General features: G+C 60.9%; 55 protein-coding genes and 1 pseudogene (1 of these 56 running past the window's edge). 20 read left to right on the top strand and 36 right to left on the bottom strand.

The features are described from left to right. Positions 1-25 precede the first annotated feature (25 nt). The 6 genes from WC421_00555 to hemW all read left to right on the top strand — a co-directional run bounded on the left by WC421_00555 (position 26) and on the right by hemW (position 6,066). Positions 26-883 carry a peptidyl-prolyl cis-trans isomerase gene (locus WC421_00555; protein MFA5160714.1) on the top strand — a complete coding sequence of 286 codons (858 nt, stop codon included), beginning with the start codon at positions 26-28 and terminating at the stop codon, positions 881-883. Next, a complete protein-coding gene (locus WC421_00550; GenBank protein MFA5160713.1) occupies positions 884-1,993 on the top strand; it encodes a hypothetical protein in 1,110 nt (369 codons plus the stop codon). 2 nt (positions 1,994-1,995) lie between these two features. After that, a complete protein-coding gene (locus tag WC421_00545) occupies positions 1,996-3,234 on the top strand; it encodes a threonine synthase (GenBank protein MFA5160712.1) in 1,239 nt (412 codons plus the stop codon). A 14-nt stretch (positions 3,235-3,248) separates the two neighbouring features. Beyond that, on the top strand, positions 3,249-4,106 hold the full coding sequence (locus WC421_00540; GenBank protein MFA5160711.1) for a DUF3800 domain-containing protein: 858 nt from the start codon (positions 3,249-3,251) through the stop codon (positions 4,104-4,106). 87 nt (positions 4,107-4,193) lie between these two features. Further along, the gene (locus tag WC421_00535) at positions 4,194-4,928 is read left to right on the top strand and encodes a slipin family protein (GenBank protein MFA5160710.1); all 735 of its coding nucleotides are present in this window, start codon (positions 4,194-4,196) and stop codon (positions 4,926-4,928) included. A gap of 40 nt (positions 4,929-4,968) precedes the next feature. Continuing rightward, positions 4,969-6,066, top strand: a complete 1,098-nt coding sequence (gene hemW / locus WC421_00530; protein MFA5160709.1) for a radical SAM family heme chaperone HemW — start codon at positions 4,969-4,971, stop codon at positions 6,064-6,066. Between the two features lie 168 nt (positions 6,067-6,234). On the opposite strand, the gene WC421_00525 is transcribed toward hemW, so the two are convergent. The 8 genes and pseudogenes from WC421_00525 to trxA all read right to left on the bottom strand — a co-directional run bounded on the left by WC421_00525 (position 6,235) and on the right by trxA (position 14,922). Next, positions 6,235-7,104 carry a hypothetical protein gene (locus WC421_00525; GenBank protein MFA5160708.1) on the bottom strand — a complete coding sequence of 290 codons (870 nt, stop codon included), beginning with the start codon at positions 7,102-7,104 and terminating at the stop codon, positions 6,235-6,237. Positions 7,105-7,679: 575 nt separating this feature from the next. Next, entirely contained in the window at positions 7,680-8,438 is a 759-nt protein-coding gene (locus WC421_00520; GenBank protein ID MFA5160707.1) for a TlyA family RNA methyltransferase, read from the bottom strand. Between the two features lie 306 nt (positions 8,439-8,744). Next, a pseudogene (gene rho / locus WC421_00515) lies at positions 8,745-10,022 on the bottom strand (transcription termination factor Rho). Between the two features lie 190 nt (positions 10,023-10,212). Next, positions 10,213-10,812, bottom strand: a complete 600-nt coding sequence (gene coaE, locus WC421_00510) for a dephospho-CoA kinase (GenBank protein MFA5160706.1) — start codon at positions 10,810-10,812, stop codon at positions 10,213-10,215. Next, a complete protein-coding gene (locus WC421_00505; protein MFA5160705.1) occupies positions 10,797-11,552 on the bottom strand; it encodes a rhomboid family intramembrane serine protease in 756 nt (251 codons plus the stop codon). Before WC421_00505 ends, coaE begins: the two co-directional genes overlap by 16 nt. Before the next feature lie 19 nt (positions 11,553-11,571). Continuing rightward, positions 11,572-14,127, bottom strand: coding sequence for a DNA polymerase I (gene polA, locus WC421_00500; GenBank protein MFA5160704.1), 2,556 nt, complete (start codon positions 14,125-14,127; stop codon positions 11,572-11,574). Then, a complete protein-coding gene (locus WC421_00495) occupies positions 14,124-14,615 on the bottom strand; it encodes a TlpA disulfide reductase family protein (protein MFA5160703.1) in 492 nt (163 codons plus the stop codon). Before WC421_00495 ends, polA begins: the two co-directional genes overlap by 4 nt. After that, positions 14,602-14,922 carry a thioredoxin gene (gene trxA, locus WC421_00490; GenBank protein ID MFA5160702.1) on the bottom strand — a complete coding sequence of 107 codons (321 nt, stop codon included), beginning with the start codon at positions 14,920-14,922 and terminating at the stop codon, positions 14,602-14,604. Before trxA ends, WC421_00495 begins: the two co-directional genes overlap by 14 nt. Before the next feature lie 91 nt (positions 14,923-15,013). Between trxA and WC421_00485 the strand changes: the two genes are divergently transcribed. After that, complete coding sequence (locus WC421_00485; GenBank protein ID MFA5160701.1) at positions 15,014-16,393, top strand: HAMP domain-containing sensor histidine kinase; 1,380 nt, start codon at positions 15,014-15,016, stop codon at positions 16,391-16,393. Here the strand turns inward: WC421_00485 and WC421_00480 are convergent. The 14 genes from WC421_00480 to WC421_00415 all read right to left on the bottom strand — a co-directional run bounded on the left by WC421_00480 (position 16,327) and on the right by WC421_00415 (position 31,987). Next, a complete protein-coding gene (locus tag WC421_00480) occupies positions 16,327-17,115 on the bottom strand; it encodes an undecaprenyl-diphosphate phosphatase (protein MFA5160700.1) in 789 nt (262 codons plus the stop codon). The genes WC421_00485 and WC421_00480 overlap by 67 nt on opposite strands. Before the next feature lie 110 nt (positions 17,116-17,225). Next, positions 17,226-17,672, bottom strand: coding sequence for a nucleoside deaminase (locus tag WC421_00475; GenBank protein ID MFA5160699.1), 447 nt, complete (start codon positions 17,670-17,672; stop codon positions 17,226-17,228). Between the two features lie 256 nt (positions 17,673-17,928). After that, positions 17,929-19,413, bottom strand: a complete 1,485-nt coding sequence (locus tag WC421_00470) for an HD domain-containing protein (protein MFA5160698.1) — start codon at positions 19,411-19,413, stop codon at positions 17,929-17,931. Continuing rightward, a complete protein-coding gene (locus tag WC421_00465) occupies positions 19,410-20,987 on the bottom strand; it encodes an AMP-binding protein (protein MFA5160697.1) in 1,578 nt (525 codons plus the stop codon). Before WC421_00465 ends, WC421_00470 begins: the two co-directional genes overlap by 4 nt. Before the next feature lie 15 nt (positions 20,988-21,002). Continuing rightward, positions 21,003-23,063 carry a hypothetical protein gene (locus WC421_00460; protein MFA5160696.1) on the bottom strand — a complete coding sequence of 687 codons (2,061 nt, stop codon included), beginning with the start codon at positions 23,061-23,063 and terminating at the stop codon, positions 21,003-21,005. Next, positions 23,063-23,689 (bottom strand): hypothetical protein, encoded by a 627-nt coding sequence (locus WC421_00455; protein ID MFA5160695.1) that lies wholly within the window; start codon positions 23,687-23,689, stop codon positions 23,063-23,065. Before WC421_00455 ends, WC421_00460 begins: the two co-directional genes overlap by 1 nt. Before the next feature lie 272 nt (positions 23,690-23,961). After that, positions 23,962-25,476 carry a hypothetical protein gene (locus tag WC421_00450; protein MFA5160694.1) on the bottom strand — a complete coding sequence of 505 codons (1,515 nt, stop codon included), beginning with the start codon at positions 25,474-25,476 and terminating at the stop codon, positions 23,962-23,964. Beyond that, complete coding sequence (locus tag WC421_00445; protein ID MFA5160693.1) at positions 25,473-26,297, bottom strand: DUF1207 domain-containing protein; 825 nt, start codon at positions 26,295-26,297, stop codon at positions 25,473-25,475. Before WC421_00445 ends, WC421_00450 begins: the two co-directional genes overlap by 4 nt. Positions 26,298-26,335: 38 nt before the next feature. Then, entirely contained in the window at positions 26,336-27,442 is a 1,107-nt protein-coding gene (locus WC421_00440) for a 3-hydroxyacyl-CoA dehydrogenase family protein (GenBank protein MFA5160692.1), read from the bottom strand. Between the two features lies 1 nt (position 27,443). Continuing rightward, entirely contained in the window at positions 27,444-28,301 is an 858-nt protein-coding gene (gene mtnP / locus WC421_00435; protein MFA5160691.1) for an S-methyl-5'-thioadenosine phosphorylase, read from the bottom strand. Then, positions 28,298-29,548: a serine hydroxymethyltransferase gene (gene glyA / locus WC421_00430; protein ID MFA5160690.1), complete on the bottom strand. Its 1,251-nt coding sequence runs from the start codon at positions 29,546-29,548 to the stop codon at positions 28,298-28,300. Before glyA ends, mtnP begins: the two co-directional genes overlap by 4 nt. Positions 29,549-29,570: 22 nt before the next feature. Beyond that, positions 29,571-30,188 (bottom strand): L-threonylcarbamoyladenylate synthase, encoded by a 618-nt coding sequence (locus tag WC421_00425; GenBank protein ID MFA5160689.1) that lies wholly within the window; start codon positions 30,186-30,188, stop codon positions 29,571-29,573. Further along, positions 30,169-30,864 (bottom strand): 16S rRNA (cytidine(1402)-2'-O)-methyltransferase, encoded by a 696-nt coding sequence (gene rsmI, locus WC421_00420; GenBank protein MFA5160688.1) that lies wholly within the window; start codon positions 30,862-30,864, stop codon positions 30,169-30,171. Before rsmI ends, WC421_00425 begins: the two co-directional genes overlap by 20 nt. 1 nt (position 30,865) lies before the next feature. Further along, entirely contained in the window at positions 30,866-31,987 is a 1,122-nt protein-coding gene (locus WC421_00415) for an HD domain-containing phosphohydrolase (GenBank protein ID MFA5160687.1), read from the bottom strand. A gap of 177 nt (positions 31,988-32,164) precedes the next feature. Here WC421_00415 and WC421_00410 point away from each other — a divergent pair, with 177 nt between their 5' ends. From WC421_00410 to WC421_00390, 5 genes are all read left to right on the top strand, one after another. After that, positions 32,165-34,273: a 2Fe-2S iron-sulfur cluster-binding protein gene (locus WC421_00410; GenBank protein MFA5160686.1), complete on the top strand. Its 2,109-nt coding sequence runs from the start codon at positions 32,165-32,167 to the stop codon at positions 34,271-34,273. Position 34,274: 1 nt separating this feature from the next. Continuing rightward, positions 34,275-35,420, top strand: a complete 1,146-nt coding sequence (locus tag WC421_00405) for an FAD-binding oxidoreductase (protein MFA5160685.1) — start codon at positions 34,275-34,277, stop codon at positions 35,418-35,420. 209 nt (positions 35,421-35,629) lie between these two features. Next, positions 35,630-36,259, top strand: a complete 630-nt coding sequence (locus WC421_00400; protein MFA5160684.1) for a TatD family nuclease-associated radical SAM protein — start codon at positions 35,630-35,632, stop codon at positions 36,257-36,259. After that, positions 36,259-36,687: a hypothetical protein gene (locus WC421_00395; GenBank protein ID MFA5160683.1), complete on the top strand. Its 429-nt coding sequence runs from the start codon at positions 36,259-36,261 to the stop codon at positions 36,685-36,687. Before WC421_00400 ends, WC421_00395 begins: the two co-directional genes overlap by 1 nt. Further along, positions 36,684-38,519 carry a hypothetical protein gene (locus WC421_00390; GenBank protein ID MFA5160682.1) on the top strand — a complete coding sequence of 612 codons (1,836 nt, stop codon included), beginning with the start codon at positions 36,684-36,686 and terminating at the stop codon, positions 38,517-38,519. The genes WC421_00395 and WC421_00390 overlap by 4 nt, the downstream gene beginning before the upstream one ends. Here the strand turns inward: WC421_00390 and WC421_00385 are convergent. Continuing rightward, positions 38,512-39,030: a hypothetical protein gene (locus tag WC421_00385; protein MFA5160681.1), complete on the bottom strand. Its 519-nt coding sequence runs from the start codon at positions 39,028-39,030 to the stop codon at positions 38,512-38,514. The two genes, WC421_00390 and WC421_00385, sit on opposite strands and share 8 nt — an antisense overlap. A gap of 367 nt (positions 39,031-39,397) precedes the next feature. Here WC421_00385 and WC421_00380 point away from each other — a divergent pair, with 367 nt between their 5' ends. Continuing rightward, the gene (locus WC421_00380) at positions 39,398-40,180 is read left to right on the top strand and encodes a hypothetical protein (protein MFA5160680.1); all 783 of its coding nucleotides are present in this window, start codon (positions 39,398-39,400) and stop codon (positions 40,178-40,180) included. Here the strand turns inward: WC421_00380 and WC421_00375 are convergent. The 10 genes from WC421_00375 to WC421_00330 form a co-directional block, all read right to left on the bottom strand. Continuing rightward, entirely contained in the window at positions 40,167-41,051 is an 885-nt protein-coding gene (locus tag WC421_00375) for a hypothetical protein (protein MFA5160679.1), read from the bottom strand. The two genes, WC421_00380 and WC421_00375, sit on opposite strands and share 14 nt — an antisense overlap. A gap of 205 nt (positions 41,052-41,256) precedes the next feature. Further along, the gene (gene arsB / locus WC421_00370) at positions 41,257-42,303 is read right to left on the bottom strand and encodes an ACR3 family arsenite efflux transporter (GenBank protein ID MFA5160678.1); all 1,047 of its coding nucleotides are present in this window, start codon (positions 42,301-42,303) and stop codon (positions 41,257-41,259) included. Between the two features lie 11 nt (positions 42,304-42,314). Further along, a complete protein-coding gene (locus WC421_00365) occupies positions 42,315-42,614 on the bottom strand; it encodes a carboxymuconolactone decarboxylase family protein (GenBank protein MFA5160677.1) in 300 nt (99 codons plus the stop codon). A 1-nt stretch (position 42,615) separates the two neighbouring features. Then, the gene (locus WC421_00360) at positions 42,616-43,311 is read right to left on the bottom strand and encodes an aromatic aminobenezylarsenical efflux permease ArsG family transporter (protein ID MFA5160676.1); all 696 of its coding nucleotides are present in this window, start codon (positions 43,309-43,311) and stop codon (positions 42,616-42,618) included. Continuing rightward, a complete protein-coding gene (locus WC421_00355) occupies positions 43,311-43,808 on the bottom strand; it encodes a nitrophenyl compound nitroreductase subunit ArsF family protein (GenBank protein ID MFA5160675.1) in 498 nt (165 codons plus the stop codon). The genes WC421_00360 and WC421_00355 overlap by 1 nt, the downstream gene beginning before the upstream one ends. 10 nt (positions 43,809-43,818) lie before the next feature. Next, positions 43,819-44,187: a putative zinc-binding protein gene (locus tag WC421_00350; protein MFA5160674.1), complete on the bottom strand. Its 369-nt coding sequence runs from the start codon at positions 44,185-44,187 to the stop codon at positions 43,819-43,821. Beyond that, positions 44,187-44,957 (bottom strand): methyltransferase domain-containing protein, encoded by a 771-nt coding sequence (locus tag WC421_00345; GenBank protein MFA5160673.1) that lies wholly within the window; start codon positions 44,955-44,957, stop codon positions 44,187-44,189. Before WC421_00345 ends, WC421_00350 begins: the two co-directional genes overlap by 1 nt. Then, positions 44,954-45,187 carry a thioredoxin family protein gene (locus WC421_00340; GenBank protein ID MFA5160672.1) on the bottom strand — a complete coding sequence of 78 codons (234 nt, stop codon included), beginning with the start codon at positions 45,185-45,187 and terminating at the stop codon, positions 44,954-44,956. The genes WC421_00345 and WC421_00340 overlap by 4 nt, the downstream gene beginning before the upstream one ends. A gap of 9 nt (positions 45,188-45,196) precedes the next feature. Further along, positions 45,197-46,495, bottom strand: coding sequence for a permease (locus tag WC421_00335; GenBank protein MFA5160671.1), 1,299 nt, complete (start codon positions 46,493-46,495; stop codon positions 45,197-45,199). Further along, positions 46,492-46,821 carry a metalloregulator ArsR/SmtB family transcription factor gene (locus WC421_00330; GenBank protein ID MFA5160670.1) on the bottom strand — a complete coding sequence of 110 codons (330 nt, stop codon included), beginning with the start codon at positions 46,819-46,821 and terminating at the stop codon, positions 46,492-46,494. Before WC421_00330 ends, WC421_00335 begins: the two co-directional genes overlap by 4 nt. A 445-nt stretch (positions 46,822-47,266) precedes the next feature. On the opposite strand from WC421_00330, the gene pilM reads away from it, so the two are divergent. The 7 genes from pilM (at position 47,267) to WC421_00295 (ending at position 55,037) form a co-directional block, all read left to right on the top strand. After that, positions 47,267-48,397: a type IV pilus assembly protein PilM gene (pilM, locus tag WC421_00325; protein ID MFA5160669.1), complete on the top strand. Its 1,131-nt coding sequence runs from the start codon at positions 47,267-47,269 to the stop codon at positions 48,395-48,397. Further along, positions 48,394-48,957 (top strand): hypothetical protein, encoded by a 564-nt coding sequence (locus tag WC421_00320; protein MFA5160668.1) that lies wholly within the window; start codon positions 48,394-48,396, stop codon positions 48,955-48,957. The genes pilM and WC421_00320 overlap by 4 nt, the downstream gene beginning before the upstream one ends. 1 nt (position 48,958) lies before the next feature. Beyond that, positions 48,959-49,507: a type 4a pilus biogenesis protein PilO gene (pilO, locus tag WC421_00315; protein MFA5160667.1), complete on the top strand. Its 549-nt coding sequence runs from the start codon at positions 48,959-48,961 to the stop codon at positions 49,505-49,507. A gap of 3 nt (positions 49,508-49,510) precedes the next feature. After that, the gene (locus WC421_00310) at positions 49,511-50,050 is read left to right on the top strand and encodes a hypothetical protein (protein MFA5160666.1); all 540 of its coding nucleotides are present in this window, start codon (positions 49,511-49,513) and stop codon (positions 50,048-50,050) included. Further along, entirely contained in the window at positions 50,047-51,915 is a 1,869-nt protein-coding gene (gene pilQ, locus WC421_00305) for a type IV pilus secretin PilQ (GenBank protein ID MFA5160665.1), read from the top strand. The genes WC421_00310 and pilQ overlap by 4 nt, the downstream gene beginning before the upstream one ends. 63 nt (positions 51,916-51,978) lie before the next feature. Then, entirely contained in the window at positions 51,979-53,469 is a 1,491-nt protein-coding gene (locus WC421_00300; protein MFA5160664.1) for an O-antigen ligase family protein, read from the top strand. Then, a complete protein-coding gene (locus tag WC421_00295) occupies positions 53,439-55,037 on the top strand; it encodes an O-antigen ligase family protein (protein MFA5160663.1) in 1,599 nt (532 codons plus the stop codon). The genes WC421_00300 and WC421_00295 overlap by 31 nt, the downstream gene beginning before the upstream one ends. Positions 55,038-55,208: 171 nt before the next feature. On the opposite strand, the gene WC421_00290 is transcribed toward WC421_00295, so the two are convergent. The 3 genes in view from WC421_00290 to WC421_00280 are tightly spaced (each overlapping or abutting the next) and all read right to left on the bottom strand, a layout consistent with a single transcriptional unit that may run on beyond the window. Beyond that, on the bottom strand, positions 55,209-55,703 hold the full coding sequence (locus tag WC421_00290; GenBank protein MFA5160662.1) for a hypothetical protein: 495 nt from the start codon (positions 55,701-55,703) through the stop codon (positions 55,209-55,211). Continuing rightward, positions 55,700-56,146 (bottom strand): rRNA maturation RNase YbeY, encoded by a 447-nt coding sequence (gene ybeY, locus WC421_00285; GenBank protein MFA5160661.1) that lies wholly within the window; start codon positions 56,144-56,146, stop codon positions 55,700-55,702. Before ybeY ends, WC421_00290 begins: the two co-directional genes overlap by 4 nt. Further along, positions 56,125-56,455, bottom strand: partial view of a PhoH family protein gene (locus tag WC421_00280; protein MFA5160660.1) — the final stretch only. The gene runs 572 nt beyond the window's last position; only the last 331 of its 903 coding nucleotides appear in the window; its start codon lies off the right edge, out of view; the stop codon is at positions 56,125-56,127. The genes ybeY and WC421_00280 overlap by 22 nt, the downstream gene beginning before the upstream one ends.

Genomic DNA, 56,455 nt, shown 5'->3' with positions numbered 1-56,455 from the left:
GGTTGTATATCAAGGAGAATGAGATATGAAAAAGCTGGTAATATGTGTTGCCGCCATGGTGTGTGCGGGCATTGCGTTCGCCGCGCAAAAAGGCTCCGACAGAGCCGCAGAAGTCAATGGCGAGGCAATCAAGAAAAGCGATGTGGACGCAAGGCTCTGGTCGCTGTTCGGCGTCAACCTGACAAACGACCTCATAAACGAACGGCTCATACTCCAGGAAGCCGCCAAGCAGAAAATCACGGTTGATGCCGCGTCCGTGGATAAAAACCTCCAGAATCTCAAGGGCCAGGGGAAACAGGCCGAGGATTTCACGGCCAATCTCAAGGCGCAGGGCATAAGCGAGGATGTGGTGCGCAACCAGATTCGCATCAAAACCCTGGCAGAGGCGCTGGCTGTCAAAAAGTTTGACATCAAGACCACCGATGCCGACGCGGAGGCTTTCTTCAAGCTGAACAAGAAAAGCCTGGACAAGCCGGAAGGCGTTTCCGCGGTTCAGCTTTCTGTTCCGAGCAGCCAGGAGGCGCAGGACATGCTGTCCGCTGTGAAAGCCGGGGCCGACTTCAAAAATCTGGCCGTGGCCAAATGCACGGCGAACAAGCTCTGCCCTGCGGACGGCTCGCCGGTTGTCATATACAAAGGACAGCTTCCCGCGGATGTGGAAAAGGCGGTGTTCGCATTGCAGCCCGGAGAAACCTCCCAAGTGATAAACGGCAACAACGTGTTCATCGTAGTCAAGATGATAAAGGCCGTGCCGGCGGCGCCCGCAGAATTCGCCGCGCTCAAGGACCAGATAAGCTCCGTGCTGCAGCAGCAGAAGGTGGGCCAGGCCGTTCCAGAGATGATAAAGCAGCTGCGCGCCGAAGCTAAAATCAAGGTTTACTAGATGAAAAGGACGGTGAGGATTTTCGCCTTCGGGGGCAACGAAGTCGCCCCCGTCGGCGAAATCGACCCCAAAACCGGCAAGCCGGTGGCGCCCGGCATTCCGCTGCAATGGCAGAAGACCGCGCGCACCTGCCGCTTCGTGGCGGATATAGTAGAAAAGCATCCGCTGGATTCCTTCATCCTCACGCACGGCAACGGGCCGCAGGTGGGCAATATATTCCTGCGCTCGGAGTATTCGCGCCCCATACTGCCGCCGCTGCCGCTGGACGTGTGTGGGGCAGACACCCAGGGCGCGATGGCCTACATGCTGGGCCAGTTGGACAGCGAACTGCGCATGCGCGGCATAGACCGGAAAACCTGCGGCGTGATAACGCAGGTGGTGGTGGATGAAAACGACCCCGATTTCAAAACTCCGTCCAAATTCATAGGCCCGTCTTATACAAAGGAAAAGGCGCATGAGTTCGCAAAAACCGAGGGTTGGGTGGTCAAGCTCTACAAGAAAGACGCCAGAGGCGGCGAAATCTGGCGCAAGGTGGTCCCCTCGCCGGTTCCGAAGTACATAGCCGAGCTGGACGGCGTTCAGGCCGTGCTGGACGCGGGGATGATACCAATCACCGTCGGCGGCGGCGGCATCCCCGTGGTGGAGGTCAGGCCGGAGATAAAGGACAGAGAGGAGATTTACCGCGCCGGTTATGGTGTGGTGTTCCGCCGCAAGCATAAACCCGGCGTGGCGCCTGCAATAGTCTATCGCGGCGTTGAGGCTGTGGTGGACAAGGACCTGGCCTCCGCGCTTCTGGGCGCCAGCCTGATGAAAACGGCCAGAGCCCGCGGCCACGAAATCAATGTCAGCCTCACCATATTCACCGGCGAGGACGGCGCCAAGCTCAATTACCAGCAGCCGGACCAGGTTGACCTGCGCCGGCTGACACTCAAAGAGGCGCAGGAGCTTTACGAGCGCAAGCCCTGCCCCTTCCCCGCCGGCAGCATGGGGCCGAAAATAAAAGCCGCCATAGAGTTCGTTAAAAACGGCGGCAGCATAGCCTATATAACAAAAACCGAGCTTTTCGAGGAAACCCTCAAAGGCAAAGCCGGCACTACCGTAACGCCCTGACTATGAAAAAAGCGCCGGGTTTCACCTGCATACGCTGCGGCAGGCAGTACAAGCCGGGCCAGGCGGAATACAACTGCCTCTCCTGCGGCGGCAATCTGGACGTCTCGTACGACTACAACCTCATAAAAAAACGGCTCACCCGCAAAACGCTGGAAGCCAACACGGACCGCAGCATGCTGCGCTATCTGGACATCCTGCCGGTTGAGGATGAAAAGCTCTTTCCGCCGCCGCAGGTCGGCTGGACGCCGCTTTACAGCGCGGACAAACTGGCCTCTGCCCTGGGCATTTCCGCGTTGTATATAAAAGACGAGGGGCGCAACCCCACCTGCTCGTTAAAAGACCGGGCCAGCGCCGTCGCCGCCGCTTGCGCGCGGGAAGTGAAGGCGGAAACCATAACCGCCGCCTCCACCGGAAACGCGGCGGCCTCGCTGGCGTGCATGACCGCTTCGCTGGATATGAAAACCGTCATTTTTGTCCCCAGGACCGCGCCCGCGCCCAAGGTGGCGCAGATACTGGTTTTCGGCGCGGCTGTGGTCATGGTGGATGGCAGCTACGACGACGCGTTTGACCTGTGCGTCAGGGCGTCCCGCGAATACGGCTGGCACAACCGCAACACCGGCTACAACCCCTTCACCCGCGAGGGCAAGAAAACCTGCGCCTTTGAAATCTGCGAGCAGATGGGCTGGAAAATACCGGACAAGGTGTTTGTCTCTGCCGGAGACGGAAATATCATAAGCGGGCTGTGGAAGGGGGTCTCGGATTTCAAAAAGCTGGGCATCATAGACAAGCTGCCGCAGCTTGTTGCGGTGCAGGCGGAGCATTCCAACGCCATCAAGCTGGCGTTTGAAAGCAAAGACGGCGAAATCCGCCCCGTAAGCGGCAAAACCGTGGCCGACAGCATTTCCGTCAGCCTGCCCAGGGACGGCATGGCCGCCGTAACCGCGCTCAAGGAATCCGGCGGCTTGGCCATCACGGTTACCGACGAGCAGATACTGGCCGCCATCCCGGAGCTTGCGCGCGGCGCCGGGGTGTTTGCCGAGCCGGCGGGCGCGGCGGCCTATGCCGGCGTCAAAAAAGCTGCCGCGCAGGGGCTTGTGAAAAAAGGGGAAACGGCGGTTGCCGTCATCACCGGCAACGGCCTTAAAGACATTGAAAGCGCCATGAAAACCGCCGGAAAGCCGCTGCGCGTAAAACCGGACTTTGAAGATTTCAAAAAACTAGCCGCCCAGGCCGGCCTGTAGAGGACATCCTGTAAATGGCATATTTTCTGTTTCTGGACGAAAGCGGCGGCGGCCACACCGAAGGAGAATATGAGGTGCTGGGCGGCATCGCCGTTGAAGATGTCAAATTATGGGGATTTATTCAAGACGCGCACAATTTGGAGTTGGAAATATTCGGCAGACGATACACTGACGGCGACAGAGAAATCAAAGGCAAGAAACTCCTGAAGAAAAAAGTTTTTACTCATGCCAAATATATGGAAATGATCGCACCGGGGGAGAGGACTGTTCTGGCGAAAAAAGCGCTGGATAACGGTCCCGCCGCCACGCGAAAGGAACTGGCAGCGCTTGCGCAAGCCAAGCTGTGCTATGTGAACAGACTATTCAGGTTATGCATAACCAATAAAATAAAAGCATTTGCGTCGATAGTTGCGCCGGATGCCCCGGGAACTCCGGAAGCGGGAATATTAAGAAAAGATTACTCTTACCTGTTTGAACGTTTTTTTTATTTCTTGGAAGACGCCGGTCATTCCGCAGGGATAGTTGTTTTTGACGAGCTTGAAAAAATAAAAAGCCATATACTTATCACGCAAATGGAATCCTATTATCAGAAAACAGCCAAAGGAAAGCAACGGGCGACGCGCATTATCCCCGAACCCTTTTTTGTGCATAGCCATCTCACAACATGTATACAGGTGGCGGATCTTGTAGATTATGTCTTGGGATGGACATGGAAAGTGGACGGGGTACAAACAAAACGTCCTGAATTGGAATACTTTCAGAAACTGGTGTTTTCAATGAGACATAAAATCAAACGGTCCCGACTGGATATTTTCAGTTTTTCTTATATCAGGGATCTGAGATGCCAGCGGGAAATGAAAAAGGCAATGTAGCTTACGCTACAAAGCCTCCATGAATAGTATAGGATATGACAGTGTAAAAGTCAATATGAATTCGCAATCACAAGGAGGAAATGACAAATGATAGGACTGCCGCTTATTATAGTGCTGGCGGTGTTTGCGTTCAGCTGCATCCGCGTGCTTAACGAATACGAGCGCGGCGTGGTGCTTACCCTTGGCCGCTTCAGCGGAGTCAAAGGGCCGGGCGTGATATTCCTTATCCCCGGGGTGCAGCAGATGTTCCGCATCAGCACGCGGGTGATGGTGCTGGACGTGCCGCCGCAGGACATCATGACGCGCGACAATATCTCCAGCCGCGTCAACGCCGTTGTGTATTTCCGCGTGGTGGACCCCAAGTCCGCCGTGCTTAACGTGGAAAACTACATGTACGCCACCAGCCAGCTCTCGCAGACGACGCTGCGCAGCGTGCTGGGCCAGCAGGAGCTGGACGACCTGCTTGCCAACCGCGACAAAATCAACAAAAACCTCCAGGAAATCCTGGACCAGCACACCGAGCCGTGGGGCATAAAAATCGCCAGCGTGGAGGTCAAAAACGTTGATATCCCCCAGGACATGCAGCGCGCCATGGCCAAGCAGGCCGAGGCCGAGCGCGAACGCCGCGCCAAGGTCATTCACGCCGAGGGCGAATTCCAGGCCGCCCAGAAGCTGGCCGACGCCGCCAAAATCATAGGCTCCGAGCCGGCGGCCATCCAGCTGCGCTACCTGCAGACGCTCACGGAAATTGCGACGGAGAAAAACTCCACGACGCTGTTCCCGATACCGATAGACATGATATCGGCGTTTCTGAAGAAATAGCCGGTGCGCCCGTCCCGCGTTCGCGGGGCGGGCGCGGCCCATGCGCGGACTCTACATACACATCCCGTTTTGCTCCGGCAAGTGCGGGTATTGCGATTTCGTCTCTTTTGCCGGCAAGGAGCGGCTGCGCGGCGCTTATATAACCGCGCTGGCAAACGAGATGTCGGCCTATCGCGGCATGGGCGCGCACACCCTTTATATCGGCGGCGGCACGCCCAGCGAGCTTGACGGCGCGGAACTGCGCCGCCTGCTCAACGCCGTGGGCGAGCGTTTCAACCCCGTGCGCGAGTTTGAGGAATCCACCGTTGAAGTAAACCCCGAAAGCATCACGCGCGACAAAATCATGATTTTGCGCCAGTTCGGCGTCAGCCGGATAAGCATGGGCTTGCAGTCTTTTGACGATGCCACGTTGTCCGCGCTGGGCCGCCGCCACGACGCTGCGCGTTTTCTGGACGCGTATCTGGACCTGCGCTCGGTCGGGTTTTCAAACATCAATATAGACGTTATTGCCGCGCCGCCGTATCAGGACAGGGCCGGCTTTGCCGAAACCGTCCGCCGGGTGATAGAACTAAAGCCCGAGCATGTGTCTGTCTACGGGCTTGAAATCCCGCAGGCCTGCGCGCTGGCGGGCCGGGGCGTTTCCGTGGACGGAGATTTGTGCCGGGATATGCTTGAAGACGCCTGCTCCGCGCTGGCCGCGGCGGGCTACAGCCATTACGAAATATCCAATTTCGCCAGGCCGGGCCGCGAATGCCGCCACAACATCAACTACTGGGACAACGGAGAGTATATAGGCATAGGCTGCGCGGCGGCCTCGTATGTAGGCGGCATCCGGCGCGTAACCGCGCCGATGCTGGAGCATTACTGCTCCACCCTCTCCAAAGAGGGCGGCGAGCCGCCTCTGGCTTCCTGCGAGAAGCTGGAAGGCAAGGAAAAAACCGGCGAAAGCCTTATGCTGGGGCTGCGCAAACTCACAGGGCTTAAATTGACCGACGATATGCGCCGCGACTTCGGCGGCGAGCTTGTAACCCTGGCCGCCCGCGGGCTGCTTGTGCTGGAAGACGACACCGCCCGTCTCACCCGCGAGGGAATCTACGTCTCAAACGAAGTTTTCCGCAGCTTCGTGCCGCCTTTCTGAACCCTTACCCTGAGTGTTTCAGTTGGATTGCGGAATTCGGCGAAAAATCGCTTCATACTGCCTTCACAAAATTATCCTTTCGTGCAGTGAGGCACGCGCGGATAATTTTGTTCGGCATTATTTCGCGCTTTTTCGCCTCGGTTCACGCAACCAACTGAAGCATTCAGGTTACCGGTAAATATAGAGATGGTAGCCGTACTTGTATTCCGGCATGGACGGCCAGTCCAGTTTCACTATGCGGGAACCGATTATTTTCGCGCCGTTTCCGGCGAAATACTCCTCGCTTTCCTTCAGCTTGCGCCGGGCCTCGGCCTCGGTTTTGCCTATGCCGCCGATATAGCCGATTTCTGGTCCGATATAGGCCATTTTCTGCGGCCCGTCCCTGCGGACGATATTCACGCCGGAAAGAATGTCGTAGTCAATATCCTCGCCCGCGGTCAACAGGCGCAGCAGAATTTCGTCCTTGGGTTTTTGCGCCGGTTTGGCAAGATAATACAGCGCGAAAGTGGGCCGCATCCCGGAAGTCCTGACCGGGAAATACTCCGCCGCGACAGGCAGGCCGTTTTTCGCCAGAACGGCTTTTATCTCGTCTTTGGCGGCGGCTATGCCGGCGTCGCTGCTGCCGTCGTATTTTAGTTTTTCGCCTATGAACCGGCGCAAAGCCAGCCCATCCGGCGAATCATAAGAGATAACCGCCAGGCCCGGGCTGAAACTGTCCGATTTTATCTTGAGCCCCGCGGCGGACAGCACCGCCGCGTGGCGCGCGTGAAACCGTTCATACTGCTCTTTTGTGTCGGGGTAGCCGATTACCGCCGTGCCGGTGCAATCCGCCAGGAGATAGAGATTTTTATCCGTAACCGGCATCGCGGGCTGCGCGCCGGTTTGGGGCGAAACGGCAGGCTCCGCCGAAAACTCCGCCGGGGGCGCCGCCTCCAGATTTATGACCGCTTTCGCCGCGGCGTAGGCCGCTGTTTCAGACGCCGGCGCGGACGGGGCCGCCAGCGCGGTGAAGATGAAAACCGGAATGATTTTTTTCATGTCAACCTCTCTGCCGAATTATACCAAAAATCGGCTTCAGCGGCGCTTTTCCCGTCGGAGAGCGGATTTATCCAAAAAGCCTTGACAAAGCCTTGAATCCGGTTATACTAAGTGTGCGGACCGGAACAGTCTCCCGCGGTTTTGACCAGCGGGAGCGCCCAAAGCCCCAAGAGGGGACCCCGGTCCGGACATTTGCGGCAGGGCCGGCGGACGGATTGCCCGCCGGTGCGAGAGGGAAGGGTTGTTTGACAATTCCGCATCGCAGCGCGTAGCGCGTCTTGCGCGGGGGGCAGGTTGCCTCCGCGGGGCGGCGCGGCGCAAAGCCTTACGGCGAGGTTGCGGCGCCCGCACTCTGTAGCGCGCGCCAGGCCGGTCCCGGCTGCGTTCGGCGCGGCCTTGAGCGGCCCGCCCCCGCCCGGTGCGGAACAGGGAGGTTGCAGACTGCGGTTGCCGTGGAAGTTTTGCGCCGGTGGGTAGCACGCGGGGCGTTTACGCGCGGAGGCAGCCGGCGCAGGGTGAGTGGTGAAGGAAGTTCTGTCCCGGCGGTGGCGCGGCGCGCCCTGCCGGGTTTTGTTTTATCCCGCCAGCGACAGAAGCCATAAAAATTCAGTGTTGCCGTGGACGCCTTTTATGGGGGAAGGGATAATTCCCCCGTCGCGCGCGTTGTGTTTTCCGGCAATTTCCGCGGCGAAAAAATTCCGCAGCCCGTCCGCCGCTTTCCGCCGCAGCTCATCCGACCTCACTATGCCGCCGGGAGCCTCCCTGCGCGAAAGCTCGAATTGCGGCTTTATCAGCGCCGCGGCCTGCGCAGGGCGCGCCAGCGCCGCCAGCACGGGGGGCAGCACCAGCCTCAGCGAGATGAAAGAGACGTCTATGGCTGCAAAAACCGGCTTTTCGGGGAATGCGTCCGGCGGCAGGAAGCGCGCATTGCAATCGCCCATGAAAACCACGCGCGGGTCGCGGGCCAGGCGGGAGTCCAACTGGCCCCTGCCTACATCCACCGCGTACACCCTGCTTGCGCCGGCCTGGAGCATGCAGTCCGTGAACCCGCCGGTGGAGGCTCCGATGTCGGCGCAGATTTTGCCGCGCACGTCCAGCCCGAACCCGTCCAGCGCGGCCTTTAGCTTTAGCCCCCCGCGCGAGACATACGGGCATTTCGCGCCGGCAAGTTCCAGAATATCGCCAGGGCGCACGGCGCGGCCCGCCTTGGTTTCCACCAGGCCGTTTAGCAGCACCTGCCCGGCCATCACGGCAGCAAGCGCCTTGCTGCGCGTTTCAAACATCCCGCGCGCCGCCAGCGCCGCATCCAGCCGCATTTTGGGCGGTCTTTCCATATATCCTATGCTATAAAATTTTGCACGGCCTGCTCCCTAAACAGCAAAAGCACGGCTTTTGCCGGGGAATTGCGGCTGGACGACGGAATTCGGCGGCGGAGAGCGCGGCATTCCTGTGCAGGGTTTTCCTTGCATACCGGACGGGTATGCCCGTCAAATTCTGCGGGGAGTGTCCGCGCCATTTGCCGTCCAGTGTTGGTGCTGCCAACTGCGGAAAATGGGCTGCAATAACCTGAAACTTTCAGGATAACGGCGGGGCCGCGCCCAAAAGCGCGGCCCCGTGATATGCGCAACCCGGCAATTCGCCTACATGCTGGACATTTCCATTGATTTCAGGAAGTCCTTGTTGGATTTGGTGGCGGTGAGTTTTTCCACCAGCAGTTCCATCGCGTCCACGGGGTTGAGCGGCGCAAGCACCTTGCGCAGTATCCAGACTTTATTAAGCTCGTCCTCGCTTAGCAGCAGTTCCTCTTTTCTGGTGGAGGTGCGGTTGATGTCCACGGCGGGGAATATGCGCCGGTCGGAGAGTTTGCGGTCCAGATAAACCTCCGAGTTGCCGGTGCCCTTGAATTCCTCGAATATAACCTCGTCCATCCTGCTGCCGGTTTCCACCAGCGAGGTGGCGATGATGGTGAGCGAGCCTCCCTCCTCCACATTGCGCGCCGCGCCGAAAAACCGCTTGGGCCGCTGCAGCGAGGTGGCTTCAAGCCCGCCTGAAAGCACGCGCCCGCTGGACGGGGTGATGGTATTAAACGCCCGCGCCAGCCGGGTGATGGAGTCCAGCAATATCACCACATGCTTTTTCTGCTCCACCATGCGCTTTGCTTTTTCCAGCACCATTTCGGAAACCTGCACGTGCCGGTCCGGCGGCTCGTCGAATGTGGAGGCTATGACTTCGCCGCGCACGGAGCGGCGCATGTCGGTAACCTCTTCGGGCCGCTCGTCTATGAGCAGCACCATAAGCACGATTTCCTTGTGGTTTGTGGTAAGCGCGTTGGCCAGCTTCTGGAGAATGATGGTCTTGCCGGTCTTGGGCGCGGCCACTATAAGCGCGCGCTGGCCCATGCCTATGGGCGAAATAAGGTCTATCACGCGGGTGGTAAGCTCGTTTTTAAGCGTTTCCAGTATAAAGCGCGAGTTGGGGTGCAGCGGGGTGAGGTTGTCAAACAGCGGGCGGTCCTTGATAGCCTCGGCGTCCACGCCGTTTACGCGGCGCACCTGCAGCATCGCGAAAAACCGCTCCCCTTCCTTGGGCGGGCGGATGAGGCCCTCCACCGAGTCGCCCTTGCGCAGCGTGAATTTCTTGATTTGGGACGGGGAGACATAAATGTCCTCCGGCCCGGAAAGATAGTTGTTCTCTGGCGAGCGCAGGAATCCGAACCCGTCCGGCAGTATTTCCAGCACGCCGCCGCCGTAGATGGAGCCGCTGGCCTTGGCCTGGGCTTCAAGAATCTTGCCTATCAGCTCCTGTTTTTTGAGGCCGGAAATGGAATCCACTTTATGTTCGGTGGCGATTCTGTTGAGGTCGGACACCGTCATCTTGGAAAGCATGATGACGTCCAGCGGTTTCTGCCCGTTGCCGCTGGCGGGGGCCTGCGGCTGCGGCGCCGGTGCCGGGGCTGGCATTTTTTTGATGTCTCTGGGGGTTTCCGGAGTTGTCTGGGGGGTTTCCGGCTTTGCTGCGGGGTCTTGGGTTTCTGGGCGGTTCTGCATTTAGCTGCTCCTTTGTTTGCCGTCCCGTCAGGGGCGGCTCGTCTTGAAAGGCCGTGGCCTGTCAAATTTTTATTGAAATCAGAGTCCGGTATAGTTCAGTTATTTTTGCTGCAAGCTCTTTCCTGCTGCCCGAATTGTCTATCACCACATCCGCCAGCGCGGCTTTGCGCTCCTGCGGAAACTGGGCTTTGTCCCTGGCGGAAAATTCCGCCTCGCTCCAGCCGCGCCTTATGGCGCGCTCAAGGCGCAGTTCCCGCTTTGCGCGCACGCACAGCGTTATATCGCATATCCGCTGCGCCTGCGCCTCAAAAAGAAGCGGAGCGTCAAAAACCGCAATGTCTCGCTTTGTGCTGCGGAGCGTCTTCAGAGATTCTATTATAACAATTGGGTGTACCTGCATTTCAAGCCATTTTTTAAGCGCCGGAGCGGAAAACACCCTGTCCGCCAGCCATTGCCGGTTCACGCTTCCGTCGGGGCGGAACGCTTTTTTGCCGAATTTGCGCCTTATTCCGGCGCAGGCGGCAGAGCCCGCCTCCAGCGCGAGTTTTGCCAGCGCGTCGGCGCAGACGACCTCCGCGCCCAGTTCCCGGAATACTTTGGCCGCCTCGCTTTTGCCGGAGGCGGGCGAGCCGGTCAGCCCCACAATCAGCGTTTTAGCCATTTGGAATAACGCTCCATCCTGCGTTTTTCGTTTTCCGTAAGCGATTCCTCGCCCCGGCTGGAGATTTTGTCCAGTATGCGGTCAATGTCGCTGTCTTCGGTTTTGACGCGGCGCACTGTTTCCGGCCCGCGCAGCAGCGCCAGCTTTCCGGCGATGGCGGGATGCCAGCGCAGGTAAATATATCCCGCCACCATCCCGCCCAGATGCGCCAGGTTTGCCGCCGCGCTTTTCTGCGGGTTGAAGCACATGGCCAGCTCCGCCGCGCCCAGAAGCAGCGCCATGTGCACGGCTTTCATCGGGAAAACGAACCAGGCGTATACCGGCATTTCCGGGAATTCCAGCGCGAACGCCGCCAGCAGCCCGAACACCACCCCCGACGCGCCCACCACCGGCATCGCGGAATGCGGCTCCGCCGCCGCGTGGCAGAGCCCCGCGCTTATGCCGGTTATGGCGCAGTAAACCAGAAATTTCCGCGTTCCCCAGAAGCCTTCAAACATCGCGCCGAAAGTCCAGACCATGAAGCCGTTTATCAGCAAATGCCAGAAGCCGCCGTGCATGAATATGTAGGTTATGAACTGCCACAGCCACAGCCGCCCCAGCGCGAAGGCGGGCGACAATCCCAGTACCAGCTCCGCCCTGAAGCCGAATGCCAGGAAAATGATATAGCCGCAGAACATCAGCAGCAGCCCCCAGCGCGTCGCCGGGGGGAGATTGTGGTAAATGGTTTGCGCCAGCCTCATGCCGCCCCCGCCGCGGTTGTCATAGCGGTTTCATCCCGCTCCAGGTTTTGCCGGATTTGAGGTCCACGGAAAGCGGGACTTTCAGTGTGTATGCGCTTTCCATCAGCTGCTTTATCCGCGGCGCAAGGCGCGGCAGGTCGCCTTCCGGAATTTCAAAAAGCAGCTCATCATGCACTTGCAGCGTCATCACTGCTTTTTCGCCCGCCAGCAGCTTGTCCACCGCCAGCATGGCTTTTTTTATTATATCCGCCGAGCCGCCCTGTATGACGGTGTTTACCGCCGCGCGCCTGGCAAACGCCGCCGCGGCGTTGCTGGCCGACGAAATCTCCGGCAGCCGGCGGATGCGGCCGCTCATCGTGCGCACGAAACCGTCGCGCGCGGCAGCGGTTACGGCGGAGTCTATCCAGCTTTTGACGCCGCCGTATGTCTCAAAATAATGGTCTATGTATTTCTGCGCTTCAGTGCGGGGGATGCCAAGCTGCGCCGCCAGCGCCTGCGCGCCCTGCCCGTAGACTATGCCGAAATTGATGGCTTTGGCGGCGCGGCGCATGTCTGCGCTCACCAGTTCCGGCGCGGCGTTGAAAACCTCCGCCGCCGTGCGCAGATGAATGTCCCCGCCGGAATTGAACGCCGCGCACAGCGCATTGTCCCCGCTTTCGTGTGCCAGCACGCGCAGGTCTATCTGGGAATAATCGGCGGAGAGCAGGACTTTGCCCTCCCCCGCGCGGAACGCGCCGCGCACCGCCTGCGCGCCCTCGCCCCGGACGGGGATATTCTGCAAATTCGGATGCAGGCTGGACAGCCGCCCCGTCGCCGTCCCCGTCTGGTCAAAGCGGGTGTGGACCCGCCCGTTTTCCGACAGGGCGGTAAGATTGTCAACATAAGTGGATTTCAGCTTGGCCGCCTCGCGGTATTCCAGCAGCAGCGGCACTACGGGGTGCGCCCCGCTTATGGCGGAAAGGGATTCCTCGTCCGTGGACCAGCCGGTTTTGGTCTTTCTGCCGGATTTAAGCCCCAGCCGCTCAAAAAGCAGCGCGGCGATTTGCTTGGGCGAGTTGGGATTTATCTCCATGCCGGCGGAAAAGTTTATGTCTTTGTGCAAAACCTCCATCCGGGCGGAGAGCCGTTTGCCCGCCGCCTCCAGCGCGGAAACATCCACCGCCGCGCCCGCCGCCTCCATGCGCGCCAGCACGGGGATAAGCGGCAGCTCCATTTCGCGGTACAGCGGCTCCACCCCTTCCGCCGCCATTTTATCGCGCAGTGTTTGCGCCAGCGCGCGGATGTGCATATTCTCCATGACCAGCTTGTCCGGCGAGGCTGAAAAAAGCCCGTCCTCCGCCTTCGGCGAAGTGATAATGATGCCGGCATATTCGGCGGCCAGCGCGGCAAAGCCGTAATCGCCTAGCGAGGGATTCACGCACCATGCCGCCAATGCAGTGTCAAGACAGTTCAGCGGGCATGGCGCAAGGGCGGCCTCGCGCATGGCTTCCTTTATATAGTGGCCCAGCTTCAGCGCGGACGAATCCGACAGGGCGCGCGAAAGCGCGGCGCGGTCCGCCTCCGTCAGTCCGGCAAGCGGCTTGAAGGCGCAGTCCGTTTCCGAAAATCCCACAAGGACGCCGCCGCCTCCGGCCTGGAAATAAAATTCTTTCGCGGACATCAGCTTTTCCAGCGCGGCGTCCCAGCCGCCGGGTTTGGGAATATCCGCGCCTGAGGCCGCCGCGCCCGTCCGCGCCAGCGACAGCAAATCCCTGAGCTCAAACCGTCTGGCCAGCCCGGCCAGCGCCTCCGCCGGCGCGGGGGAGACCGCGAAATCCTCTATCCCGCCGATTGGGCAGCCGTTGTCGATTGTAACCAGTTGTTTGGAGAGTTTTGCCTCCGCCTCATGTGCCAGCAGCTTTCCGGCGGCGGACGGCTCCATCTCCCCGGCGCGGGCTTTTTCCAGCATGTTTTCCAGCGAGCCGAATTCGGAGACCAGCTTCGCGGCGGTTTTGGGGCCTATGCCGGCCACGCCGGGGACATTGTCGGATGAATCGCCTGTGAGCGCGAAATAATCCGTCAGCAGCGCGGGCGCAATGCCGTATTTCTGCGTTACGTAATCGGCGCCGCGCGGCGGGGTATTGTCGCCCGGCCAGAATTCCACGCCCTCGCGGGCGAGCTGGTAAATATCCTTGTCGGAGGATACTATCACCGCCGCGGCACCGCCGGCGGCGGCGGCCTTTGCGGCGCAGGCTATCAAATCGTCGGCCTCGTAGCCGGGCAGGGCCAGTATTTTAAGCCCCAGCCCCTGCGCCAGTTCGCGCGCGGCGGCAAGCTGCGAAACGAGGGCCGGGTCGGTTTTCGGGCGGTTGGCCTTGTAGGCGGAAAACATCCCGTGCCGGAAGGTGGGGCCGGGGGAGTCAAAACAGACGGCCATGTAATCCGGCTTTTTCTCGCGCAGTATTTTAAGCAGCAGGCGGGTGAAACCGAACAGCGCGCCCACCTCCTCGCCGGAGGAGGCGGTGAATTTCGGCAGCGCGTGGAAGAATCTGTGCAGGAAGCCGTGCGCGTCTATTATGTAAAAGTTTTTTTTCACTTCATCATCGCGGGCAGGATTGTGTCAAGCTCCGAATCCATGGCGGGGGAGTATCCCACCCAGGTTTTCCGAATTGTTCCGTCTTTGTCCACCAGAATAGACGTGGGTGTTCCCCTCACGCCGTAGAGCCGCGCAACCGCGCCGTCCCCGTCCAGCGCCAGCGGGTATTTCAGCCCGTTGCGCGAGCCGTATTCCGCCACGTCCGCCGCGGGATCGGCTATGCTGACAGCTATTACGGAAAGCCCCTTCCCGCCGTATTTGTCCTGCAGGGCGTTAAGCAGCGGCACCATGTACCTGCACGCGCCGCAATACACAGACCAGAACACCACCAGCACCGGCCCGCCCGCCTCCGCCGCCTGGAGATGCAGGCTTGCGCCGCGTGGCGAGTTCAGCGCGAAATCCGGCGCCTTCCTGCCTGCCGGCGCTTCCCCGCCGGAGCAGCCCGCCGCCAGAACTGCGGCCAGAAGAATTATCCTATAAAAGCGCATCAAGCTGCTTTTTCAGCTCGGCCTTGGATTGCAGCCCCACAAGCTGCGCGGCCACCTTGCCGTCCTTGAACAGCATCACGGTGGGAATGGCGGTTATGCGGTAGGAGGAGGCGATATTGGGATTCTCGTCGGTGTTGACCTTGCCGATTTTGATTTTGCCGGCGTATTCCGCGGCCAGCTCGCCCACCACGGGGGCCAGCATCCGGCAGGGGCCGCACCAGGGCGCCCAGAAATCCGCCATGACCGGTATGGCGCTTTTTATAACCTCTTCCTGAAAATTGGCGTCGGTGAACTGAACTTCGCTCATAGCAATGCCTCCTGAATGTGATGGAATGCCCGGACGCAGAAAAGGGTAGCAGGTTTGCGTTTTAGTGTCAAGGCTTGCTATGATTTCGCTTATGGGACCGCGCACCGCCAGAATCAGGCTTTCAGCTTTTGCGGAATACTTCTACGGCAAATCTTACCGCCCGCAGAAGCGCGGGCTTTCCAGCGTTCATCAGACGATATTCGTGTTGTTTCTGCTGCTTGCCGCCATTGTCTGGCGGGACAGCGACCTGCTCGTCTATCCGCAGGCGGCGTATGTGTTTGCGGCTTTTCTGGTGTCCAATATCGCCACCAATTACATCCTCACCAAATACCGGCTCTACTACTGGATGGTGGACGCGATGGTTGTGTGGAACTGCGTCTGCATAACCGGGCTGGTGCGCTATTCCGGCGGGCTGCATTCCTACCTGTGGGTGCTGTATCTGCTGCCTATTTTCACGGCGGCGATACTGATGTCCGTCAGGCAGCTGGCGATGACGGTTTTCCTGGCCGCGGCGGGCGCGGCGTCTTTCTACTCCGGCTCTTTCAGCACCTGGGATTCAGATGTGGCGTTTGAGCTGGCCAGCAAAATCGCACTGATGTTTTTGGGCGCTTTCCTGATGCACAGCCTGGCCTCGGAGCGCGACAGGGCCGAACATGCCCTGGATTCGGAGCGCGAGAAGCTGGACCAGCTTTCCTACGAGGTAGCCCAGCAGAATCTGGAAACCGTGAAAAACATGGACATGGTGGAGATGGGCAGGCGCGCCTCCGGCGTGGTGCACGACCTGGGAACGCCGGTTACGGTCATTCTGGGCAGCGCGCGGCTGCTGCTTGCCCAGGAGGAAACCCCCTCAAAAGCGGACATAAGACGCATACTGGACGCCGCCGTCCTTTGCCGCGACATACTCTCCAGCGCCATGCATGTGGCCAAAGGGGAGGAATACAAGTTTGAAAGTCTTGACCTGGGCGAGCCGCTGGAATCCGCCATCGCGATAGCGGAGCCGATACTGTCGGCCTCCAATACGGAGTTTGTCCGCGTCCTGGACGCGCGTTCCGCGCGGGTGCGCGGCAGCAGGATACATTTGCAGCGGCTGTTCCTGAACCTGCTGATGAATTCAAAAAACGTTCTCAAAAACGGCGGCAGCGTGAAGGTTTCCTCCTCCTGCCAGCCGGATAAGCATATCGCGGAAGTGGTTTTTGACGACAGCGGCCCCGGTTTTCCCGCCCAGTTGCTGGCCGAGGGGCCCAAACCGTTTGTTACCGGCAGGGCCGCCTCCGGCGGCACGGGGCTGGGGCTTGTGGTCTGCAAGGAGATAGCGGAGAGGCATGGCGGCTCGCTTGCCCTGTCAAACCGGCTGCTGGGCGGCGCGCGGGTTACGGTGCGGCTGCCGCTTGCGGCGGCGTGCGCTCAGCCCGCGGAGAACCAGCCGCGCCAGGACAGCAGCAAAATCAGCGCGCCCAGCCCCAATCTGTAATACACAAACGGCCTCAGGCTGTGCCTGCGCAGAAACCCCATCAGAAAACTGACCGCCAGCCAGCCGCCTGCAAGCGAGGCGGCAAACGCCGCCGCGAAGGCGCCGTCCAGCATCGCGGGCGTGATGTGCCGCAACTGCAGAACCGCCGCCCCGGCCAGCACCGGAACCGAGAACAAAAATGAAATCCGCGCCGCCTCGGCGCGCGAAAACCCCAGCAGCAACGCCGCCGTTATGGTAATGCCGGAGCGAGAAACTCCCGGCGCCAGCGCCAGCGCCTGCGCCGAGCCGATGACAAGCGCGGTTTTAAGCGAAAGAGCGGATTTGCCGCCCTCCGATGCCCTCCTGTCCGCCAGGTATAGGATAACCGCAAATATCATCAGCATGACGGCGATAAGCCAGGGCGCGCGGAACGCCATTTCGGCCTTTTTTTCCAGCAGCAGCCCGGCTATCGCGGCGGGAACGGTTCCCGCCGCCAGCAGCCACAGCGTCCCGCCTTCGGGCGAGCGCGGGGCTTGCAGGCCGCGCGATATTATCACGGCCCAGTCCTTGCGGAAATATATAAGCAGCGCTATCAGAGTGCCCAGATGCAGCATCACGTCGTAGGCGAGTCCCTGATACTGCCAGTGGAAAATATCCGGCACAAGCGCCAGATGGGCCGAACTTGATATGGGCAGGAATTCCCCGAACCCCTGCACCAGCCCCAGCACGACGGCTTTTATCATCAGACTTCCTCCAGAATAAGCCCATTCTCCGCAGTTGGATTGCGGAATGCGGCGGTGGCTGGCGGGACATTTCTGCGCGGAATTTTCCTTGCATACCCGCCGGGACCGGCCTATTTTCCTATATCCTCGTTCCAGAGCTGCGGCTTTTCCCGGATGAAACCGGCCATAATGTCCCTGCACTCCGGCAGGTCCAGGTTTATCAGCCTGACGCCGCGCTTTTTTGACCAGGCTTCGGGGCCTTTGAAGGTTTTGTTCTCGCCTATCACCACGGTCGGGATTTTGTAGAGCAGTATGGCGCCGGTGCACATGTCGCAGGGCGAAAGCGTGGAATAAATCGCGCATTTCTTATAGTCTTTCGCCGGCAGCCGGCCCGCGTTTTCAAGGCAGTCCATCTCGGCGTGCAGAATGGCGGATTTTTTCTGGACGCGGCGGTTATGCCCGCGCCCTATTATCCTGCCGCCCTTGACCAGCACCGCGCCTATGGGGATGCCCCCCTCGCGCAGGCCTTTGCGCGCCTCTTTGATTGCCTCTTTCATGAATTTAAGGTGTTTTTTCATATATTGCCTCCTGTATAAGTACTGTCCCATGCGGTTGGCCGCAGTCGCGGTTCAGGCAAGGAGACATGCGCGCGGCGATACTGTCCGTATGCAAGCGCACGGCGACGCCGCATCAACCGCGAATGCGGCCAACCCCTGAGGGGCGGTCCGCAACAGGGCCTTGCGCGTCGTTGTGGCCGCTTGGAGTGTTCACGGCACGCCTGCGCGTCCACGCCTAGCGCAAGGCTCTGTTGCGGACCGCCGCATAGGACATTACTCATACAGGAGGCAATAGCTCCGCGGGATTTAGTTTTTTGATGAATTCCAGCGCGTCTTTTATGGTTTTGACCTTGCCGTCCACCTGGGCGAGGCTTAACTCCTCCAGCGCGCGGCCCACCGCCCTGCCGGGGCCTATGCCCAGCGTCTTCATAACCGTATTGCCGTCTATGATTTTCTGCGGCGCTATTTTCTGCGGCTGGGTGAAATAGAGCCGCAGCATGTGATAGACAAGCTGCAAATGCCGCAGGGTTTTGCGCGGGCCGGTGCGCGGCATTTTGCGCGCCAGCGGCGGCGGCGTTTGCGACGACTGCGGCAGCAGCTTTTCCAGCGCGGGGTAAGACAGATAGGCCGCATAATCCGCCCAGCACAACATCAGCAGCGTCAGGGCCGCCTCCCCCGAATCGCGGAAGAAGCGGTAGACCGCGCGGTCTGTTATTTCCGCGTTGGAGGCCAGATGCCCGGGCCGTAAATGCCCGGATATGGCGGCGCAGACAAGCCGGGTATGCGCGTTGCTGAATTTAAGACGGCGCAAAACCTCTTCGGCTATGCGGGCGCCTTTTTCCTCGTGCAGGAAAAACCGGAGCCTGCCGCCTATCATTTTTGCGGTGGCGGGCTTGGCTATGTCGTGCAGCAGGGCGGTTAGCTTGAGAAGCGCGGCGTCGGCGGGGAGCCGGAATTCCGGGAAAACCGCGCCCGCGTTCTCCAGCAGGTATTCCGCGCGGTCAACAACAGCCAGAGTGTGCCTGAGGACGCCGCCTTTGCCGTAATAAACGACGGCGCATTTGCGCTGGGCTTCCAGTTCCGGGAAAACCGCCGCCAGCAGGCCGGCCTTGTCCATCTGCTCCAGCCGTTTTTTTGCGCCTTTGGCCGCCAGCAGCCGCAACAGTTCGTCCCGTATCCGCTCTCCGGCGGAGCGGGAGACTAGTTTATGCTCCCGCTTTATCATGGCAACCGTTTTCGGGGCTATTGAAAAATCCAGTTCCGCCGCCGCGCGGAAGGCGCGCAGCAGCCTGAGGGGGTCGTCTTTTAAAATATCCGGGCCGGTCGCGTTTACAAGCCGTTTTTTTATATCGGCCCGCGCGCCCAGCGGGTCCAGCACGGCGGCGGGGTCAAGGCCGGTTATCCGTATGCCGCCTTCCGCCGGGGCCAGCGAAAACGGCGCGCGGGCCGGATACGCGGCGGCGTTGATTGTGAAATCCCGGCGGCGCAGGTCGGCCTCTATATCGGCGCCCTGGAAATCCGACACGTCTATTTGCAGCGGGTACGGCTTGCGCCCGGCCACGCGGTAGACGCCGGTTTCCTCGTCCAGCGGAAAACAGCTTCCGCAAAGCGATTTCGCCAGCGACTGCGCCGCTTTGCGCGCGCGCCCCGCGGGAACGGCGATATCTATATCCGGCGAGACGCGCCCCATCTCCGCGTCGCGCACCGCGCCGCCCACCAGCCAGCAGCCGCCCAGCCCGGAGATTGCGGCTTCCGGTTTCATGCGGCTCCGAACGAGTTCAGCTTTTCCGCCTCGCGGCGGCGCAGGTCGCGCTTTAGGATTTTGTTAAGCGTGTTTTTTGGCATGGCTTCCAGAATTTCCACGTCGCGCGGGCGTTTGTAGGGGTCCAGCCGGGAGCGCAGGAATTTCAGTATGTCGTGCTTGTCCGCCGGCGCGCCGGGCTTTATGGTGACAAAGCACTTGATAAGCTCCTCGCCGTACTCGTCCGGCACGCCGATTACGGCGGCCTCCGCCACGGCGGGATGCTCGTGCGCCACGGCCTCCACCTGCGCGGGGTAGACCTTTAGGCCTTTGACTATTATCATGTCCTTCTTGCGGTCGCGGATGAAAAGGAAACCCTCGCCGTCCAGCAGGCCGATGTCGCCGGTTTTGAACCAGCCGTCCGCGGTGAGCATTTCTTTTGTCGCCTGCCGGTTGCCGTGGTAGCCGCGCGTCACGTTGGGGCCGCGCACGCAGATTTCGCCCTCGCGGTCATGGGGAAGAGTCCGTTCCGCCTCGTCAACGATTTTCACCTGCACGCCCGGCACCGGCCTGCCGACCGAGCCGCGCTTTCTCCCGTGCGGATGGTTGGCGGAGACTATGGGGGCCGTTTCCGTAAGCCCGTAGCCTTCAAACAGGCTTATGCCCAGTGTGTCTTCAAAATGTTTGTGCACCGCCGCGCTTAAAGGCGCCGCGCCGGAAAAGCAGCAGCGCACCCGCCGGAAAGCCCAATGCTGCATGTAGAGCCTGGCCAGGCCCCTGGCCTCTTTGGCGATAACCGAAAATATCTGCGGCACGCCCACCATTATGGACACGCCTTCCCTTCCCATCGTGTAAAGCCAGGGCTTGGCCGGGGCTATGCGCGGCGTTATCACGGTTTTGCCTCCGGTAAGCAGCGGAATCAGCGCGGTAACCGTGAACGCGAAGGTGTGGAACAGCGGCAGCAGGCAAAGGAAAACGTCGGTTTTGTCCACATGAAAGGTATGCGCTGCGGAGCGGGTGTTGCTGAGCAGATTTTTATGCGTCAGAATGACGCCCTTGGGATGTCCCGTGGTGCCGGAGGTGTAGAGCAGGGTTGCCGTGTCGTCCGGCAGGACCTCAAGCCGGTTGATGTCGTGGTGATGGGGCGCGGTTTTCACCTTGTGCCAGAAATCCAGCGCGTGGCGCGGCGGCGAGTCTATGGCCAGCACATGGCAGAATTCCCCCGCAGCGCCCGCCAGTTCAAGATACGGCGCCGCGAATTCCGAGGAGGTTACCGCCGCTTTCGCGCCGCTGTCTTTAAGGATAAATTCAATTTCGCCGCGGCGGGTTATCATGAAATTCACCGGCACGGACGCCGCGCCAATTCTGGCCAGCGCGAACTGGGCTATCAGGAATTCCGCGCAGTTGCGCAGGACAATGGCGGCCTTGTCGCCTTTGCGGAGGCCGAGCTGCCAGAACATATCCGCCGCGCGGTCCGAGGCCATCAGCAGCTCATGATAGGTCCAGCGGCGGTTTTCCTCTATAAGCGCCTCGGAATCCGGCGAAAGCGTCGCCCTGTGAAGAAGCGCCTGGTACAGTGTGGTGATTTCCCTCATAAGTCGGACAAAATATTATACAAATTTGCCGGAGGCGCTATTGCGAAACCGGCGCACTGCGATGAATGCAAAAAGAAATAACAGCGCCGCGCCGGCCAGGGCCAGGTAAATCCCTCTGTAAAACCATTCGTTGCGGTAGACAAACGCGGCATGATGCCGCCCCGGGGCAAGCACAAGCCGGAGCTGATGGTGCTTGTTCTCTCCGGCGGGGCCGCAATCCCTGCCGTCTATCTCCGCCCTGAAAAATCCGTTATGCAGGAAATTGGCAATCACCGCGCCGCCGGAAGGCGATGCCGCGTCAAACTCAAGCCTGTTGGGCAGTATTCTGAACTCCAGCGGCGCGCCGCTTTCCTCCCGGAACAGCATAGGCATGGCCTTGGGGTCGCTGTAAATCACGCGGCGGGAATCCTCAAATTCCTGCGAGAGGCCGTAGCCGGACAGCACGGGCCCGTATCTTGCCGCAGAACTTTTTTTGATTACATATCTGTTCACCCCCCACCGCCTGAAATAGGCGATGGTATTGGGATGAATCACTCCACAATAAGAGGAGAGGTAGGTCAGCTTCTGCGCGGCGTCGTAATTGGCCTTCAGCACAAAGGCGTCATAGCCCGCGAAATGATACAGCCCCCACAGCGTCGCATAATTGAACACAATGCCGCCGGGGTCCGAATCCCGGCCCGCGACATAGCCCAGCGAAAACAGCCTGCCGGAGGACAGTTTGTCCCGCAGCGGCTCGGTTATCGGGTTTGGGACGTCGTGGGTTATGAAGCTGTGCTGGAAATTGCGGGCATACATCGCGCCCATATCCGCCAGAGTCAGCGCCATGGCCAGCGCGAATATCCAGCCGGAGCGTTTCCCCAACCCCCCCCTCATTCCCCATGCGGCCAGCGCTATCAGGTAGAAATTGACGAAAATCCCCATCTTGAAAGTCCATCTCAGCCGGTTCAGCAGCGGCGTGAAATACACAAGCCAGTTCAGCGCGCCCGCGCCCCACAGCAGCGACAGCGCGGCGCATACGGCCAGCGCCGTCACAAGCGGGTTTCCGCGCGCCTGCCGCCAGCGCGCGGCCAGAAGAATCAGCGCGGCTTGGGCGACATAGCTTATATGCGCCGTATAGGGTATGACCCAGGAGGCAAACCCCGCCCTTGCGAAACGTTCGTATATGAAATGCGTTTTTATGGCGCGGGTATCCGTAAAAGGCCATACCAGCCCCCACAGCCACATGTCAGCCCTGTATTTGAGCCATGCCAGCTCGCCGTAGGAGAACGGCTGCCCCCTGTCGCGGGAAAGCGACATCTGATGCAGCGTCGGCAGCGCCAGCGGCAGCGCGCAGACGGCGGCCAGCGCCGCGCTGAACGCGAAAGCCCGGGCAAACTCCCAAACCCGTCCCGGCGCCGCGTCCGGCAGCGCCGTCCCGCTCCGCCCGTAAAGCAGCGCAAGCGCGAAAACCGATTCCAGAATGAATTCGTAAGCCACATACTGCGGATAGCCGCTGTAAAACAAAATCAGCCGCGCCCCGGCCAGCATGACGGCATTGCCAAGGGAAGGCTTGTCCATAAGCCGCAGCAGCAGAAAATGCAGCCAGCCCGCCCAGGCGAAAACCGGCAGCGCTATCCACCACGACGGCGCCACAAACATCACAAAGCCGTTCATCGCCCAGAGCGCCCCGGCCCAGAACGAAACGGCGCGCTCCGCGCCCATGCGGCGCGCGAACAGATACATCCCGCAGGCCGCCAGCGCGGCATGGAGGAAGGCGAATATGTCCATGCTCCACATCACATCGCCGGAAAACATCCTGCTCAGCCAGACGCTGGCGTACAGCGGCGGGTAAAAAACGGGGCTTGCGGCTATGCTGGGGTTGCCCAGATACTGATGAAAATTGAAAAAGGCCGGCCCGCCAGCCGCCAGTCCGCGGAAGTAATGGACAAACATCGGCAGCGTACAGTCCCGGTTGTCGTCCTCAAGAAAATAATAGGGGGAAAAATGCTCCAGAATCAGGTAGAATGCCGCGACAAGCAGAATCAGCCCGGCCAGCCATGCCGCGCCGCGCAAACGGTTTTTGTTGTCTTGATTCACTACAGCATCAACCTCGTTTTCAGCATTTGTTTGAATTGGGCGGGATGCTGCGTTTTCTCGACATAATCTTTGAACCAGTCGTAAATCCTTTTCACGGCTTCCTTCTGGGTTATTTCCCCTTTTGAAAGCTGAATATAAAGCTGCTGCTCCAGCTTGTCTTTCCCGCCGCTTTCCTCCTCGCCGCGCGGCTGGGGCCACAGATTTTCAGCCGCGCTGTTGCCGCCTATCGCCAGCGGGAGGAGATGGTCAAACTCGTAGTTGCCCCAGTCGCTTTGCCTGACGCCGTAGTCCCGCGCCACTTTCACTTTCATGGAATAGGGGACATTCCGCGCGCAATGCGCTATCCGCTCCGGGTATCTATGCCCGTCAAAATCCGTATCCTCCGGCGAGCATAGCTTGCCGGGGGTGATGTCCGGTTTCGGCGAAACGGGCCTGCCCTCCGGGCCGTTTACGTCTTCCGGCGGGGCGGCGGGCTGCTCCGGCTCCGGGATGTCCGCCGCCGGTTCCGCCGGCAGCGCCGCTGCCGGAAAAGGGAACGCCTTGTAATGCTCTATTGAGTCTGGCGCGCATGCGCCGTGAACTTCAACCGTTACCGCAAGAACCGCCGCCGCCAGTAGTTTTTTCATTTTACCGGGCGAACTGCCGAATTGCGAGATATCAGGTTCTAACCTGAAAGTTTCAGTTGGCTGCGGGATTCGGCGAAAAATCGCTTCATACTGCCTTCACAAAATTATCCTTTCGTGCTGTGAAGCACGCGCGGATAATTTTGTTCGGCATTATCTCGCGCTTTTTCGCCTCGGTCCTCGCACCAACTGAAACTTTCAGGTTTTAAGTCGCATTGCGCCTTTTCAGGCGCGTGGACTCATCAGTTGCATTGTAGGCAATGCCGGAAGGGCTGTCAAACTTTTTTCAGGTTGCCGCGCGCCACGGAATAGTCCGGCTTGAGCTTCAGCGCGGATTCAAAATACCGCCGGGCGGCGGCCTTGTTTCCGCGTCCAAGCTCTATCATGCCGAAATTGTTGAGCGCCTGGTGATATTCCTCAAAATCCGGCGAGATTGTTTTCAGCGCGGCTTCGGCCTCGTCCAGCCTGCCGTCCAGCCCCATGGCCAGCGCAGCGTTATAGGCCAGATTGTTTTTCGCCTTACCCGACAGCGCGCAGCCGCGGGACAGGATATTCTCATATACCGCTATCGCCTCACGCTGACGCGACGCTCTTGCAAGCGCGTCAACATAATTTACGCAGGTATGCTCGGCGCAGGGGTATTTGAGGCAGGCGTCCTTCCACAGGCTTTCTCCGCCGCGCCAGATAATGCGCCGCATTGCCGCCTGGGGGGCGAAGGCGGCGGCGCAGCACAGCGCCAGCGCATACGCCAGCCGCCGGCTGCGGTCCGGCGCGCGGGACAGCAGCAATGCCAGCCACAGGGCCAGCCCGCAGGCGGGAAAATATACGTACCGGTCCGCCGGGGCCATCTCCGGGCGGGTGATTACCGGCAGCAGCCCCAGCAGGAATATCCCGCCGCCCAAAACGCCGGCCCTGCCGGAAAACACAATCGCCGCGGAAATCCCCGCAGCCGCCGCCGGCAGCAGAAACAGATTTTTCGCGCCCAGAACGAAACCGTAGGGATAATCCGGCGACAAAGCCGCCGGAACGGCGATATGCCGGTAATAAAACCACAAGTTGTTCAGGCCGGAGAGCGCATGAAGCCCCGCTCCGTATTTGTACGGCTCAATCTTTATCAGCGGCCCGCCCGTGGAAAGCGAGGCCAGCAGCACGGCTCCGCCGAAAGCCAGCGCGGGCAGCTTTTCCGCAAGGACGCGCCGGGAAATTTCGCGGCCTTTGTAATAATCAACGGCCAGCAGCATAAGCGGAATGGCCGCCCCCGTCGGCTTGGCCAGCATGGCCAGCGCGGCAAACACGCTGGCCAGGATAATGCGCGCCCGAGGGCGGCTCCACAGCCGCAGATAGGAAAACAGCGACAGCAGCCCGAAAAAGCAAAGCAGCAAATCCTTGCGGCCCGACACCCACAAAACAGGCTCGCTAAGCAGCGGATGGACGCAGAAAACAAGCGCGGCGCAGAAAGCGGCGAAAGGGGCCGCCCCCAGTTCCGCGCAAAGCGCGCAAAGCAGCAGCGTGTTAACCGTGTGCAGCAGCGTGTTTGTCAAATGGTAAACCGCCGGATTTGTCCCGCCCAGCCGGTAATCAATTTTGTACGAGAGTATGGTAAGCGGATGATAATAGCCGTGCGACGGCGCGGCGAATTCGGACAGCAGCGGCGCAGACAATTCCGCCCCGTTGCCGGTTACGTACTGCGGGTCGTCCCAGTTGACAAAGCCGCTCCTTACCGAAGGCAGATACACGGCAAGCGAGGCAATCAGCAGGCAGGAGGCGGCTGCGAAACCGCGTGCGCTCACAACTCAAAGCCCAGGCCCAGCGACCAGATGGTCTGGCTCAGCGTGGAAAACCCCAGGTACGGCAGCCGCCCGGAAGAAAATTCGCAGAAGGCCGAAACCGCGGTGTCCTTCCCCGCCCGGCGCGCGCCGGCCCGCGCGTTGAAAGACGGGTTCCAGCCGTTACTTTGCAATGACTGCAAATCAAAAGCCGCGAAAAGCGAGTTTTTCCCCTGCGTGCGCGCCTCGGCCCCGAACTGGGCGCGCCAGCGTTTCTGCACATGGGGTATCTGGTTCAGCGCCCAGCCGCCGCCGCCGTATATCCGCAGAAACCGCGCCGGATTGACGGAGGCCAGCAGCCGCAAGTCGTCTGTAACATGCTTTGAAAGCTGCGAGGGGGAAAGCGCGTTGCTTATGATGTAATCGTCCCCGATGTGCGAGCTTGTGTGCCAGTACATGGCGCGCAGCGCAACCGGACCGGCGCGCCAGTCCAGCGGGAAGGCAAGCGTGAAATCGGCTATTTCAAAATCGTTGGTGACACGGGAGACGTCAAAGCGCGCCGCCACGCCCCCCGCTATGCCCAGCCGCGGGGAGGAGCCGTTTTCCGTCTCCAGCCCCGCTATGGCGAACTCGCCTCCCATATTGGCCTGGGCGCGCCAGCCCTCGCGCGCGGCGGCGGAATATCTGGCCGAGAATGCGGGGTATGTCGGGTCCGCCTCAAGCGGCTGGAAAATCCTGCCGGGGGGAAGCCAGCCCAGCTCCGCCGCGCGGCCCGTCCGCGCCGCCAGCGGCGCAAGGCAGCACAGGATTGCAAGGACTTTCGCAACCCTGAAAATTGCGGACAAACAACGGCATCCGCCGGCTGCGCCGGAACGCGGGGCCGTCATAGCGCATCGCCCCACTGGTCCTGCTTCGGGGGCCGGCTGGCGGGTTTGGCCTCCAGTTCGCGCGCGAAATCCAGCGGGCCCTTGGGCCAGCCGAAAGCGGTTTTGACAGCGGTTTCCATGTCAAACTCGGACACCATGGATTCAGAGGCCAGCAGCTTCGCCTCCGCGCACACCTTTTCCATCACCGAGGCGAACACGTCTTCGGGCCGGGCCGGGCTTATCCCCAGATACGGGGTAAGGTCGGCAAGGGCTGGGTTTTCGCCGATGATTTCACCGTAGTCGTAGAGATAGAACCCCGCGGTGGAGCGTTTGCCCAGATGCCCGTGCTGGGCCAGCCGGCTTTCCAGCGCCGACGGCGCCAGCCGCTGCGGCGCGCCCAGAAGGCGGTGAATAGTCTCGCCCGCCAGCACGTCCACGTCCAGGCCGATATCGTCGGCCATCTCAAAAGGCCCCTGCGGCAGCCCGCCGCCCCTGCGCACCGCCTCGTCTATATCGCGCGCAAAACCCTTGCCGCTCTCCAGCAGCGCCAGCGCCGCCAGAATGAAAGGGCGGCGCAGCCGCTCCACTATCACTCCGGGCAAATCATGGGCGATAACGCAGGAGGCTTCCAGCGAGGTGGCCAGCTCGCGGCAGGTTTTAAGCGCGGCGTCGCCCGTGGTTTCAAGGCGGGCGACCTCCGCCAGCCTGCCGCCGCCGGAAGGCGGATGAATCCGCAGCCCGGCAAACCGCCCCGGCGCGGGCAGCCCGGCTACAAAGGGGGTTACAGGCTCCGCCCCGCATCTGACGGCGAAAACGCAGTTCTCGCCGGCGGACTGGGCGGCTTTGGCCAGGAAATCGGCCCGGTCGCCGGCCTGCACGCCGGCAGTTTCTATCACGATATCCGCGCCGGCGAGCTTGTCCGGCTCCTGCACCGGCTCTATGCCGGCAATCAGCTCCGGCCTGCCGTCGCGCCGCAGCGTCCATTCAATGCGCGCCAGCGCAATTCGCAGATCGTTTTTGAACACGTCAAAAACACGGACCTGAACGCCTTTTAGCGCCAGTATCCGCGCCAGCGAGACGGCCTCGCTGCCGGAACCTATTATAGCGGCGGCTTCAAGCGGCATATCATATCCCCAGCATTTTCAGCCGCGCCAGAACGCGGGCCGGAACAAGCCGCCGGTCGGTAAACACGGCGTCTTTGAGCGCATGGCGGCAACGGCAGCCCGGAGCGGCGGTGGCCATGGCCGGAACGGCGGCGGCTATCAGCCGCTTCACCGCGGCGACGTTATGGAGCATCGTCTGCACCACCATGTCTCCGCTGACCTCCTCGCCGGTTTTCCACGCATCATAATCGGTAACCAGCGAGACGCAGGCATAGCACAACTGTGCCTCGCGCGCCAGTTTCGCCTCGGTAGCGGAGGTCATGCCTATCACGGAATAGCCCATTTTGCGGTGATACCCGGATTCGGCCCTGGTGGAAAACTGCGGCCCCTCCATGCACACCAGCGTCCCGCCGGAATGGGACGGTATGCCAAGCGCGCGCGCCTTTGCGTAAAGCAGCCGGGAAAGGCAGTTGCAGAACGGCTCGGCAAAAGAGATATGCGCCACCATCCCGTCCCCGAAGAAGGTGGAGACGCGGCCACTGGTGCGGTCCACCAACTGGTCCGGGAACACGAAATGGCGGGGCTTGAGTTTTTCCTTAAGCGAGCCCACGGCGCTCACGCCGATTACCGATTCCACGCCCAGCGATTTAAGCGCCCAGATATTTGCGCGCTGCGGGATTTCGGACGGCAGCAGCTTGTGCCCGCGCGCGTGCCGGGGCAGGAAGGCGACGGAAACGCCGCCGATATCGCCAAGCACTATCTCGTCGGACGGGGAGCCGAAAGGAGTCTTCACTTTCACCGCGCGCGCGCGGGAAAGGCCCTCCATCCCGTAAAGCCCGCTGCCGCCTATGACGGCGACTTTGGCGGCGTTTTTTTTCATCGCTCAAACCCCGCATATACCGGGAATTTTCTGCAAAACGCCGTAACCTTTTCCGCTATGGCGGCCAGCGTGGCGGAATCGCCTTTGGCCTCCAGCGCGTCGTTTATGAATTCGGCCACGGCGGCCATGTCGTTTTCCTTCATGCCGCGGGTGGTTATTGCGGGCGTGCCTATGCGCACGCCGCTGGCCACCATGGGCGGCTGCGGGTCGTAGGGAATGGTGTTTTTGTTGACGGTGATGCCCGCCGCGTCCAGCGTATGCTCGGCGTCCTTGCCGGTGATATTTTTTACGCGCAGGTCCAGCGAGAACAGGTGGCAGTCCGTCCCGCCGGCCACTATGCGGTAGCCCCTGTCCTGCATTTCCTTTGCCAGCCGGCGGGCATTGGCCAGCACCTGCGACTGGTAGGTTTTGAATTCCGGCTTAAGCGCCTCGCCGAAGCAGACGGCCTTGCCCGCGATTACATGCATCAGCGGCCCGCCCTGGTTGCCGGGGAAATTGGTGCGGTCAACCGATTTGGCATAGGCGGTTTTGCACAGCACCAGCCCGCCGCGCGGCCCGCGCAGCGTCTTGTGCGTGGTGGTGGTTACAATATCCGCCGCGCCCACCGGGGAGGGGTAGAGCCCCGCCGCAATCAGCCCCGCGTAATGGGCGATGTCGGTTACAAGGAAGGCCTTCCAGTCGTCGGCCATTTTCTTGAGCCGCGCCCAGTCCCAGACGCGGGAATAGTTGGACGCGCCCGCCATGATGAGCCGGGGACGCTCTTTTTCCACCAGCTTTTCGGCCTCGTCGTAGTCTATAAGCTCGGTGTCGCGGTTTACGTTCATGGTGGCGATTTTGAAATACCGCCCGGAGAAATTCAGCGGATGTCCGTGCGACAAATGCCCGCCGTGCGACAGGTTAAGCCCCAGCACCGTGTCGCCCGGATTTATAAGGGAAAGGTATGCCGTTATATTGGCCTGGGTGCCGCTGTGCGGCTGCACGTTGGCGTGTTCCGCGCCGAAAAGTTTTTTCGCCCTGTCTATGGCCAGCCGCTCCGCGACATCCACATGTTCGCAGCCGCCGTAATAGCGTTTGCCGGGATAACCCTCGGCGTATTTGTTGGTAAGCACGGACCCCTGCGCCTCCAGCACGGAAACGGAGGTGTAGTTTTCCGAGGCGATAAGCTCCAGCTTGTCCTGCTGGCGCAGCGTCTCGCCGCGCACGGCGTTGTATACTTCCGCGTCCGTCTTTTTCAAGGTATCGTGCATATAATTCTCCTTGCCCGTTATTCTACAATTTCCCGCGCAATTCCGGCTCCCGAATCGCGCCCTCGCGCAGTATCCGGGGGGAGGGGCCGGTCAGGTCCGCCACCGTGGATTCGGTTCCGGGGGCGTCGCCGCCGGCGAAAATGAAATCCACTTTTCCGTAAAAAAGGGCGATGGCGTCTTTCGCGCTCCGCGCCGCGGGCTGGCCGGACACATTCGCGCTGGTCTGCGCCAGCGGCAGGCGGCAGAGCTTGAGCCAGCGCAGCAGAAAATCGTGGTTCGGAACCCTGATGCCGGCGGTTTTGGCATAGGCGGGCGCAAGCGGCGCGCCGGGACGGGTTTTAAGCACCAGCGTCAGCGCGCCGGGCCAGAAGGCGCGGGCCAGTTTTTCGGCCTGCGGCGGCCAGCGGACAAGCTGTTTGGCCTCGTCCATGGAATGCACAAACAGCGGCAGCGGCTTGCCGTCCGGCCTGCCCTTGAGCGCGATTATGCGCGCGATGGCGTGCTCGTCGCAAGCGCAGGCGCACAGTCCGTAAACCGTGTCCGTGGGCAGCAAGGCCAGCGCGCCGGCGCGCATAGCGGCGCAGACGCGCGGCATTTCCCGCTCCAGCGGGAGGGAACAGTCAAATATCAGCGTCTTCATCGCGGGGGGGCAGGGCTATGAGCGTTATTTCTCCGAGGATTTTATCGCGGGAGGAAAGCTCCTTAAGCACGTCTTCCGCCGGGCCGCGCAGCCATTCCTCGTGCAGTTTGGTCATCTCGCGCGCGAGGGCGACCCGCGTCCGCGCGCCCAGCGCGGAGATTACGGCCTCCAGCGTGTCCTTTACTCTGAAGGGCGATTCGTAGATTATAAGCGGCCTGCCCAGTGCGGCGGCGGCGCGCAGCATTTTTTCCATCTTTGACTTTTTGCGCGGCATGAACCCCAGGAAAACGAAAGCTCCCGACGGAAACCCCGACGCCGAAAAAGCGGCGGCAGCCGCGCACGGGCCGGGGACGCTTTCCACCTTGCCGCCTTCTGCCAGGAAGCGGGCCGCCAGCTTCCAGCCGGGGTCGCTGACGCAGGGGGTGCCGCCGTCGCAGACCAGCGCGGTGTTCTCATGCCGGGCCGCCAGCGCGGCGCAGCGGCTGACGGAATTATCGTCGTTCTCGTTATAGCGCAGGACGCGGGCGGGAGAGCCCAGATGCCGCAGCAACGCCAGCGTGCGGCGGGTGTCTTCGCAGAAGACTATTTCGGCTTCGCGCAGGACGCGGGCGCAGCGGGGGCTGATGTCTTCCAGATTGCCCAGCGGGGTGGCGGTTATCCGCAGGACGGCAGGCATGTCAGGCCGGCGGCTGGTCCCGCCACTCGGTATTTTCCAGATGAAGGAAGGTTTTGACCACATCCGGGTCGAACTGCGCGCCGCTGCAGCGGCGCATTTCCTTGACGGCGTCCTCGCGGCTCATGGCCCTGCGGTAGGGCCGGTCGGAAACCATGGCGTCCCAGGCGTCTATGGCGGAAACTATGCGCGCGCCCAGCGGGATGGCCTTGCCGGCCAGCCCCTCCGGGTAGCCGCGCCCGTCAAAATGCTCCTGATGATACAGCACCATCTGCGACACCTGCGAGAGGAATGTAACCGGCGAAAGTATCTGCCAGCCGATGACGGGGTGGCGGCGTATCTCGTCAAACTCGGCGGCGGTGAGCTTGCCGGGCTTGCGCAGTACCACCTCGCTGACGCCGATTTTGCCTATGTCGTGCAGCAGCGCGGCGTATTCCACATGGCGTATCGCCGAGGGGGCAAGGCGCAGCTCCTGCGCGATGCGCCGGGCCTTGCGCCGGGCGCGCCCTGCATGGTCGTGGGTGTAGGAATCCTTGGCGTCTATGACGCGGGCAAGAGTCTCCACCATCTCTATGTAGAAATTCTGAAGCGAATCGTTGAGATGCATGTTTTCAAGCGATGCCGCCGTCTTGCCCGCCAGCACGCACAGCAGCCGAATGCGGCAGTCCCCGTCCGGCAGCGGGCCGGGCGGCAGGTGCAGGTTCATCACGCCGAACACCTTGTTGCGCGTTCTTATGGGCAGGGAGACGATAGGCTCCTTCTGGTCCGACCTGCCGCAATAACCGATATAGGCGGGGTGCTTTTTGGGCTCGCGGATGATGATGCTCTCCCCCGTTTCAAAAGCCAGGCCCGCGGCGCCCTCGCCGGGTTTGAGGCGCAGCGTCTGCGCCACCGACGGCGCGATGCCGCGCGAGGCGGTTATTTTCAGTTCGCAGGAAATATCGTCAAAAAGCATCAGCGAGCCGCGCTTGGAGCCCGTAAGCTCGCAGGCGCTGTCAAGCGCGGTCTGGCAAAGCACGGCCACGCCGCCGGTCCCCGCAGCGAGGTCGGTAGCGTGTATATTCATTAGTCCTTCAAGCAGCGCGTCCAGCGCGCGCCTGTCGCCGTCGGGGGCGGGTATGTTCATAGCGGCAGCCTCTCCATTTCGCCCGCAAAGTAAAATCACATGTAGGATAACATAAAAGCGCTCTCCTTTCAAAAAGATGTAAAATCAAGCGGAAGGCGGGCCACATTCGCCCGTGCCGGAAGCCGTTGCCACGGAATACGGAGATTTCAGGGCCTGCTCGGGAGCAAACCCCAATCTATGCACACACCGACTGCAAACAGAATAAAAAAACATCCCGTGCTGGCGGTTCCGCGCCGCGCGGCGGTTGCTTTCACATTTGACGGCAAAACGCTGGAAGCCGCAGAGGGCGAGCCTGTCTCCTCCGCGCTGGCCGCCAACGGCATCCACATATTCTCGCGGCATCACAAAGACAACTCGCCGCAGGGGATTTTCTGCGCCAACGGCCAGTGCGCGCAATGCGCGGTGATGGCGGACGGGATTGCCGTCAAGTCCTGCGTTACCCCGGTGCGGCAGGGGATGGAGGTGCGCTCCATCCGCGGACTGCCGGAGATTGCCGGAGAGGCGGGGGAGCGGGTTTTCGGCGAAATCCCGCTTCACGAGCCGGACGCGCTTATTATCGGCGGCGGCCCAGCCGGGCTTGCCGCCGCCGTAGAGCTGGGCAAGCTGGGCGCGCAGGTCATTATTGCCGACGACAAGGCGAAGCTGGGCGGCAAGCTGGTGCTGCAAACCCATAAATTTTTCGGCTCGGTGGAGGATTGCCGCGCCGGCACGCGCGGCATAGACATTGCCGCAAAGCTGGAAGCGGAACTGGGCCATTACCCCTCCGTGCAGGCGTGGACCAATTCCTTTGCCGCCGCGGTGTTTTCGGACAGGCGGGCCGGCGTGCTGCGCGAGGGGCGTTATAATCTGGTCAAGCCGCGCGCGCTGCTGGTGGCCGCCGGCGCGAGAGAGAAGACGCTGCCTTTTTCCGGCTGCACGCTGCCCGGGGTTTACGGCGCGGGCGCTTTCCAGACGCTGGTAAACCGCGACCTGGTGCTGCCCTGCAAACGGATTTTCATAATGGGCGGCGGCAATGTGGGGCTTATCGCCGCCTACCACGCCATACAGGCCGGCATAGCGGTGGCGGGCCTTGTGGAGGCGCTGCCGCAAATCAGCGGCTACAAGGTCCATGCCGACAAGATACGGCGGCTGGGCGTTCCCGTGTTCGTGTCGCACACGGTGCTTGCGGCTCGCGGCGCGGACAGGCTGGAATCGGTAACCATCGCCGCCGTTGACGATAAATTCAAGCCCCTGCCGGGAACGGAAAAAACTTTCGCGGCGGACGCGCTGCTGGTGGCCGTGGGCCTCAACCCGTGCGACGAGCTTTATCATCAGGCCAGGGACTTCGGGATGAATGTCTTCGCCGCCGGCGACACCGAGGAGATTGCCGAAGCCTCCGCCGCCATTTTCAGCGGGAAAATAGCGGGACTTAAAATGGCGCGCAGCCTGGGACTTTGCCAGGACGGGCCGCCGCCGCAGTGGACGGAAAAACTCAATATCCTCAAAAGCCGCCCCGGCAAAACCTGCGAGGCCTCTCCGCCCGCGCGCGCCGCCGGCGTTTTTCCCGTGTTCCACTGCCGGCAGGAAATACCGTGCAACCCGTGCGTCTCCGTCTGCCCGAAAAACGCGATAAAGCTGCGCGGCGAGGATATAACCGCGCTGCCGTATTTTGAAGGCGAGTGCATAGGCTGCCTGCGCTGCGCCGCCATCTGCCCCGGTCTTGCGGTAACGGTGGTCGACTGCCGCCGGGACGAGCAGTACCCGACCGTATATATGGCCTGCGAGCTGGATGCGCCGGAGCTCAAGCCCGGGCGCTTTGTGCGCGTAACCGACGGCGAGGGCCGCGAGATAGCCGGCGCGGAGATAACCGAAATCCGCCCGCTGAAGGCGCAGTCAACCGCCATCATCGGCGTCAAGCTGGAAAAGGCCGCCGCGCTGAAAGCGGCGGGGATAAAGCTCTACGACTGGGAAAAGGATTCGCCGCTTGCCGGCGCGTCCGCGGCGCAGGCGGGGGACGATACCATCATCTGCCGCTGCGAGCGGGTTACGCTGGGGCAGATTCGCAAACTTATAAGGGAGGGCGCGCGGGATTTCAACGCGCTTAAGGCCGCCACCCGCTGCTTCATGGGTTCCTGCGGCGGCAAGACATGCAGGCCGCTTATAGATTCGCTGTTCAGGGCCGAGGGCGTCCCTTCGGGTGAGATAACACATAACACCCGCCGCCCGCTGGAGATGGAAGTGCCGCTGGGCGCGTTTTGCGACGCGAAAGCCGCCCCCTGCGGCGGCGATGCGGGAGGCAGGTTCTGATATGAATTACGATGTCATTGTCATCGGTTCCGGCAGCATAGGCGTGCCGGCTGCGGTCGCGCTGGCGGAAAGAAAAATGAAGACGCTGGTGCTGGACTGCCTGGCCTCGTCGGGGCAGGGGCAGAACAAGGCGGCCATAGGCGGGGTGCGGGCCACGCATTCCGACGGCGCAAAAATTAAAACCTGCCTGCGCAGCCTGGATATATTCTCGCAATGGAAGGAAAAACACGGCGACGATATCGGCTGGCGCAAGGGCGGCTACTTTTTCCCCGCCTATCAGGACAGCGACGAGCGCCTGATGCGCCGGACCCTGGCGACGCAAAAAAGTTTCGGCCTCAACATAGACTGGATTTCCGCGGACGAGTGCGCCGGGCTGGTTCCCGGCATAAGCCGCGAGAATCTGCGCGGCGGCGTCTATTCCCCGGACGACGGCAGCGCCTCCACGCTTCTTGCGACAACCGCGTTCCGCCGCCGCGCCGGGCAGCTGGGCGTTGAATTCCGATACGGCGAGGCGGTCTCCGGCATAATAACCGAAAAAGGCAAAGTCCGGGGCGTCTCCACTTCAAAGGGGAAATACCACGCCCCGCGCGTGGTCAACGCCGCCGGAATCAACGCGCGCGAAATCTGCGCCATGGTCCGGCTGGATTTGCCGGTAACCTCCGATATGCACGAGGCCGCCATCACCGAGCCGGCCGCCCGGATGTTTGAGCCGATGATTGTGGACATCCGCGCGGGCGACGGCTCCAAGAATTCCTATTTCTACCAGAACGCGGAGGGCCAGATAGTGTTCTGCCTCACGCCGGAGCCGCCCAAATGGGGCGCGGACAGGGCGGCCACCTCCGAATTCCTGCCGGCGGTGGCGCGGCGGATGATAAGGCTGCTCCCCCGGCTGGCCTCAATAAAAGTGCGCCGGTGCTGGCGCGGGATGTATCCCATGACACCCGACGGGTTCCCGATAGTGGATTTCGCAAACCCCGAAGGGCTTATTCTCGCCGCCGGGATGTGCGGGCAGGGGTTCATGTTGGGGCCGGGCATAGGCGAACTGGTGGCGAAAATGGCGTCCGGCGATTTGCCGGCGGAGGACAGGGAAATCCTAAAAGGCTTCTCCCTCTCGCGCAGCTTCAGGGGCATGGAGCAATTCAAGTAGCCCGGTCTTTATTAACCTGAAAGTTTCAGTTGGTCGCGGGATTCGGCGAAAAATCGCTTCATACTGCCTTCACAAAATTATCCTTTCGTGCAGTAGGGCACGCGCGGATAATTTTGTTCGGCATTATTTTGCGCTTTTTCGCCTCGGTCCTCGCGCCAACTGAAATTTTCAGGTTAAGGAGATGTTTCTGTAATTGCTAAAATAATCACATGCGACAGGGCGAGATAGTTTACCGTTACGGCAGCGCGCTTTATGTAAATCTCACCAACCGCTGCCCCAACGACTGCGTTTTCTGCATAAAACGGAAATGGGGCATGGCCTTCCGCGGACACGACCTGGACCTGCGCGGCGGAGAGCCGTCCGTGCCGGAGGTGCTGGCGCGTGTCGTTGAACTTGAAAAGGACGCCCCCGCGCCCGAGATAGTCTTCTGCGGCTACGGCGAGCCGACAATGCGTCTTGACGAGCTGGTGTCCGCCGCCCGCGCCTTGAAACAGTCCGGCCATAAAATCCGCCTCAACACCGTGGGCCTTGCGGGGCTGGTGTGGGGAAAAGACGCGCCCGCCATGTTTGAGGGCGCGATAGATTCCGTCAATATCAGCCTCAACAGCGCGGATCCCTCGCAGTGGGAAAAGCTGGTGCGCCCGCTGCCGCAGTACCGCCGGGACGGGTTTGCAGCCGTGCTTGAATTCATCCGCTCCTGCGTCCGGCATGTGCCGGAGACGGTGGTTACCGTGGTTGACATGCCGGGGGTGGACCTGCCCGCAGCCCGCGCGCTGGCGGAAAAACTGGGCGCAAAGCTGCGCGCGCGGCCCTATCTGGAAAAATACGAGAGTTCCTGATGCCGGAGAAGAAAACCCTTTACATCGCCTTTGCCGCAGCGCTGCTGGCGGCGGTGGCCGTGCCGTCGGCGGTGTTTGTGGATGCGTGCGGGGCATATTTCAGCTTTCTGTCGCAGTGGAGCGGCGGGGCGCAGGTGTCTTTTTCGCCGCAGCAAAAAAACAGGCCGCGCGCGGCGGAGATAAAATTCGTCCGCTTCACGCTTAAAAAAAAGGGCGTCAAATCCGTTTTCGTCCGCGGCGATTTCAACGGCTGGGACGGCGGTTCGGACCCCATGAAACAGGAAAAACCAGGGGAATGGGCCGCGCTGGCCGCGGTTCCCGCGGGCGCGTCCAGATACGAATTCATCGTCGCGGGCGCGCCGCTGCGCGACCCCGCCGCGCACGGCAGGGCGGTGTTTGAGGGAAGGGAGGTCTCGGTTCTAAAATGAAAAGATTTTTAGCAGCGTTTCTGCTGATTTTATCCGCCCGGCTTTGCGGCGCGGACGGGGGGAAGGGTTCCGTCGCGCTTTTGTGGCTGCCGGCCCCGGACGCGCCCCGCCAGGAAGTCATGGACTCCATGGGCGGGAATTCCGGCTTTGGCCTGACCGTCGCGGTTCCGGCGGCCTCCGTCCCCGCCGCGGAGCGCGAGAAAATGCGCGCCCTCTCCGCCTCCGGCAGGCTGGAACTGCCGCTGCGCATGGCGGGCGACCCCGTCCTGCCGCTTTTGTTTTCGCCGTCCAGCGCATACGTAAACTGGCAGGGCAAGGGCGGCTACAGCCTCTGGGCAGACAGGATGGACGAGGCGGCCTATTCCCTGTATCTGGGGCTGGAGGGTTACAAAAAAATCCACAAGCAGCCGCCGGAGGGCTGGACGCCCGCCGGAGGCGGCCTCACCCCGGATTTCGTGCCGCTGGCCGCGACCTACGGGCTGAAATGGCTGGCCTGCGGGCGCGGCGCAAGTCAGGAATTTGCCGTGCTGGAATCCAGCGGCGTGAAGCTGGTCTCTTTTGAAACCGCCAGGGACACCGCCGCGTTAGAACTGCTGCTTGCCTCGGCTGCGGTTTCCGCCGCCCCCGTTTTTGCCGCCATAGACGAGACGCTGGTAGACACCGCAACAGCCTCCGCGCTGCGCGGCGCGCTGCGGAACCTGGCGCTGTCCCCGCGCGGTCTGAAATACATGACGGTAAGCGCGGCGCTGGCGGTTGCGCCTTCTACGACCGTGGCGCAGTCAACGGGCGGGGCGGCGTATTTCCCGCCGCCCTGGAGCGGCGATTACAGCCCCTGGGCCGCCAATCCGCGCCAGTCGGGCGCGCTGCTCAACCTTGGCGCGGCGCGCAAGGCGTGCAGCATATACCGCAGCGCCAGCCAGGCAAAAGCCCCGGCGCTAAAACAGGCCTCCGCCCTTATGGCGGAGCTGGACACCGGCGCGCGCCTGCTGCGCCTGGCCGGCCCCGACCCCGACGATGCCGACGAGGCCGAAAACCAGTTCAAAACCATGCTTGAAAACGTCTACCGGGTGATAGAGCGGCCCATGCCGCCCTCGCTGGTGCGGCCCCTGTCGGATTCCGAGTCGCCCTCCGGAGAGCCGGAGGCCGAAACCGTCTCCAGTCCCGCGGGCGGCGGCAATGCCGTCATCACCGAGGGAGACGGAATGCTGCTTGTCCAGAACCCGGAAAAGCGGGCCGTCCTGCCGCCGGGTTTCCCTCTGGCCGCCGGCGCCACCGGCCAGGCCGCGCTTACGCCGGCGCAAAACGGCGTTTTCAACCCGGACGCCGTGCTTGTCCGGTGGACTTCGGATTCAGTGGATTTCAGAATCAAGACCTCCCGCGCCGACGACGCTGCCCGCCGGGAACTGCTGCCGCTGCTGCTGGCCGATATTTACATAGACCTCAACCACAGGCCGGGGTTCGGTTCGGTCAATCTGCTGGAGGGGCGCCAGTTCCGCGCCTCCGCGGAGGATGCGTGGGAATTCGCCGTGGTCATCGCCTCCGGCAAGGCGCGGCTGTACCAGGCCACGCCGCAGGGGCCTTCCAAAATCGGAGAATACGACACCGCGCTGCTGCCCGGCGGCGACATGCTGGCTGAAATCCCGCGCACGGCGCTGCCCGGCACTCCGTCACGATGGGGGTATTTGATTCTGACGATGCCGCTGGACCGGGAGTCCGGCGCGCAGCCAAAACCGCTGGCCAACCCGTCCGGCGGCCCGGTGGCCGATTACATGTCGCTGGACCGGCTGGGCAACACCTTTTATTTTCTGAGGCTGCCGGCTAAATTCAGGTGAGCCGTGTCCGCTCGGAAAGGCTGGCCCTGTCGGAGAGTTTGGACAGTTCCCTCGCCGCCACCGCCATTTTAGGGCACAGGCGGGACAGCGTTTCCGTGCCGGTTTCCATTTCCAGCCAGTTCAGCCGCATGGTAATCCCGGCGGACCGGTTTTGCAGGTACTGAAAAGCGGACGCCAGTCCGGACACGGCATGCCCGCTCTGGCGCAGGGCCGAGGCAAGCTCCCGCGCGCCCAGCTCGTCGCAGTCCCGGCCCGCGCCGCAGCCGCGGCGCGCCGCAGCGGATGCGGCTCCCCAAAAATCTTCCACCAGCGCGGCGGTTTCCCGTGTTTTGACCCCTGCCGCCCTGAAATCGGTTTCAAATTGTTCGTCGCGCACGGTGATGCCGCGTTTTTGCTGCTTGGCCACTATTTCGGCGCGGCCCGCCAGCGCGTTCAGCGCATTAGTCAGCGATTTGATGTCGCTGTTGCGTTTTTCCATCTCCGCCGCCAGCTGGGAGAATGTTTTTTCCATAGACCGTATTGTCCCATTTCCCGCCCGCCCAAGTAAAGCGGCGGCCAGGCTGTCCGGGCACGACATCCCCCGTTTTTTTTTAAGAGCTTAGGTGTATTGGCAAACGACAACGAAAACGGAATCAAACCATGAAACACACGAAAGGGGAACAAAAAAAAGTTCCCGGTAGTTGTTCCCGCCTTGTTCCAGAGCCTTTTCGTGTGTCTCGTTCAATGAGGGACGCCGTTATTTCTGGCATTTGTTTCCTCATTTGCGCGGTCGTTTCCGGTGATATGGGACAGAAAACCATGGAATTGTGGAAAAAATGGGTGATGTCGTGCCGTCCGGGAGATTGCGGCGGGGTTTGTGTTTTTGATACAAAGACTGCATGAGATTTTTTTCGGCCTCTTTCGCGGCGGCATGGGTCTGGACGGCGGCATGCGCGCCGGCATGGGCCGGCGACAATATGCGCGCTGTCGACATCGCCTCCATCGCGGCTGTCATAGTGCTGCTGGCCGTGGCGCTGGCGGTTGTGGCAGCCTCGCAAAGCAAGGCACGGGTGCAGACGCTCGAAAGCATAGCCGCGCGGCTGGACGCGCGTTTCACGCGAAAGGCCGTGGAACTGCTCAACGAGGAATTCTGCAAACTCCCCCTGTTCAACATAGAAACCTCTTCCGCCAGGCAGCCCGGCATGAGCAATTTCTATGCGCTTAAGGGCGGCGACGAATTCACCAACATGATGCGCGGCGGCGCGTTCGGCGAATCGCTTTATTTTGACTACACTTACACGATGCCGGTCAAGGGCAGAATGGTTTTCGTATGCCAGACGGTGTCCGCCTTCAAGACGCGCCGGCTGTTGCCGCCGCTGGCCATATGGCCGGCTCAAATCGCCGGCACGATGAATGCGCCGGAAAATTACCAGCCGCTCGTGTTTCCTGAGCATCCCGACTTCTCGTCCGCATACAGGATGAAATCGGCCACGCCCAAGGAAGCCAAGGCATTCCTGACCCCGGAAGCGGCATCCATTTTTTCGCTGCGACGGGGCTGGTCCCTGGAAGCGGGCGGCAACTGGGTGGTGCTATACCGGCACGGCCAGCAGATAACGGCGGAAAACTATCCGGCATTCATAGACGAAACGCGGGAGGCGGCGGCTTCAGTCAATGTTTTGTGAAGGGGAAGGAGGAAACCCCCCTCGGTTCGAACTTCCAGCCGCCGCCCCTGCCGCCGCCGGAAACCCAGAGGCGCAGTTCCGTATCCAGTTCGGAGAGGGTTTTGAAGCGGTAGTTTTTCCACAGGGCTGATTCCGCCGTCCGTCCGGCGCGGATTTCGGCGCAGAGGCCCTTGAACTGGAGCCGGCGCGCCGGGGAAAACAGGAACTTCACCATCGCGAAAGATTCCAGATACCAGGCCTCCACCGCCTCCGGCGGGTCGTGTTCGCCCGGCTGCAGCGCAACATGGGTTTTAAGAGGCTTCATCCGCTCCGGCAGGCTGCGGTTGAGGGCGGCATTCCATTGACCGCTTCCGCCGGCGGCATCCTCCATCATCACGGCCACGCCTTCGTCAAGCCAGGCCGGAGGCAGTTTCGTCCGGGAATCCGTCCCCTGGAAAAAGGATTCAAAAAACAGATGCGCCAGCTCGTGCGCTACGGTTCCGCGCAGCTTGTCCCTGTCGCCGTCGTCATATATGGCAATGGCGCGTTTTTCATACAGCGCCAGGCCGCGTGACCATGCCGGGGGCGCGAACTCGCCCGCCGCGTAATCCGCGCGGGAGGGATAAATATAGACCGTTGTCCGCTGTTTTTCCATCCAGGGCGCGAAAAGCGACATGTCAAAGCGCATTCGCCCGTAAATCCGCTCCAGTTCCAGCTCCAGGCCGGCGGGCAGCCAGCCCGCCTTATGGAAAATCCTGAAATGCGGCGAGGCAGTTTCAATCCATGCGCTTTTTCCGGAGGCCGGCGCGGAGGATTTTGAAGTCTCCGCCGGGACAGCCCGCGTCTGACACAGCGCGGGTTGCGCCATCAGGAACGCAAAAATCAAACCCATGCGCAGAGTATACCCATTTTCCGCAGTTGGTGGCGAGCGGGCGGGGATGGGTCTTGCGCGCGCGGGAATATATATACGCTGTAACCGGGTTTATGGCGAAAGCGGCGGATTTGATAGATTCGTTGAAAAGCGTGTTCCCGGGGCCACAGGAGCTTGTCGGCGTGGACCAGGGCAGCCGGTTAACTTGAAATTTTCAGGTTAGTAATCACCTGGATGGGTAATATCTGGCTTGAAGCTTTAGCGCCACATTGACCAGCATTATGAGTATCGGCACTTCCAGCAGCGGGCCGATTACGGCGGCAAAAGCCTCCTGCGAGTTCAGCCCGAATACCGCCACCGCCACCGCTATCGCCAGCTCAAAATTATTGCTGGCGGCGGTAAATGAAAGCGTCACTGTTTTCTTATAATCCACGCCGAGTTTGCAGGACATCCAAAAGCTCACAAAGAACATCAGCAGAAAATATACCGCCAGAGGAATGGCGACCCGCGCCACATCAAGCGGCAGTTGAACGATATACTCCCCCTTGAGCGAAAACATCACCACTATGGTGAAAAGCAGGGCGATAAGCGTGATGGGGCTTATGCGGCGGAGAATTTCGCGCTTATACCATTCCTCGCCCTTTGCCTTGACCGCGAAATATCGCGTAAACATGCCCGCCAGAAACGGGATGCCGAGGTAAATAAACACGCTTTTGGCTATTTCGCCCATGGTTACGTTCACCACCATGCCTTTGCCGATACCCAATGCGCCCGGCAGAACAGTTATAAATACCCAAGCGTAAAACGAATACAGGAAAACCTGAAACAGCGAGTTCAGCCCCACCAGCGCGGCGCAGTATTCGCAGTCGCCCTCGGCCAGATCGTTCCAGACAATGACCATGGCAATGCAGCGCGCAATGCCTATCAATATCACGCCGGACATCAGGTGCGGCCTGTCGCGCAGGAACAGCACGGCGAGCGCGAACATGAGTATCGGCCCCACAATCCAGTTTTGAACCAGCGAGAGTGTCAGGACTTTTTTATCCTGAAAAACCTCGTGGAGCTTTTCATAGCGCACTTTCGCCAACGGCGGATACATCATCAGTATCAGCCCGACGGCTATCGGGATAGAGGTGGCGCCCACGCTCATGGCCGATATGGCATTGTTTACCGACGGGAAGAAGTAACCGATTCCCACGCCCAGCGCCATCGCCGCGAAAATCAGCGCGGTCAGATAGCGGTCTATCGCCGAAAGACGTTTGTGCCCTTCCATGCCGCCTCCTGTTATGAATTCAGGGTTTCCTCAAAAAATTCCCTGTGCCAGTTGAGCTGCGTCCCGGCGGCCTGAAGCGCGGAGAGCAGAATGGCCTCTTTTATCTCCTCTTTGCCGGCTCCGGCGGCAAGCGCGTCTTTTACATGATGCTTGGTGCAGTGTTTGCACCTGAATACCGAAGCAACCGCCAGCCTGATAAGCTCTTTGGTTTTATCGTCCAGCGCGGTCTTTTGCTTTGCCGTATTGGAAAAATGCGCGTAACCCGCGCCGAGCGGCGACTGTCCGAGATACCACGGTTTCCTGTCCGACATGTTATCCTCCTGTGATTACCGGCAGTATGTACTTAACGCAAAGCCATGCGCCCACGCCGACAAATACGGCGCCGGTAGCTATGCGGACGATTCGCTCCGCTTTCGCCATGTTGTGATAGAATTGCCCCGCCGATTGCAGCCCCAGGGCCGCTATCACCGCGAACGCCGCGACGGGCAGGCCGGTCCCGATGCCGAATAACGCCGGCAAAATCACGGCGGAAGATTCTTTCGCGGCAAGCGGCACCAATGCGCCGAAATACAGCGCCGCCGAAACCGGACAGAAGGAAAGCGCGAATACCGCGCCCATCAGCAGCGACGGGATTATGCCTTTGGAATTTTTGAATTTCCCCTCGCCGCCGACGCCGAAGCTTAGAAAGTCAAGTTTGATGACGCGCAGCAGAAACAATCCCGCCGCTATCAACAGCGGCCCGAGTATCTGATTGCCGTATTTTTGCAGGAAAAACGACAGTCCCGGCGCGGATACCAGGCCTTTCACCAGCAGGAATCCTAAAACCGCATAGACCAAAGTCCGCCCGGCGACATAGGCCAGCCCGGACCACAGCGCCGTCTTTGCGCCCGCCAGTGATTTCCCGATATAAGACACCGCCGCCAGGTTTGTAGCCAGCGGGCAGGGGCTGATAGCCGTCAAAAGCCCGAGCCAGAAGGCCGCAACAGCCGGGATTGAAATATCCGGCACTATTTGGCCTCCAGTTGTTTGACTATATGCTCTTTCACGTAGACGAGGAATTTGTCCTTGCTGCCCAATTCAAACCAGATGCGGTCAAGATTTTCCCAGGCGCCGGGTTTGCCGTCTTTTTCCGGCTGAAGGACCACGGTTTTTGAGACGAGTTGATAATCTTTTACGAAATGCTCATTTGCCTTTTCCTCAACATTCAGCGCGGCAAACGCCACGCGGCCCGCATACTGCCCGGCGGCGAAGCTCTCCGCCGCCTCTTTTGTGTACTGCTCTATTTTACGGCAGGAAGCGCAGCGGGCGTAGCCGTGGAAATAATAAACCGTCAATTTGCTTCCGGCTTTCTTTTCGGTTTCCTTTTCAGCCGGTTTCGGGGCGGGCTTTTTTGCGGCTGCTGCCGGCGCCGGTTTGCTTTTTTTCGCAACCGGCGCGGCAAAAGCATGTCCGCCATCCCAAATCATAAGCGAACACGCCGCAAAGCCGGCTGCCAAAACAAACATCGCTTTCAGGTTAAAGAAGTTTTTTGGCCGCTTCAGAAGCTTTCTCCATGTTTTCCTTGTTGGCTGGGGATTTGCCTTTTTCAAGGCCGAGGCCGGTTAAGCGCAGGTGAATGAAGTTTGTAACGCTTGCCTTCTCCATGCACTTTTTGGCGCAATCAACCGGGCAGCCGTCAATCGCCAGCGTTTTGCACGCTCCGCTTGCCGAGGCGATAAAGCCGCTTATCCCCGCGCCGATTCCCGCAAGGCAGGACATCCTGCCAATGCCGTCTTTAGACAATTGCCTGCCGGTTCTGTCGGCTATTTCTCCCAAGTCAGAACACCCCGAGCAGGTGAAAACAAGCTTTGTGTCTCCGCCGCAGCCGCATGAATTTTCCGCCATTATTTTCTCCTCCCGGGTTTAACCGCCTCAATTGTAAGGCTTGAGGCCGCGCCCTCAAGCGCCTTGCCGGTTCTGGAGGTTATCGGGTCCAGCCCCGCCGCCCCCGCGGAATAAAGCTTGTCGGAAAGCGTTTTTATTTTCACAAAACCGGCCTGTCTTATCGCTCCGATATAATCTTCGCGCAAAAGCGCGCCCGCCACGCAGGCGGCGTAAAGCCCGGCGTCTTTTTTCAGCCTGGGCGGCAAAGCGCGGTTAAGCGCTATGTCGCTGACCACCAGTTTGCCGCCGGGCTTAAGCGCGCGGAACGCCTCGCGGAACACGGCGGGTTTGTCGGGCGAGAGGTTTATGACGCAGTTGGATATTATCAGGTCCGCCTCGCCGTTCTCAACAGGCAGTTTTTCAATAATGCCCTTGCGGAATTCCGCATTGGCAAGGCCGGTTCTGGCGGTGAATTTCTCAAGATTGCGTCTGGCGAGACGGAGCATGCCCGCCGTCATGTCCACGCCTATGGCGCGGCCCCCGGGGCCGGCAATTCCGGCGGCGATGAACACGTCTTTGCCCGCGCCGCTGCCGAGATCAACCACGGTCATGCCTTTTTTTATTTTGGAAAATGCCACGGGGTCGCCGCAGGAAAGCCCCAATTCGCCTTCAACCGCCTTGCCTGACGCGTGTCCGCAGCAGGACGAGCCGGAGCAGCAGGATTGGGATTTTCTGGCCGCGCGCCCGTAGGCCAGCCTGACAATTTTTCTTAGAGCCGCGGAAGATTTCATTTCAACAACTCCTTGAGGGCTTCCACCGTCGGCACTCTGCCAGAGATTTTCACCGTGCCGTCAACCGCCAGCGCGGGGGTCATCATCACGCCCATGTCGGTGATTTTGTTTATGTCGGAGATTTTCTCCATTTTGTATTCAATGCCCAGCTCTTTTGCCGCAGCCTCGGCATGCTCGTAGAGCTTGTTGCATTTAGGGCAGCCCATGCCCAGTATCTGTATCGTTTTCATGTCGCCTCCTTAAAAAAACGCTCCGTAGAACATTCCGCTGAATGTCGCCATAATGACAACCAGGGCCACATAAACCGCTGTTTTTTTAGCGCCCATCACGCTTTTCAGCACCAGCATGCTGGGCAGCGAGAGCGCGGGACCCGCAAGCAGCAACGCCAGCGCGGGGCCTTTGCCCATGCCGCTGCCGATAAACCCCTGCAATATCGGCACTTCGGTCAGCGTGGCGAAATACATGAACGCCGCCACGATTGACGAAAAGAAATTAGCCGCAAATGAATTGCCGCCCACGGCCCACGCCACCCAGGCCGACGGGATTACTCCCTCATGCCCCGGCCTGCCGAGCAGAAACCCCGAAACGAATACGCCGCCGAGCAGCAGCGGGAATATCTGTTTTGACAGTTCCCATGAAGCCGAAAACCAGTCGCCCAGTTCGCCTTCCTCGCCGTTAATCGCCCACGATAAGCCGATAAATCCCGCGCTGAAGGCTATCACCGGCATATCATGAAAAACCAATGCCAGAACAGCCGTGGCGGACGAGGCGGCAATAATTTTAATTCTATCCGCGCCGAACCACCGGACCACAAAAAACGCGAAGGCAAGCGCGGACAGAGAAGTTAACGGCCACTTCACGGAGTAAACCGCATAAAAGAATCCGCTTGTTTCGCCTGCCTTGCCCCAGTTGGCAAAAACAAGGACAGCGCACATCGCGGCGAAATACAAAACCGTCTGCCAAAGCGGCCTGATTGCTTCCGGCACGGGCAAATCCGCCTGAGACTGCGCTTTGGCGGCTTCTTCCTTTATAAAGATAAAGTGCATCGCCAGGCCGATGACCACGCTAAACACCACCGCGCCGATAGCGCGGGCAAGGCCCATTTCAAAGCCGAGTATGCGGGCGGTCAGCACAATCGCCAGCACATTGATTGCCGGGCCGGAGTAGAGGAAAGCGATGGCGGGGCCAAGCCCGGCTCCCCGCTTGTAAATTCCGGCAAAAAGCGGCAGCACGGTGCAGGAACAGACCGTCAGTATCGTACCGGATACCGAGGCCACGCCGTAAGATAAAATTTTGTTAGCCTGCGCCCCAAAGTAGCGCATGACGGACGCCTGGCTGACGAAAGCTGAAATGCCTCCGGCTATCAACAAGGCCGGCACAAGGCATAGCAGCACATGCTCGCGCGTATACCATTTGGTCAGTTCCAGCGCTTCGGTTACCGCGCCGTCAAAACGCGGCGCGCCGACCGGCAGGAAATAGAACGCAAAGAACGCGGCGGCAAAGCCCGCCAGCCATTTCCACTCGGTTTTCCAGTTCATCGCGTCCACCCGGAGGCGACCCTTGCCTGCCGCCTGGCATTATCCCTGACTACGCGGGCGATGCAGCCGAGAAATTCCATTATGCACGGGCACAGCAGGCGGTAGTATACCCGGTTGCCTTTCTTTTCCGAGCAGACGAGCCCGGCCTTGCGCAATAAATTGAGATGGAGCGAGACGGTTGAGATATCGCAGCCCGCCGTTGCGGTCAGGTCGCAAACGCAGACCGCTTGCCGGGCAAGCCTGTTTACCAGCAGCAGCCTTGTGGGGTGGGCGAGGGCTTTTATCACCTGCGCCTGCGAATCATAAAACATTTTTTGCTTTGTCATGCGCGGCCTCCATTGTCTAGTATTTTGCAAAATAACAAAATGCTTGTCAATTCCAGGCGCGACACTCCGGCTTGGCGGCCCGCCCCCTGTCCCGCCCTGCGACATCACCCGTTTTTTGAAAAGCTGTGGTGTATTGGCGGCAACGAAAACGGAATCAAACCACGAAACACACGAAAGGGGAACAAAAAAAGTTTCCGGTAGTTGTTCCCGCCTTGTTCCAGAGCCTTTTCGTGTGTTTCGTGTTATGCCGTTGATTGACAAGGGGAAAGGTGTTCTTTTCCATTTTTGTGTGTTTCAAAGAGGGACGCCGTTATTTTTGCATTTGTTCCTTTATTCGCGCGGTTGTTTCCTGCAATACGGGACAGCAAAATACGGCATTGTGGAAAAAACCTGGTCCCGCCCCCCTTGCGCGCGCGGGAAGATATATATAGACTGTAGATGATTTATGATGAAAGCGGCGGATTTGGTGGATTCGTTGAAGAGCGTATTCCTGGGGCCTCAGGAGCTTGTCGGCGTGGACCTGGGCAGCCATGCGGTTAAAATCGTCTGGCTCGTCGCGGGCGATAAGACCTGCCGGCTCAAAGGCTGGGCGCATGCGCCGCTGCAGTTCAAGGCTGACGCTTCCCCCGAAGAAAAGAAAATGGTTACCGCGCGGCTGGTAAAAGACTCCTTCAGCCGCGCCGGCATCAGGCCGCGCTCGGTGGCGGTTTCGGTGTCGGGCAACGCGGTGATAGTGCGCTACGTTTCCGTTCCGAAAATAGCCCCGAGGGATTTGCCGCTCATGCTGCCCGCAGAGGCGGAGCCGTTCATCCCCTTTGACATAAAAGACGTGCAGCTCGGCTGCCATATTCTCGGCGAGAGCGTGGAGGAAGGCCAGAAAAAAATGCAAATCGCGCTGGTCGCCGCGCGCAGCGAGCTTATCAGCGAGAGGATGGAAGTGTTCCGCGCGGCGGACATTTCCCCTCTGGTCATAGACGTGGACGCCTTCACGCTGGAAACCATATACGAGCGAATGGGCGGCTCTCACAGCGGCGCGGTGGTAATGCTCAACATCGGACACAAGCTCACCAATCTCGCCATCATGGAAAACGGCGTCACCCGCGTGGCGCGCGACATTCTTATAGCCGGCAGCAGCTTCACCAAAACCGTTTCCAAAAATCTGGGCATAGAAGCCGCCAAGGCCGAAGATATCAAGCGGCAGGTCGGCATCAAAGACTTGGCCAAAACCCTGCCGCCTTCCGGGCAGGACACCCTGTCGGTGGTGCAGAGCGACCAGGCCTCGGCCATTATCGCCGACATCGCGCGCGACCTTGCGGGGGAGGTGCGCCGCTCGGTGGATTTTTATCTTTCGCAGGGGCCGGACAGGGCGGTTTCCAAGGCGTATATAACCGGCGGCAGTTCCGGAATGCCCAATCTGGCCTCTTTCCTGTCGGGCGAGCTTAAGGTGCCGGTGGAGCAGTTCAATCCGCTCAGCATAATCACCGGCTCGGACGCGCCGCCCGTCCCGCCGGAGGTGGCGCCGTCGCTGACGGTGGCCGCCGGCTTGGCGCTGCGCAGGCTCTGGGACTGGCAATGATACGGATAAACCTCATCCCGCCGGAATATCTGGAGCGTCAGGAAAAACGCACGCAGGCCGCGCGCGTGGCCGGCGGCGCGGTTGTGGCCGCGGTGTTCTTCCTGGGGCTTACGGCCATGCACATAGAAAGCGCCGTCCGCGCTGAAAAGGAACTGCGCGTCAAAGAGGCGGAACTCAAGGAGCGCGCTAAAACCGTCGCCGTGGTAAACGAGCTGGAGACAAGCCGCAACGCGCTCAAGTCGCATCTGGACGCGCTCAACGGGCTGCTGTCGTCGCGGTATTATTATCCGCTGTTCATGCGCGGCATAACGCGCGAGCTGTCGCAGACGGTGTGGTTTTCCATGGTCAGCACGCAGCTCAAGGACGGCGGGAAAATAGATTTCGGGTTCAATTGCGCCGGTCGCAGCGGCGAGGATGTGGCCGCCTGGCTTTCCCGCATGGAGGCCGCTCCTGAATACTCCAATGTAACAGTGGGCCCCATCGCGCTCAGCAACGGCAGGGACGGGCAGACACTCTCTCTTTCGGTGAAGGGGACGTATCAGTCCCCGGCGGTGAAATGATATGGCAGAGCAACGGGACCAGGCAAGCGGCGAGTTGGCCAAAATAATTGCCGCCTCCGTGATGTTCTGCGGCATGTTCGGTTTCGGCTACTGGAAATTCCTGTGGAAGCCGTATGCGGCGCGCAAGGCCGACGCCGTGGGAAGGGTGGAGAGGATAAACCAGGAGATATCCAAAGCCAAGGGCATGGCCGCAAAGCTGGAGCCGCTCAACGCCGAGATAAGAGAGCTCAGGCTCCGCGAGGCCGACGCCGAAAAACGGCTGCCCAAGGGCCGCAAGCTGCCGGACATGATACGCTCCCTGACCGCCCTGGCGCGCGACAAGAGTGTTTTTATCTCCGCGATAACGCCCCTGCCCACGCGGGAACAGGTTTATTACACCGAAATTCCCTATGCGCTGACCATTACCGGCGGCTATCACGCGGTGGGCCGCTTCCTGGCCGAGATTGCGACGTCGCAGCGCATTTTCACCGTGCGGGATGTTAACATGTCCGTCGCCGGCGCGGGGATACAGGCCTCGTTCGTGCTGGTGGCGTACCAGTATAAAGGTTGAGATATGAGAGTACATTTAACCGCTTTCTCCTGCGTTCTGGCCGCCCTGCCGGCAATGGGCGCGCGCTGCCTGGCGCAGGACGTCTTCGGCGGGGATATAATGCTTTCCACCTCCGCGGGCGTAAGCGCGGGCCAGATTTACCGGCAGGAAATCGGGCGCGACCCGTTTATGCCGGTTTCCGTGTCGTCGGGGCCGGCTTCCAGCGCCACGCAGGAAATTCTGCGCGCCGCTTCCTCCGAGCCGGTGGAATTCGACCCGCGCAACCTGGAGCTTTCCGGCATCATGACCGCGCCGGACGGCCGCGTGGCCATGCTCTACGACAAGCTCTCCGGCCTGCCGTATTACCTTTCCAAAGGCAGGCTGTACGACCGCAAGGACAAGCCGGTTTCCGGCATAAGCGGAGTCATACAGGACAGGCAGGTAACCCTGTTTTCCGGCGGCAGCGAGATTGTAACCACCGCGCTTTCCGCGGATTTCCCATATACCAGGTCCGCGCGCGGCGCGAAGCTTTCCGGCGGCGCGGACAAGGAGCAACCCCGATGAGAAAATTTACGGCAATCGCGCTTTCGGCTGCGCTGATTCAGTGCAGCGCGGCGCCGTTACTTGCCGCGGAGCCTGTTTCTGTTGAATCCGTGGAGGTCGGCCCGGACAAAGTGGTCATCAGGACGGACCGTCCCGCGCAGTACGACAGCTTCTCGGTTACCGAGCCGCCGCGCGTGGCGGTGGAACTGCTGGACAGCCGCCTCAAGGACGGCGACAGGAAAATTTCCGGCGACGGCGGCGTGATAGAGGCCGTGCGCGTGGAACAGTACCAGAAAACGCCGGTCGGCATAGCGCGTGTCGTGCTGCAGCTTGCCAGAAAAGCCGCCTACGCTATTTCTTCGTCCGAAAATTCCATAACCGTCCTGCTCAGACCCTCCGGCGATTTGGCGTCCGCGCCGGGCAAGCTCCCCGCTCATGAAGAACCCGCCGCGCCGGACATGCGCGCCGCGTCCGCGGCCACGCGGTCCCGGCAGCCCGCGCCGGACGGCGACAGCGCCCCTGCCGACGGCCAGGACGGCGCCGCCACGCAGAAAAAGGTCCAGTATTACGACATTCTGGCCAGTCTGCCGCACGACCCGGTAACGTTGGACTACGACGCCACTGATGTGCGCGACGTGCTCAACATGCTGGCCGCGCGCATAAACGTAAACCTGGTTTTCAGCGACGATGTGGCGGGAAATGTAACCGTCCGCCTCAACAATGTGCCGTTCAGCGAGGCGTTTTCCACCGTGCTGTCCATGAAGGCGCTGGTGGCGCAGCAGCTCGGCTCCAATATCATGCGCATCAACACTTTGCAGGCCATTAACGCCGACAAGTCGCAGTCCGTGCTGGTGACCAGGGTGTTCCCGCTCAACTACATCCAGGCCACCGACGCGCAGACCATGCTTACAGGCGTCATAAAGGCGGAGGGGCGCACCGGCACCGTTACCGTCAACACGCTCAACAACATGGTGATTGTAACTGACACGCTCAACGGAGTGGATATAGCCGCCAGAATTCTGGGCCAGATAGACCGCAAACCGCAGCAGGTGCTTATAGAGGCCAAAATAGTGGAAGTCAACCTGACCGATTCCTCCGCCTTCGGCATAGAGTGGAACCTGACCGGCAATGTGGATGCGGCTTACGGCGGCGCGGCGGGCAAGAATATCATGGGCGCCTGGCAGTCCGACAGCACCACAGGCGATCTTTATTACACCCAGCCGGACGGCACGCAGAAACCCTGGCCCTGGCAGCCCGGCAGCGGCACCTACGGCAAGGGCAGCTTCGGCACGAAATACGGCACCGTTTCCGGCGAGCCGTCCGTGGGATTGTTCAATTTCGGACATGTGACCAACGATTACATCTTCCAGGTCAACCTCCAGGCCGCGCTGCAAAAGGGCAAGGCCAAGGTGCTTTCCGACCCGCGGGTGACGACTTTCAACAACAAGGAAGCCAGCATCAACATCACCACGCAGATACCGTATGTGACCACCACGGTCACAAACACCAGCCCGCCCATACAAAACACCACCGTCAACTATATCGCCACCGGCATCACGTTGAAAGTAACCCCGACTATAAACGCCGACGGCAGGATTACCATGGCGGTAAATCCCACGGTAAGCCAGCAGAATTTCACGGTGCCGGTGGCTGCCGGCGGCGCGCCCGGCGTTGACACCAGAACCGCCTCCACCACCGTCATGACAAAGGACGGCGCCACCACCGTCATCGGCGGCCTTATCTACGACAGCACGGTGGACGCGCTCTACAAAGTGCCGCTGCTGGGCGATATTCCGCTTCTTGGCTGGTTTTTCAAGAAGAAGGTCAACACCCGCCAGCGCATAGAGCTGCTGATATTTGTCACGCCGCGCATACTGGATGTCTGACAACGGGTTTTGCGTGTCCTGCGGCGTTTTCCGCCTGCGCGGAAAACGCCGCGTCTTTTCCCCATGAGCAGGCTTTCCGACAGGGCTTTTGCCGTTTATCTCGCCGCGATGCTGGCGGCGTATCCGCTGCTGCGCGGCGGAATGGACGTCTGGTCCCAGACCATAATTCAAAGCGCGCTGCTGGGCGGGTTCTGTGTATGGGTTGTGTCTGCATTGCCCGCGCGTGTTACAGCGCTGCCGCTTTGCGCGGCGGTCTGGTGGCTGGCGTGCTGGGCTTTGAGCCCTGCGCCGGGGCTGTGCCGCGAGGCTGCGCTGAACTGGATAACCGGAATCGCCGTTTTCTACTGCGCCGCGCTGCTGCCGGACAGGGAGCGCGGCAAAATCTTTTCCGCTGCGGCGGCGGTTAGCTGGTTTATGCTGGCGGTTGCCGCGTATCAGCTGCTGCGCGGCGACGATATGACCGGTTCTTTTGCCAACCGCAACGTGTTCGCCGACTGGCTGCTTCTGATTGCGCCGGCCATGCTGGCGCGTGGCAAATGGTTTCAGGCGGCGGCGTTTATAGCGGCAATCGCGCTGACACGCTCGCGCGCGGCGCTGGCCGCGCTGGCGCTGATTTTTATTTTCCGGCTGGCGCTGTCCGGCGGAATTTTGAAAAAGGCCGCCGCGCTTGCCGGCGCGCTTTTGCTGGGCGCGGCGGCGTTCCGCGCGGATATTTTCAGCCTGGTGCAGCGGCTGGGCTGGTGGCAGGCGGCATTGGACATGATACGGGCCAGGCCGCTTGCGGGGTTCGGTCCGGGAACATACGGCTTTGTCTATCCGGCTTTTCATGTGCCGGGCAGCGGGGAATTCTCGTCAATATGGGCGCATTGCTACCCGCTTCAGCTTGCGGCGGAAACCGGCGTCATGGCCACCGCTGTCTGGCTGGGCTGGATTGTCTGGCGCCTCCGGCCCGCTTTCGCCGGGCCGCAAGACCCGGGCCAAACCGTTCCCGTCGGCGCGCGGGAGGCGGTTGCCGCCGGACTGGTGATGTCGCTTGGCGATTATGCGCTGGCCGCGCCGCCGGTTTTTCTATTGTTCTGCTGGTGGCTGGGCTGCCTTGCGCCCTCTCCGCGCGAAACCCCGCCGGACTGCGCGCGCCCCAAAATCCCGTCCCTGATTTTCGGATTATGCGCCGCCGCGCTTGCGGTGTTTGCCTGCACCCGGCAGCATGATATGGACGTCAAATTGATTCGCGCGCGCTCCCTTTCGGATTCCGGCAGGACGGAAGAGTCGTTTTCACCGCTGCGGGAAATCTGCGCGCGGCATCCCGGCGAGCCGTCCGCCGCGCTTATGCTGGCGCGCGCATACGGCGCGGCGGCATTGTCCCGCAAAGACGGGGCGTACCTGGCCGATGCCGCCGCCGCTTACGAAGAGGCGCTGCGCCGCAACCCGTTCCACCCCGCCGTTTACGACGAACTGGCCAAAATTTATTCGCTGCTGGGCGACAAGCGCCTTGTTGCGGACGTATATATAAGGAAAGCCTCATGGATAAAATGGTGGCAAAACCGCGGCTGATTCTGCTGTTATGGCTGGCCTGCGCGCTTTGGCTGGGCTGGCTGGCGCAGCCGCTTGTGCGGGGGATTTTGCTGCTTTCGTTGTGGCCGGTGTTCGCGCTGTCGGCTCAGCCGCCGCGGCCTGCGCCCGGCGGTCCGGTTTGCTTCGGCGCAAAAGGGCCGGAATTGTGGCTGATTTTGTGGCTGCTGTGGATTGTCCTTGCAATTCCGTTTTCCTCCGCGCCGCTGAAGAGTTTGTGGCTTAGCGCGCATTACGCGGTATGCGCGGGTTTTTATTTCGCGCTTGCCCGCCAGGATGCGCGCGGCAGGGAGCTTGCCGCGCGGCTGATACATGCGGCGGGATACGGCGTTGCGCTGGTTATCCTGATTGTGCGCTTGCGCGGGGGCATTTTTGAGGCGCATGCGAACTGGACGGCTTGTTTTGCGGCGGCGGGTTTTGCGATGTCGCTGGCGCTGGCGGCGTCTGCGGATTATCCCTCCCGGCGCAGGGCGGCCATGGCGGTTTTCGCGGCGGTATGCGGGGTCGCGGTGTATATGTCGCAGAGCAGGGGCGCGCTGCTTGGCGCAGTTGCGGGCGCGCTTTTTGTAATCTGCCGCATCAGCAACCGCCGCGCGCTGCTGTGGTGCGCCGGCGGCGCGCTGGCCGCGCTGGCTTTTATTCCGCAATCCGTATTTGTGGAGTTTGCCGCCAAGCCGTATGACCCTTTCGCCTTCGGGCGGCTGCATATCTGGAGGATCGCGCTGGATGTAATCGCGCATAATCCTCTGGCGGGTGTTGGCGCGAGATGTTTTGAGCACGGGTATCTGCTGCTGAACACTCCGTATCTAGCCGGAATAAGCATGTACGGCAGGTACGCGCAGGACGCGCATTCCTGGCTGCTGAATCTCGCCGCCGAAAACGGCCTGCCCGCCGCGTTTTTCTTCCTGATGTTTGCGCTGGCCGGGCTGCTCCGCGCTTTTTCCGCCTCCGATGCGCGGCCAGGCGCGCTGGCCGCGGTTGTGATGGCGCAGTCGCTTTTCGACGGGACAATGCTTTATCTGCCTGTGGCTCTGCTTTTTTTCTGCGGGCTTGCGGCAGGCGCGCCGGAATCCCCCGCGCCGGAAAAACGGCAGTGGCGGGTTGCGGCGGCGGGTTTCGCGCTGTGCCTGGCGGCTTTTGCCGTGCGCACTGGAATTATCGGCGGGTATTATCGGGGCGACGCGGGCGCGTGCTTTGACCGCGCCGTCGCGGAGCTTTCCCTGAATCAGCCAAATCCGTACATCGCGCTGGATGAAATCAACCGCGCCGCCGGCCTCAGCCCGCATAACGCGGTATACCGCCTCGCGCGCGGAAAAATATACGAGAAGCTGGGTTTTGATTCCCGCGCGGAAGCGGACTTCAAAACCGCCGCCGCCCTGGAGCCCGCATATATCTCCCCCGCCGCGTCGCTGGCCCGGCTTTATGCCGGGCGCGGCAATGCGGAACCGGCGCGTCTGTGGCGGGCCAACGCCGCGTCGCGGGCCGCGCTTTGCGCCGCAAAGCCGCGCCGCGGTTTTGACGGGCTGCTCTGCGCGACAGTTTTACCTTGACCCCGGAGTGTGCAATAGAGCAGCGGGATTCGACGGCGACTGGCGAGGACAGTCCGGCGCGGAACTTGGCAGGCATATCCCGCCGTCCGCCGCCGAATCCCACAATTCAACTGAAACATTCAGGTTAGGTTCCCGGGCGAACTTTTGGGCAAATTTCCCATGCCGGGCTTGTCAGCCGGCGCAGTTTTCCGGCAGGCAGCCGTCCATGGCGTCCAGAAAACGGCGGTACCAGGGCGCCATTTCCTGATAGCTGTGCCAGACGTCGCCCAGCTTGAAGGCCAGCATCACGCAGCCCACGTATCCGTCGTATGCGGTAAAGCGGCGCGCGGCGGCCTTTATGCGCAGCTCTTCCCCGGGCGAGACGTCCGGCAGGTCCAGAAAGCCGAAAAGCTCCTCCTGCCACAGGAAACGCCGCGCCTTTGTGTAGATTACGGGCGCGCCCAGAGATTTGGCCATTTTGAGAAAACCGCGGTAGCCGTCGCGGCTGCGGTCCCATTCCAGTATGGCGGGCGGGTTGGGGTAGGCGGCGCCGTCCTCGTCGGTTTCCAGCTCGCCGGTCCAGAGCAGCTCCAGATTTTCGCAGTGGTAGTTTTTAAGCCCCAGATTGGAGACGGCCCTTTCCATGTCCTCGGCCATGCGGACCAGAGTGTCGGCTGCGTGCGTCATAAATCCTCCAGAATTTTAAGTGCGGCGGCGTTCATGTCCGCGCGGCGGGCGGCGGTGTCGTCGTCCATGCCGGCAAGGTGCAGCGCGCCGTGCGCCGCCAGAATCAAAAGCTCTTTTTTCAGGCTATGGCCCAGCCGCGCGGCCTGGCGCGCGGCCTGCTCCGCGCATACGAAAATATCGCCAAGCGGCGCGCCCGGCGCGGCGGGATAGGAAAAGGCTATCACATCGGTCAGCCGGTTTTTTTTCAGCCAGCGGCGGTTGAGCCGCCTGATGCGTGTTCCGTCCACAAAAATCACGCACACGGCGCCGCCGGTTTTGCCCAGCGCGCGGGAAACCGCTTTTTTCAGTATCGCCTGCGGCGGCCTGCTTCCGCGCGGGACGGCGGCCTCGTAAAAAACGCCCACCCGCTTTGCGCGGCCCGTTATTTTTTCGCTTTTTCCCATTTGTCGTAGGCGTCCACTATCTCGCGCACCAGAGGATGGCGCACCACGTCCTCGCTTGAAAACCGAACAAATCCCACCGCCGGGATTTTGCGCAGCACCTGCATGGCGTGCAGCAGCCCGCTCTGCGACTTGTCGCGCAAATCCGTCTGGCTGGTATCGCCGGTGATGACCATTTTGGAGTTGAGGCCCATGCGGGTCAGGAACATTTTCATCTGCTCGGGCGCGGTGTTCTGCGCCTCGTCCAGAATTATGAAAGCGTTTTCCAACGTGCGCCCGCGCATGTAGGCCAGCGGCACTATCTCCACCACG

It is taken from the genome of Elusimicrobiales bacterium (assembly GCA_041651175.1).
Classification (GTDB): domain Bacteria; phylum Elusimicrobiota; class Elusimicrobia; order Elusimicrobiales; family Elusimicrobiaceae; genus JAQTYB01.
Note: the sequence above shows the minus strand (reverse complement) of the source record. Positions and strands in the feature narration are given on the sequence as shown.

Excerpts from the sequence above, each read along its gene's own strand:
- WC421_00555 (MFA5160714.1), top strand. The coding sequence starts at position 26 with ATGAAAAAGCTGGTAATATGTGTTGCCGCCATGGTGTGTGCGGGCATT.
- WC421_00550 (MFA5160713.1), top strand. The coding sequence starts at position 884 with ATGAAAAGGACGGTGAGGATTTTCGCCTTCGGGGGCAACGAAGTCGCC.
- WC421_00545 (MFA5160712.1), top strand. The coding sequence starts at position 1,996 with ATGAAAAAAGCGCCGGGTTTCACCTGCATACGCTGCGGCAGGCAGTAC.
- WC421_00540 (MFA5160711.1), top strand. The coding sequence starts at position 3,249 with ATGGCATATTTTCTGTTTCTGGACGAAAGCGGCGGCGGCCACACCGAA.
- WC421_00535 (MFA5160710.1), top strand. The coding sequence starts at position 4,194 with ATGATAGGACTGCCGCTTATTATAGTGCTGGCGGTGTTTGCGTTCAGC.
- hemW (MFA5160709.1), top strand. The coding sequence starts at position 4,969 with ATGCGCGGACTCTACATACACATCCCGTTTTGCTCCGGCAAGTGCGGG.
- WC421_00525 (MFA5160708.1), bottom strand. The coding sequence starts at position 7,104 with ATGAAAAAAATCATTCCGGTTTTCATCTTCACCGCGCTGGCGGCCCCG.
- WC421_00520 (MFA5160707.1), bottom strand. The coding sequence starts at position 8,438 with ATGGAAAGACCGCCCAAAATGCGGCTGGATGCGGCGCTGGCGGCGCGC.
- coaE (MFA5160706.1), bottom strand. The coding sequence starts at position 10,812 with ATGGCTAAAACGCTGATTGTGGGGCTGACCGGCTCGCCCGCCTCCGGC.
- WC421_00505 (MFA5160705.1), bottom strand. The coding sequence starts at position 11,552 with ATGAGGCTGGCGCAAACCATTTACCACAATCTCCCCCCGGCGACGCGC.
- WC421_00495 (MFA5160703.1), bottom strand. The coding sequence starts at position 14,615 with ATGCGCTTTTATAGGATAATTCTTCTGGCCGCAGTTCTGGCGGCGGGC.
- trxA (MFA5160702.1), bottom strand. The coding sequence starts at position 14,922 with ATGAGCGAAGTTCAGTTCACCGACGCCAATTTTCAGGAAGAGGTTATA.
- WC421_00485 (MFA5160701.1), top strand. The coding sequence starts at position 15,014 with ATGGGACCGCGCACCGCCAGAATCAGGCTTTCAGCTTTTGCGGAATAC.
- WC421_00480 (MFA5160700.1), bottom strand. The coding sequence starts at position 17,115 with ATGATAAAAGCCGTCGTGCTGGGGCTGGTGCAGGGGTTCGGGGAATTC.
- WC421_00475 (MFA5160699.1), bottom strand. The coding sequence starts at position 17,672 with ATGAAAAAACACCTTAAATTCATGAAAGAGGCAATCAAAGAGGCGCGC.
- WC421_00470 (MFA5160698.1), bottom strand. The coding sequence starts at position 19,413 with ATGAAACCGGAAGCCGCAATCTCCGGGCTGGGCGGCTGCTGGCTGGTG.
- WC421_00465 (MFA5160697.1), bottom strand. The coding sequence starts at position 20,987 with ATGAGGGAAATCACCACACTGTACCAGGCGCTTCTTCACAGGGCGACG.
- WC421_00455 (MFA5160695.1), bottom strand. The coding sequence starts at position 23,689 with ATGAAAAAACTACTGGCGGCGGCGGTTCTTGCGGTAACGGTTGAAGTT.
- WC421_00440 (MFA5160692.1), bottom strand. The coding sequence starts at position 27,442 with ATGCCGCTTGAAGCCGCCGCTATAATAGGTTCCGGCAGCGAGGCCGTC.
- mtnP (MFA5160691.1), bottom strand. The coding sequence starts at position 28,301 with ATGAAAAAAAACGCCGCCAAAGTCGCCGTCATAGGCGGCAGCGGGCTT.
- glyA (MFA5160690.1), bottom strand. The coding sequence starts at position 29,548 with ATGCACGATACCTTGAAAAAGACGGACGCGGAAGTATACAACGCCGTG.
- WC421_00425 (MFA5160689.1), bottom strand. The coding sequence starts at position 30,188 with ATGAAGACGCTGATATTTGACTGTTCCCTCCCGCTGGAGCGGGAAATG.
- rsmI (MFA5160688.1), bottom strand. The coding sequence starts at position 30,864 with ATGCCTGCCGTCCTGCGGATAACCGCCACCCCGCTGGGCAATCTGGAA.
- WC421_00415 (MFA5160687.1), bottom strand. The coding sequence starts at position 31,987 with ATGAACATACCCGCCCCCGACGGCGACAGGCGCGCGCTGGACGCGCTG.
- WC421_00410 (MFA5160686.1), top strand. The coding sequence starts at position 32,165 with ATGCACACACCGACTGCAAACAGAATAAAAAAACATCCCGTGCTGGCG.
- WC421_00405 (MFA5160685.1), top strand. The coding sequence starts at position 34,275 with ATGAATTACGATGTCATTGTCATCGGTTCCGGCAGCATAGGCGTGCCG.
- WC421_00400 (MFA5160684.1), top strand. The coding sequence starts at position 35,630 with ATGCGACAGGGCGAGATAGTTTACCGTTACGGCAGCGCGCTTTATGTA.
- WC421_00395 (MFA5160683.1), top strand. The coding sequence starts at position 36,259 with ATGCCGGAGAAGAAAACCCTTTACATCGCCTTTGCCGCAGCGCTGCTG.
- WC421_00390 (MFA5160682.1), top strand. The coding sequence starts at position 36,684 with ATGAAAAGATTTTTAGCAGCGTTTCTGCTGATTTTATCCGCCCGGCTT.
- WC421_00385 (MFA5160681.1), bottom strand. The coding sequence starts at position 39,030 with ATGGAAAAAACATTCTCCCAGCTGGCGGCGGAGATGGAAAAACGCAAC.
- WC421_00380 (MFA5160680.1), top strand. The coding sequence starts at position 39,398 with ATGAGATTTTTTTCGGCCTCTTTCGCGGCGGCATGGGTCTGGACGGCG.
- WC421_00375 (MFA5160679.1), bottom strand. The coding sequence starts at position 41,051 with ATGGGTTTGATTTTTGCGTTCCTGATGGCGCAACCCGCGCTGTGTCAG.
- arsB (MFA5160678.1), bottom strand. The coding sequence starts at position 42,303 with ATGGAAGGGCACAAACGTCTTTCGGCGATAGACCGCTATCTGACCGCG.
- WC421_00365 (MFA5160677.1), bottom strand. The coding sequence starts at position 42,614 with ATGTCGGACAGGAAACCGTGGTATCTCGGACAGTCGCCGCTCGGCGCG.
- WC421_00355 (MFA5160675.1), bottom strand. The coding sequence starts at position 43,808 with ATGTTTGTTTTGGCAGCCGGCTTTGCGGCGTGTTCGCTTATGATTTGG.
- WC421_00350 (MFA5160674.1), bottom strand. The coding sequence starts at position 44,187 with ATGGCGGAAAATTCATGCGGCTGCGGCGGAGACACAAAGCTTGTTTTC.
- WC421_00345 (MFA5160673.1), bottom strand. The coding sequence starts at position 44,957 with ATGAAATCTTCCGCGGCTCTAAGAAAAATTGTCAGGCTGGCCTACGGG.
- WC421_00340 (MFA5160672.1), bottom strand. The coding sequence starts at position 45,187 with ATGAAAACGATACAGATACTGGGCATGGGCTGCCCTAAATGCAACAAG.
- WC421_00335 (MFA5160671.1), bottom strand. The coding sequence starts at position 46,495 with ATGAACTGGAAAACCGAGTGGAAATGGCTGGCGGGCTTTGCCGCCGCG.
- WC421_00330 (MFA5160670.1), bottom strand. The coding sequence starts at position 46,821 with ATGACAAAGCAAAAAATGTTTTATGATTCGCAGGCGCAGGTGATAAAA.
- pilM (MFA5160669.1), top strand. The coding sequence starts at position 47,267 with ATGATGAAAGCGGCGGATTTGGTGGATTCGTTGAAGAGCGTATTCCTG.
- WC421_00320 (MFA5160668.1), top strand. The coding sequence starts at position 48,394 with ATGATACGGATAAACCTCATCCCGCCGGAATATCTGGAGCGTCAGGAA.
- pilO (MFA5160667.1), top strand. The coding sequence starts at position 48,959 with ATGGCAGAGCAACGGGACCAGGCAAGCGGCGAGTTGGCCAAAATAATT.
- WC421_00310 (MFA5160666.1), top strand. The coding sequence starts at position 49,511 with ATGAGAGTACATTTAACCGCTTTCTCCTGCGTTCTGGCCGCCCTGCCG.
- pilQ (MFA5160665.1), top strand. The coding sequence starts at position 50,047 with ATGAGAAAATTTACGGCAATCGCGCTTTCGGCTGCGCTGATTCAGTGC.
- WC421_00300 (MFA5160664.1), top strand. The coding sequence starts at position 51,979 with ATGAGCAGGCTTTCCGACAGGGCTTTTGCCGTTTATCTCGCCGCGATG.
- WC421_00295 (MFA5160663.1), top strand. The coding sequence starts at position 53,439 with ATGGATAAAATGGTGGCAAAACCGCGGCTGATTCTGCTGTTATGGCTG.
- WC421_00290 (MFA5160662.1), bottom strand. The coding sequence starts at position 55,703 with ATGACGCACGCAGCCGACACTCTGGTCCGCATGGCCGAGGACATGGAA.
- ybeY (MFA5160661.1), bottom strand. The coding sequence starts at position 56,146 with ATGGGAAAAAGCGAAAAAATAACGGGCCGCGCAAAGCGGGTGGGCGTT.